Genomic DNA, 57671 nt, shown 5'->3' on the forward strand with positions numbered 1-57671 from the left:
GCGCGTCCGCGTCAAACAGCACGACCGGAATACCGGCATCCACTGCCTTATTGATTGTAGACGTAAGCGCCTTGGAATCAATGGCTGACAAGGCAATGCCGGCAGGCCGCTTGGCGATGACCTGTTCCAGTACAGTGATCTGCTCCTCCACGTCATATTGCGTAGAGCCGCGGTAATCCACAGACACGCCGAGAGCGTCCCCTCCGTCCTCGAAGCCCTTCAGAATGTTTTTCCAATACTCCATGCCCGATTGAAAGGTCACCATGACATAATTCTCGCCTATGCTGCCGTGCAGCCCTCCCTCCTCCCATGCCGAAGTGCGCCGATCCTCCAATCGGTACATAAACACGTATGTCAGAAAAGCCAAAATAAGAGCAGCGTACACCAGCATCATTTTCTTCATAAAAAACGCCCCCGATTCCCCATCCCAGGTAATGTCAATTCCAACTGCAATCGGTTACATAATGTATTAAGAATATACTGCAATTGTTTGAACAAGATCAAACCCCCCATCAGAAAAACAAGTAGCAGCCACAAAAAAACAGACTGTCCACAGGTATCCCTACCTTTGACAGCCTATTTTTTATCATTGCAAGCATCTCTTATCAGCCTGGAATGCTTCAATATCCTTATGAAAACCCCTTAACCGGATCCTTTCGAATTCCGTGCATGAATAGATTCACCACGTGACACGCAAGATCCTCTGAAGTCCGTTTCTCTGTCAGAAGCTGCTGAGCGGTTAGCCTCTCGATGACACCCACCAAGCTTTCCGCGACGATGCGCATATCGCATTCACGGTCCAAGAGACCATCCCGCTGCTCATCCTTCAGATATTGCTCCAGCATCGCTGCCATCTCAGCTTTGACGATAGCCGAGTCATCCCCGATAAAAAAACCGATCTGCGTCAGATCCGGGTCTTTGGCAAGAAACGCAAATAACTCCCTTAGCACGCCCAGCAGACGGCTGGACACGTCATCCTCATCAATCCCACCTTCCACTCTGCTGCCCTCGATCAGCGTCTTAAGATTCGTTCGAAATTTCTCAACCAGCTCCTTAAAAATGGCCTCTTTGCTCTCAAAATACAAATAGAATGACGGCTGCGTCAATCCTGCCCGGGAAACGATGCTGCTAATTTTCGTCTGATGGTATCCTGACCTCGCAAATTCACTGGCAGCAACAATCAATAGTCTTGCCCGGCTTTCTTGTCCATTCGCACCCTTCTTCCGCAAAGCTATCCAACCTCCGAATTTAGTCATGATGTATGTAAGTTAACGCTGATTACACTTCATATTGTAAAAGCTGTCCTTGCATAAAGTCCAGACTCAACCTGGACGGAAGACTTTACACAGCCGCAAGAACGTTATAACGTAAGGGATAAGAAGTTTAGCGTTACTGCCAAGAAGGAGATTATAAACCATGCAGGATCATTCCCAATCAAACTCGGCGGCTCTTAGGACAGCCGAAACGTATAACTCGCCACATTCGCCTGCGCAGCGTGTCTTGATTGTCACGGCGGTGGATGCCGAGAAAGATGCCGTGCTGCGCGGTCTGGGCCATGCAAGCGGATTTGATGTTATTGCAGGAGGAGTCGGTCCCGCTGCCACTGCTGCGGCGACTGCCCGCCAGCTCATACAGGTCTCTTATGATGTTGTCATCAGCGCAGGTATTGCCGGCGGATTTGCCGGCCAGGCTGAAGTCAGCTCCATTGTCATTGCGGATGCCATCATTGCAGCAGATCTCGGATCCGAAACCGAGGACGGCTTCAGCAGTGTCCAGGAGCTCGGCTTCGGTACGGACCGCATTCAAGTGGATACAGCGTCCGCCCGCAAGCTTGCGGGTGCCCTGAATCGGGCCGGTGCCGCCGTAACCCTCGGTCCTGTGCTCACGGTTTCCACGACCACAGGAACAGCGGCTTCGGCCGAACGACTGGTCAACCGGGTGCCAAACGCCGCCGCTGAGGCTATGGAAGGATTCGGCGTCGCCACGGCCGCCGCTGCCGCCGGCGTCCCCGTGCTCGAAATCCGTTCCATCTCCAACATGGTCGGTCCGCGGGACCGCAGCGCATGGAAGATCAAAGAAGCGCTGCAGGCGCTTGAAACCGCAAGCTCATTACTACCGGAGGTGTTACGATGAAAATCGCCTTTTCCCCATGTCCCAACGACACATTTGTATTCCACGCCCTGGCACACGGCTTGATCCCCGGTGCGCCCGAGCTTGACATATCCTATGCGGATATCGATATGACCAACCACTGGGCTGCTGAAGATCGAGAGCAAGATATTCTGAAAATATCCTATGCCGCGCTGCCCTGGGTGTTGGACGAGTATGCCCTGCTGCCGTGCGGCGGAGCACTCGGGCGCGGCTGCGGCCCGCTCGTTCTGACTGCGGACAAGCTGTCAGATGGAGGAACCCCCGCCAGTCCTGCTGCGCTCTCGGGCCGCCGGGTAGCCGTTCCAAGCGAACGCTCCACAGCGTATCTGTTGTTCCGTCTGTGGGCGGCACAGCAAATTCCGGGTGGCCTCGGCGAAATCGTGGTCATGCCGTTTGATCAGATTATGCCTGCCGTGCGGGATGGGGCTGTCGATGCCGGGCTTGTTATCCACGAGGCACGCTTTACCTATCCATCTTACGGATTGAAGCTGATGACGGATCTGGGCAGCTGGTGGGAGTCCGATACGAATCTGCCGATTCCGCTGGGAGCCATTGTAGCGCGCAGATCCCTGGACCTGGCAAGGATCTCGAACTGGATTCGCTCCTCGGTGGAATACGCCTGGGAACATCCTGAGGAATCCAGAGCCTATGTCCTTCAGCATGCACAGGAAATGGACCCCGACGTAGCCGATGCCCACATTGATCTGTACGTAAATCCATTTACGGCAGAGCTTGGCGAAGACGGTTATGCAGCGATTTCGGCCCTGTTGAATCGCGCGGCGGATGAAGGGCTTGTACCGCGAATCGATCCAGCCCTGCTGAAGCGTCCATAACAACAAACATTAGGAAAGAGGAAGGCCAAGGCCCGGTTCCACCGGAGCTTCTAGGCCTTCCTCTTTTTTTCCCAATACATGACCTCACGGACAAATTGTGCTAGAACTCCTCCTTGGATATGTAATCATTCAATTGCCGGTAAATCCCGATAATCTCATCCATGGGCATTCTCACAAGTCCGCTGGAGGAAGGGGCCACGAACTCATGAATGCCGTCGACAACCGAGTTTGGCTGGAGTCCCCAATCCACCCGTGAGCTGCCGCTGAATTCAGTATATACCCCTTTGCCGACAAAGCAGGCCACCTCCGGTCTGTATTCCGCCAGCTTCTCCCGCAGCGTCTCTCTTCCGAGCCTGTACTCTTCTCGGGTAATATCCTCAGCGCCTCTTGTGGGTCTGGCCACAATATTCGTAAACCCGTATCCTAATTTCAGCAGTTCCCCATCCTCTGACGCTTCATATAAACGCGGGGTCAAGCCGGACTTATGCAGAATCCTCCAAAAATTGTTGCGCGGGTTTGCATAGTGATGCCCAACTTCACCTGATCGCAGGCTGGGGTTAAAACCGATAAACACCAGGGTTAATCCATAGTCCAGATGGTCGCTGACTTCGTTCATTATGACTCCTCCTATCGTTACCTCTAGCCGATACGCTGCGGACGATGACGACCTTTAATGGGAGCTTGAGGCGGCATGGTTGTTGCGCTTGCGTATTTGGTGAATGCCCATGACCAGGGCAGCAAGTTCCCAGTCCCCCAGAGTTTCGCTGTCATTCTGCAGCTCGAACGCACCAGGCTGAAGCCATCCGCTAATACGGGAAAACCGGGCTATTCCTCTCCCAGCGGTATCCGCAATTTCATATTCGTTCGAGTAGGCCGGTGACGTGATCTCATAGACACCGCGCGGTCCCGCGTCATATTCAAATTTCTTCGTAAAAAAACTCATCCGCATACGCAGCATGCCCAGCTCTTCCCCGTGCCCGTCAGCAATGTTCCATTTGTTAGAGAAGAAACGAAATGACCCGCTGCATACATGATCTCCTGAAGCATTATACACATCCAGGGAGGAGCCGAAAGCACTCTTCAAATCCAAACTCCCGATGATGCTGCCGTCCCTGTCCATCATATCTGTTCTACCTGCGTTAAAAAAGTTATCCTTAAAATATATACTCATACGCCTGTCTCCTTCCTTAATTCCTGCACGCCATGCACATCTGTTACCCATTTAAACGATTCATCTGTTAAATTGTTTCAATTTCCCCAATGAAATTCGGGAACCGAGAGGTTTTTCCATTGTCTAATAAAATGAGGTGATGCTATTGGAGTACCTGAAACAAATGGTAGCCGTGAACGATCCGGGCTCTGTGCTAAACGGCTTGATGGAATCCTTCGGCCAGGACGTGTGGAACTATGCATTCTTCCTGACGAAACAGAGAGAAGCGGCAGATGATATCAGTCAGGACGTGTTCCTGAAGGCCTTTCAGCATTGGAATGATTTTCAGGGCAGAAGCTCTGTGAAGACCTGGCTCCTGACCATCACCCGCAACCTATCCTTGAATTATCTCAAGTCTTCTTATATGACCAGGGTGTCCTTAACCGGCTCGATAACCTCCAAGCAAACCGGACCTTCCGCGGAAAAAGAATTCATGGACGCTGCCGCAGTCTCGCAGATATGGAAATTCGTCATGGAGCTGCCTCCGAAATACCGGGAGGTGCTCATTCTCGAATCCCACTACCGGCTGCCGCGAAAAGAGATGGCCGAACTGCTCGGAATTTCCGAAGGCACAATCAAATCCAGACTACACCGGGCTCGCACCCGAATGGAAAAGATGTTGAAAGGGGAGGATGTCCAATGAAAACTGAACAAGAACAGCAGCCGGACTGGATGCAGGAACTCGGTTCCTCTCCCTTTAACGAGCCGATGTTCACCAGCAGCATGAAATCCCGTGTGTTAAACAGCGCTGGCAGCAGCTCATTAATGAAAAACCGAACCATGCGGAGGTCCCCTGCCCGTTCGCGTTTCATGGCAGCAAGTGTTCTTACCCTGCTTCTGATCGCTGCGGTTTGGGGGTGGCGCGAATCTCCTGCCCTTCAACAGCTTGTCCCGATCAAAGGTTTAGGGGGTTCGCCTGAATGGACTCCACACAACGTATATGCCGAGAACGGGGTAGATAAACTTCAGGCGATTCCGGGCGGAGATTTTGCCGCAGGCGCTCCAGCCGGTGCCTGGTGGAATTTGTTGGCCCCGATACAAGAGCTTGAGGGTAAACATATCCGCATATCGGCCGTTCACCGGGATACAGGAACAACGCTCGAAGAGCTTGCCGAAACGGAGATTACTTCCGATATGGCTTACAATGACTTTACCCGGGTGTCTTCCCGCTTTGGCATGCCGCTCTCCGGTTTATGGAAATTCAATGTAATGGTGGATGATGAACCATACGGCGATATCGTGATTCATGTGCCTGACAGCAGCTGGGAACCAAGTCCAAGCTTCAAATCCGGCGTGTACGACATGACCGGCGTGGAAGGGCGCCTGGGCTTTATCAATCCGGGGTTTATCGCAGGTCAGCCGAATAAATACATGTGGCACTTCTGGGGACGCAGCGAAGAATTGACAGGGGACCTGTTCATTACGGCAGTAAAAAGAAATACAAGCAAGATCATCGATGTTTTTGAGACGACCTTGAGACCCGGAAAACATAATGGTGCCGATGCTGCCATACCCACCACCATGTCGCTGCCTTCGGCAGGGCAGTGGAGAATTATGGCCTCCATTAACGGTCAATTGTTCGGCAGTGTCATCGTTGAGGTCGATTCGCCATAACCCCCTCCATCCATTCATACGGGGGGCTCCTCATGAAAAAAGGCTGCCACGGTTCTGCAGAACATCTGCAATACCGGAGCAGCTTTTTTCATGAAGAAGAAATGATCATCTCATATTCCGCTTGTTCAATAGCCGTTAGCGACATTATGTGGCGTTTAAGGCTTCCTTGGGAACCTCGATCTTGCTGATCTCATCATGCTTGGAGTATGCGCTCTTCATTTTCATGTCAAGCGTTACCTTATCGCCCTCTGCTGCCATCTCCATGACCATGTCCATATCGGTCGTCGCCGGCAGATACGTCTCCTTCTGTACGCCATATACAATGCTGATGCTCTTGATATCCATCTGATCCATCATCGCTTCCATCTGCGGATCGTTGCCTGCTTGATTCATCATCGTCTTGGCAAGTTCCTTCAGGTTATCCCCGGATACATCAGCCGTCAGGACATATACGTCCCCTTCTTCCGTCACTGTAAAATCCTTGGCTATCGCCTTAAACTGCTCCAACTGCTGCTCCGGACTTGCATTCGCCATGTCCAGGCTGTCCCGGATTTCCTTCTCGGACTCCGCCGGAACCTGCATCCATTGTCCGTCCATATGCATGTATATGCCGTCTTCCGTAATATACTGCTTCATCTCGACCTTGCCATCCGGGGAATCCATCGCGATGTTCTGCATCATCTCCATCGGCTCCAGCGTAATTTCCGAATCGAGTGACATATCGACATTCTGCTCCTGCTTCTCGGCACCCTCAATAACAATGTGCTGTTTTATATCGGCCTTCATGGCAAAACTCTTCAAGTTCTGAGAAGCTTCCGCTGATTTCTGAAGAAGCTCTTCTGCCGTCGGGGCGGCTTCCTCCTGCGGTTCTTCTGCAACCGGCGGCGTTTCGGCCGGGGTCGTAGTCTCTTGTCCGGTAGTTGGCGGTGCTGCGGCATCATCCCCGGCTTTGCTGTCATTGCCGCATGCGGCAATGCTCATCATCAAAATTGCTCCAAGTAATACGGCTGTCCATTTTTTCAATCGATTATCCTCCTAAAATATGTATTCCCGTGTACTTACCCAAATTTATACAATATGTAACATGTGTTGATCAAAATATTCGAAAAAGTTACACTAAACCTATTCTCATCAAGGAGCGTGCTCGATGGAAAACATTTTGGTTACCGGCTATCGGGCTCATGAGCTCGGTATTTACAATAACAAACACCAGGGCATCCCCTATATCCGCAAAGCGATTGCCAGCCGCTTGATTCCACTGCTCGAGGAGGGATTACAGTGGGTCATCACCCCTGGTCAATATGGCGTAGACCTGTGGGCCATTGAGGCTGCCATTGAACTAAAAGCCGAATATCCTCAGCTTAGATGCTCCATTCTGACGGCCTATCAGAATCCCGAGGAGCAGTGGAACGACGACAAGAAGGCCTACTTCCAGGAAGTGATGAAGGGGGTGGACTTCTATGCGCCTGTCAGCAAGAACAGCTATCAGGGACCTTGGCAATTTACGGCCAGAGACGATCTCCTCCTCCGTAAAACCGATGGCATTCTGCTCGTGTACGACGAAGATAACGGCGAAGCCAGCCCCAAGTTCATTAAAGAGCGCGCATTAAAGAAACAGGCCGCAGACGGCTACCGCTTCATCAGCATCGGGTCAGAGGAAATACAGGCCGTTGCCGACGAAGAGAATTCGTCGCAGGATTATTACTAAATGTCGTCAGCCCGATGACACAACCACTGCATGCCTCGAACGGCTTCCTCATTTTATTTCAATCTACGCCAAGCTCCTTACCAGCCAGCCATGGCTAACTTTCAGCATATCGGAGCGGCACTAAATACATATGAGAAGTGGTGGAGCATGAGGATTAACAAATATATCAGTCAAACGGGATTTTGCTCGCGCAGGGAGACCAACCGCTTGATTGCAGCCGGGCGCATTACGATCAACGGCAAGGTATGCGAAAAAGGGGCGGAGGTTGAGCCCGAGGATATCGTGCTCATCGATGGGCAGGAAATTCCTCATAACGATAGCGAGCCTGTGTACCTGGCCCTGAATAAACCGATGGGCATCGTCTGCACGGCAGCGGAAGAGGTGGAAGGAAACATCATTCGCTATGTGAATTACCCGTCGCGTATATTTGCCATCGGCAGGCTGGATAAAGCATCTGAAGGCTTGATTCTGCTCACGAACGATGGAGACATCGTGAACAAAATGATGCGCTCGGAGCATGATCATGAGAAAGAATATGTGGTAACCGTCGACAGACCCGTTACGGATGAATTTATGCGGAGGATGTCTCAAGGCGTTGAAATCCTGGACGTAGTAACCAAGCCATGCGAGGTTTTCAGGCAAAGCGAAGCGGTATTCCGCATTATTTTGACCCAGGGCCTTAATCTGCAAATCCGCAGAATGTGTAAGGCCCTGGGGTATAGAGTGCTGAAGCTGGAGCGCATCCGAATTATGAATATTACGCTGGATCAATTGGAACGGGGGAAGTGGCGGCATTTGGAGGAAAGGGAGCTCCATAAACTGCTGTTCATGCTGAACTAGAATGTTATGCTGGCTGATTTCTTGGTGCTTCTGAACGTCAAACCTAAAAGCCATCTTTCAAAGAGGCTCACGCCGGAAGCTGATTCCGTCACCAGGTTTACGCCGTAAACCTGGTCTCGTGTCTGATTGAAAGATGGCTCTTTTCTATTTAAGCTCAGATGCTGCCCCTACGCCAGCAAATAATCATCAATGCTTGTATATGCGTATCCATGCGCTGCCGCAACCGCCTCATACGTCACTTTACCGCCGATGGCATTAATGCCCTTCGCCAGTGCTTTATCATACCGGGCTGCGGAGCGGAGTCCTTTGCTTGCTATTCTCAAACCATAAGGTGCCGTTACATTAGTCAATGCCATGGTGGAGGTTCTGGCTACTGCGCCCGGCATGTTGGCTACGGCATAGTGAATGACGCCATGTTTCTCATAGGTAGGGTTGTCATGGGTTGTAATCCGGTCGATCGTCTCGATCGAGCCCCCTTGATCGATCGCCACATCCACGATGACCGATCCCGGGCTCATCTCCTTCACCATTTCTTCCGTTACGAGGCGCGGAGCCCGAGCACCGGGGATCAACACCGCTCCCACAACAAGATCCGCCGCCTTCACCGTCTCCGCAATGTGATACGGATCAGACATGATCGTTTTGACCCGCCCCTGGAACAGATCATCCAGCTGACGCAGCCGCCCCGGATTAATATCGAGAATGCTGACGTCCGCGCCGAGACCCAGAGCAATTCTTGCCGCATTGGTGCCAACGATTCCACCGCCAATCACCGCAACTTTGCCCGGCGCTACACCAGGAACGCCGCTTAGAAGAACGCCCTTGCCGCCATGCGCCTTCTCCAGGAAATGAGCACCGATTTGAATGGACATTCTTCCCGCCACTTCGCTCATCGGTGTAAGCAATGGCAGGCTGCCATCCGTCAGCTGTATCGTTTCGTAAGCAACAGCACTCACCTTCCGGTCAACCAGCGCTTTGGTCAGCTCGGGCTCGGGAGCCAAGTGCAGATAGGTGTACAGGATCATTTCCTCCTGAAAATAATCATACTCCTCCTGCAGGGGTTCCTTTACCTTCACAACCATTTCGGCTTTCCATGCATCTGCAGCCGTTGCAACCACCTTGGCACCAGCCGCTCTATAGTCTTCATCTGTAAAGCCAATGCCAAGACCAGCCCCAGATTGTACAAGCACTTCATGCCCCGCATTTTTAAAACTGATGACGGTACCCGGCGTCATGCCGACACGGCTTTCGTTATTTTTGATTTCTTTGGGAACCCCAATGATCATCCCCATGGCCTCCTTAGTGGTCAACTTTGCCTATCTAATTGCATTGTACCTATTTTTGCCCAAACTGTGTACCTGTCTAAGGTCAGGGATTGTCCATCCGATTTCATAACTATGTATCTGCAGTATATGCAAATCCATAACTGGCTGCATACAAAAGATCACCTCTCTTTATGCGACTGAAGCGAATGTGCGTTATCCTTCTTGGCTTCAGCCCTTATGAGAGGTGATCATTCAGCTTGACTTCACGTCGATTTCAAGATGCTCACATACTACATGCATTCAATTCATGGCTTTCGTTAAAGTAACATGTTCACCGATGCGGTCTGCTGTTCATTTACCACATTAAGCTGGATGCGGCAGTTGCGGTCACACTTTCTCCCGATCCTTCCCTTTATCGGATTCGCCTGCATTTTTGTTGGCCGTATCCCGGTCGAGCTGCATCTCCTCCACGGTCTTGACCTTAAGTCTGGCGGCACCTTCATACTGAAGAGTCGGAATCAGGTTCCCGGCTGCAAGTCGCTTCTTCGCTGCGGCAATCGAATCCGCATACTGTGGAAGCCACGTTTCACCAGCAACCAGCATTTCATCAACCAGCTGCCAAATTTCCTTCGGATTGTTCACCGCTCCAATCAACGGATCCATCATAAACGCCTGACGAAGCAGCAGATCGTCACCGTGAACCGCGGCTTCAACCGCCAATCGCTGAACCGATATACTCACGCTGCACACAGCCGCCGGTCCAAGCGGCAGCTCGCCTACCAGCGGCATGGAAACTCCGTTGCGGTCTACGTAACCCGGCGCTTCGATAATCGCATCATCCGGCAGATTGGAGATAATGCCTTCGTTCACGACATTAAAGTGTCCACGGTATACCCGGCCGGTTTCCAAGCCTTCAATGATGTAAGAGCCATGCTCCTCTCCCCGATGTTCGGGCCTAAATACCATGGCCGGATCCTTCATCCAGTTCGGAAAATCGGTCTCGAACCAGCTGCGACCCTCGGTGCAAACGCGTAAATATCCACCCGTCTCTCCATTAATCCAGCTGCCAAGATCAATCCACTCCGTAATTTCCTTCGGCCGCTTTCGGTACCATGGGACATATTCGCTGAGATGGCCATTGGATTCCGTACTGTAGTAGCCGAAGCGCCGCAGCATATCGATGCGTACCTTCTCTGTTTGGCTGTACTCCGGATGCCGTTCGAACGCCTCCAGCAGCCCGCTCGTCAAATCCTTGCCTTGATGAGAGGCTTGGATATACCAGGTTTGATGATTAATACCCGCGCAGACAATATCAACGTCTTGTTTCTTCAAGCCATACACCTCTGCGATTTGGTGGTGCCCATGCTGAACACCATGACATAAACCAATCGTCCGCACGCCGCCATACTGATGGCAGGCCCACGTCAGCATCGCCATCGGATTCGAATAATTCAGCAGCAGCGCATCGGGTGCACATATCTCCCGAATATCCTTGCATATGCTCAGCATCTCGGGAATTCCCCGCTGCCCGTACATAACGCCGCCTGCACACAGCGTGTCACCTACACACTGATCGATGCCATATTTCAGTGGAATCTCAATGTCCGTACGGAATGCTTCCAAGCCGCCAACGCGAATCGTACAAATGACATATTTGGCATCCTGCAGGGCTTGTCTTCGATCTGTGGAGGACTGAATCCTGATGGACAACCCGTTCTCGTCTATGTCTCTCTGGCACAATTCAGTAACCATATCGAGATTATGCCGACTGATGTCGGTGAAAGCCACTTCGATATTCCGAAATTCCGGCACAGTCAGCAGGTCACGCAGAATTCCCCGCGTAAAGCCGATGCTCCCTGCTCCGATAAATGCAACCTTAAATGACATTGTATCCTCTCCCAGCTACAAATGAGTTTGTAATCATTGTAGCAACCGGTCGAAGGAAAGCGTTATCAATATCATGACCTCTTGAGCTCAACACCGTCAACAATCCTCACTTCTTCATAATCCCCTCACTTCGGTTCGCCATATTTCCATGCATTCCGGTCTTGCTGGAGACGATATTCCACCGGCGTACTGCCTGTAAACTTCTTGAATAACAGATGGAAATATTGCCTGCTGCCAACACCCACATAATCCGATATTTCATGGATGGGGATATCGGTCCGCTCCAGCAGCATCTTGGCCTTCTCCATTCGAATTCTTGTCAAATACTCGGTAATTGTCCTGCCTGTCCCTCTGCGGAATACCCGATGCAAATACCCCGGATGCAAATTCACTTCCGCTGCAACGTCCTTCACCTGAATCGGCCGATCATAATTCTGATGTAAAAAATCGACACATCGTTTGATGTACAGTTCGCTCAACTGCACATCGCTGCGCTCCCTTTCTTCATACAGGCGAGCGATGCATACGAGCAGCTGGATGAACAGCGCATGCGTCATCGTTCTACCATCTGTTCCTCTCCGATCGAGCTCAAGCACCAGACTTCTCAGAACCGGGTACACCTCCTCCTGATCGACTAGCACCAGGGAAGTGAACGGCCGGTTCAAGAGAAACATCACCTCTTCCTCCTCGCGCATAATCTGTCTTAAGGAAGGCGCTTTGCCAGCGCTCTCCATAAACCCGAATTCCACGTTCAGCATGCGGCAGGAGGTCGTCTTCTCGACGATTAACCGGTGCGGAACCTCAGCATCCAGTAGGATAAACTCCCCTTTTTTCAGCGTGACACTCTTTTCCATATCGTTAGCCTTGACATCAATTCGGCATTCCCCTGAGATCATGTACATAATCTCGGTTGAATCATGCTGATGATACGGCATTTGATAGTCCTTCCACTGCTTATAATAATAGGCGTAGAATCGCGGGACGTAATCGCCCTTCTCAAGCATCTGCTGAAACAGGCTTCCATTCACGATTGACCTTCCTCCCCTCACACTGTGTAAGGATATATTCAAGAGCATCGGCCCACGGAATGGGATGGCTCCTCTTCTGCACTATAATGGATTCGATTTATATATAAAAAAAGCCTGGCCCTTGGGCCAAGCTTATCATCATTATGCTATCCGTGCTACGAGATTTTGAAGGCCGATACCGTATGATTCAGCTCTTCCGCGAGCTCGGCAAGCGACTGCGCGGTTGCAGCCGATTCCTCACTCGTAGCCGCCGTTTCCTCTGTGGACGAGGATATCGTTTCGATGGCAGTTGCCACTTCGGCGGCCTGTGCGGCCTGCTCTTCGCTGGCAGCTGCAATGTCCATCACTTTGCCGGCCGACTCATTCACCATACTTGTAATGTGGGCAAAGGCCTCCCCGGCTTTTTCCGTGTAGACGACGCCATGCTGAACCGCCTCCACGCTATCGGCCGTATTCTTCTGCATGCCCTTGATAATGTCGGCAATCTGCTTCGTGGCTCCTCCGCTTCGTTCCGCTAATTTGCGTACTTCATCCGCCACCACAGCGAAACCTCTCCCTTGATCCCCGGCGCGTGCAGCCTCAATCGTGGCGTTGAGGGCCAGCAGGTTGGTCTGCTTGGCTATATCGTCGATCACTTCGATAATCTCGCCAATGCGCTGGGAGTCTGCTTCAAGCCTGGTGACATGCTCCCGCACCCGATTCATGCCTTCAACGGATTGCTGAACGATCCCGCTGCCTTCCGACGCAATTCCGGAAGTCTGGTTGACAAGCTCTGATGCAGCCGAAGCATCGCTTGCAACCGAGTTGATTGCATTCGACCATTCCTGGAACAATTCGCTGACCGTTTGCACGGATTCCGCCTGATTGCTGCTCCCGACCGCCAGCTCCTCCGCTCCGGCAGACAGCTGCTGGGAAGCAGCAGCTACGGACGTCGCATTCATATTCACTTTGCCGATCATTTCCTTCATACTCTCCAGCAGCTGGGCGAACACTCGGGACAATGTACCAATCTCATCCGATCTGCGAAGATACGCTGCAGGAACCTTCTGCGTAAAATCTCCCTTGGACATGAACTCGCCAATCGCAACGGATGAACCTAAAGGCTTCACGATGGAACTCGTTAACAGAATCACTACAGCCCCCATAGCCAACAAGGTGACCACGCCTGCCACTATAACAGACCGGGTCATGGCCTCTGAGTTCGCCGTAATCTCCTTCATCGGAATAATAATGGCGGCTGACCATGGCGTTTCTGTCAATCCGGTCTTAATTGGCGTGTACAGCTTGTACAGATCAGGATCCTCCTCCACGTATACCTTGCCTTCCCGGATCGCATCCAGTATGAGCGGCACCGTCTCGCCAGGATAGGCTTTCCCCATCGTTTGTCCCATCAGACCGTCTTCAGGTGACGTCACGATAACGCCGGTGTTTGAATAAATATGTGCATACCCCGTATCAAACAGTTTGAACTGCTCCATAACACTCTGCAGATGTGCCAAGGAGATATCGACTCCGACCACACCAACCGTCTTTCCGTTATCGATAATGGGAACAACAAGCGATGTCATCATGACGTCTTCGTTGCCTACCTTAAAGACATACGGATCCATGATGATTTCTTTTCCGCTATTTTTGGCAAGAAGATAGAAGTCCCCCTCCCCTTCCTGCTCGTAATCTTCGATAGGTGTGTGCTCGAGCCCCGAATCCGTTCTTGCCCAGTATGACATCAACCGTCCGGAGTAATCACTGCCGAGCTTGTTTATATAATCAGCGTCCTGTCCATCAAAGGCATCCGGCTCCCATAAAGTCCAGAGCCCTTTCCAGGATGGATTGGCTTCCAGGTTTCTTCTTAATATTTCGTTAACGGCTGCCCGATTCGTGGTATCCGTCTCTTTCATGCCAACTAAGCTTACGGCCAAGGTACGTGCCGAATTCATAACGTCATCCAGTTCCGCTTGAACGAGGGTGCCGATCTTCTCACTTGTTGTCATTGCCAGCGTCCTCGCTGAATCCAGAGCCTCTTCCTTCGTTGTGATACTGATGTAGGTCATCATGCTTGCCAAAAAAATGGTGATTGACCCCAAAATAACAACTAACATGCGAGTCCGGAGTTTCATCGCAAACAGAGATTTAAGAAATTTCCATGATTTCATGTTGAGTCACCCTCGCTTCTTCCTGCTGTTAAATTCATTCCACTCTTCTTCAAGCTGCACTAGAATCTCCTCAATCTCTTCCGGTGACAAGAGGTCGTCAACATCATAATCAAATAGGTCCTTTGTCATGCCGCAAGCATCCACCTCTCCTACTTATAGACTACGTTCATCCAGTACCATAAGCATATACACTTGGATACCGTTCGTAACCGAAATTCTATTGCGTGATCGCGCAATAATTTTGCGGGCCAACTTGCGGTTCTTGTCGAAAAACAAAGAATTGACGTCCCTTCATTCGGAGGATGCTTGCGAAATATGGCTTGCCTAAGAAAATCACTATCCCATTTGGACAAAATCGGAATCTGACAGAATTCCCATTTGCTTGGCCTTGAGAGCAGCCTCAATGCGCGACTTCACATTCAACTTCTGAAACAGATTGGTTAAACAATACTCCAGCGAGCGCTGGCTCATGATCACCGTTCCCGCAATCTCTTTGTTGCTCTTCCCCCTGGCAATCTCCTTCAGAATGCTATATTCTTTATCCGTTATAGACTGAGCTTCTGTCCCCCCCGATGTCCGTTCAGAACCATTGGCAGTAACCCGCCGAAGCTGCTTCACGAGTGTCAGCGGCAGCACCACCTCTCCACGCAGTGCACACCGAACGGCCGTGACCAGCTGCTCTTTCCCCGAAGTCTTCGAGACGAAACCAGCCATACCGGCCTCCATGATCAAGTTATAATGATTGCTGACTTCAAAGCCTGTATAGATCAGCATCACCGCATCCGGAACGATCTGGAGAATCTGCTTGGCTAGATCGATTCCGTTCATGCCCGGCATATGCATATCAATCAGCATCACATCAAAATGCACCATTCTCACCAGCTCCAGCGCCCGCTCCGGCGTATTAGCCAGCTTCACAAACATATCCTTCTCCTGCTCAAGCAGCACCTTGGTCCCCTCCATCACCGAGGGATGGTCATCCACTAATAAAATTTCAATCATCGTTTTCCATGACTCCTTCAATCTGGTATTCTTGCTTAACATGGATGAACCGCTGGGATGTTTAACCGCTGTGCTTCGGTTTCTCGCCGTTTGCTGCGGTCTCTTGCGATTTCATTTGGCGGACCCTCATTTTGCCGTTATCTGGATGTAAACAGCCAACCCCCCGCTGTCCGACGATTCGAATTGGATTTTACCGTTCATGCTCCTCACCCGTTCCTTCATGCCGCCGATCCCCATATTGTTGAATTGATTGGGCTTCTGGGTCCGGTCGATTCCAATTCCGTTATCTTCATAACTAAGGCTGACCTCATCCGACTGGGTGGACAAAGTGAGTTTCACCTCGGTTGCATTGGAATGCTTGGTGGCATTCGCAAGCAGCTCCTGTACGATTCTGTACAATCCGATTAAATGGTCATCGCTAATATCATCATCGAAGTTCGAACAGTCGAACTGTATGGAATAATTCGTACGAAGCTGCGTGAACTCAAATAAAGCTTCCAATGAGCGCTCAAGTCCCTCTTCCTTAAGCAGCGGAGGCCGAAGCTCGTTACACGTGATTCGAATCTGATAAATCACGTCCAGAAGTCCCTCCTCGATCTCCTCCAGCTGCCGCCGCAGCCCTTCTGGCAGTTCATGATCCGATACAATCTGATTTAATTTCCTGTACCATATAATCTGCTCCTGGAGCGCTGCATCATGAAGATCCTGGGACAGTCGCTTGCGCTCATTCTCGGACAAATGCAGCATGAGCCTCAGCAGCCAAAGGGGCATAATCTGCTGCGAGGAACCCAGCTTGTCCAGCTCCCTTGTCAAATCCTCGATGACGCGGAAGTTATCATACAGGACGCTGGCATACCGGGAAATGGTCTCCAGCCATATTTTCTTGGCCTGAATCATTAACAGCGGGACTTCTCCCCCGATGCAGACCATGCTGGTATCTCCGTTCATTTCACCAATCTTGACAAAATATCCGTCACACATCTCAAACAGTTTGCAGAGAGGAATATGCTCAGGACCACAATTATGGATTGCTGTAAGAACCCCTGGAGGCAGCACTTTACAGCCGCCTTGTATCTTGATGTGCAGGCTGTGGTGATTGATCTGAATGAGGCTCACCCGATCAGTCTCCAGCACTTCCTGGATTTCCTGTACGATACGGGCATTCAATTCGCTGATTTTAACCATGCCGAAGAGGTCGGAGGAGAATCGGTCCAGGCTCATCTGCAGCCGGAAATACCGGTCCTCGCTCTCTCGGACAAGCCGCTCTGCCGCGATCCGCTCCCGCTCGACCTTCTTCTTTTCTGTAATATCCCGAATAATGGTGAGTGCTGTATTATGGCCTATATAAGGAATTCGAGTTGTGACTGCCTCAATATCAATAATCGTCCCATCCAGCCGGACCAGCTTATTCTCAGTGAGCTGGGAGGTCATCCCGCTTTCGTACACATGTTCAACCTCGGAAATAACGAACTCAATCTGGTCAGTAGGAATAACATCCAGAAAAGAGGTCCCGTCCAATTGCGCGACATCGGTTATCCCCAATAAGTCGAAGCCTGCAGGATTCGCATAAATATAAGCAAAATCCGAGTGCAGGAACATCGCAACTGGTGCAATATCCAGGATATGACGGTTGATACGATCACTCTCCATCAAGGCTCGCTCCGCTGACTTGCGGGCCGTAATATCCTCGAAGAAAATCTCGATCGTGGTCGATTCCGCATCATACAGTGCCGTTGTCACCACATCGACCCTTTCCCCGTCAACCCGTCTTAAAGACAATTCCTCCGGAAAAACATGGCCTTTGCGGATCAGCTCCGCATGCCGTTTACGTGCCCATTCCTCATAAGAATTCAGCACCCAGTCCCAGGGATCGGTACCCAGGATATCCTCAGGACCTGCCGCACCCAGGATTCGGAGTCCCGCCGGATTTACGTACATGAGCTTGCGTTCCTTGCACACCGCGATGGCTATAGGCGACATCTCCACGAGCCTGCGATACCGGTTCATGCTTTCTTTGAGTGCTTTCTCCATCTTCTTGCATTCGGTAATATCATACAGTGCCTCTTCCATGCGAAAGCGTGAAGTAATATCAATCGCAATGCCATCGACCCGTGCTGTCTGCCTGCTTTCGTTCATCGTTGGAATCATTTTCACCTGGACCCAGCGAATATCCCCTTCCGCATGAATAATCCGGTATTCCGTATGAACAGCCTCGCCATGCCGAAGCTTGTGTACTAAAGATTGAAACAGCGGCATATCCTCCGGATGGATCATCGTTTCCCAGGTTAGCCCATCCGAGAAATCACTCCGTGAATAGCCTGTGATCTTTTGAAAGGCCAATGAAGTATTCATGATACTCCTTGTGCCGATATCGTATGACCAAATACCTACATCCAGCGTAAGCAGCATTTCGTCAAGCATATGAAATCTGCCTTCAGCAAGGTCCAATGACTGACAGCTTAACCTGCGCTGATAACGGTATCTATATAAGAACATTGAGAAGGTGGTCGTTAAGATGACCAGGATTAGCGTTGCAGTTCCAAGGAAGTAGTTACACATGCTGCTCTATTGTCCCCTTATGAAGTAAACTCACCGGTCGTTAGACGAGTGGTGCATCCCGAATTGCCGCTGCCGCTGAACCCAAGGTTCAATTGCAGCCTTATCCTTTATCGGCAAATCCTTTGCGAAACCAAAGATCCAACAGACAGAAATTAAATATAAAAAAACCCGGTGTCGCATTCGCGAAAATAAGCGAAGCGCCCAGGCTGTCAAGGGGTATCCTGGGCACAAATAAATGCCCCAAGCGGCTATCCGCTCAGGGCATTTCAGCAGGATATCCATCCTGTTGCTCCTCATGCCAGATCCCATTCGGAATGGATCTTGGGCACATCTGAAATAAGCTGCTGGGTATAAGGATGCTGCGGATTTAAGATGACCTCTTCCGCCGGTCCCCGCTCCACCACTTTCCCCTGTTCCATGATGTACAGCGTATCGCTCACATAATAAGCCAGCCCTACGTCATGGGTAATGAAAATAATCGTCATATTGTTCTCATCCCGCAGTTTCAGGAGCATATCGAGAATCGTAGAGCGCGAGCATGCATCCACCATGGAGGTCGGCTCATCCGCAATCAGCAGCTTCGGATGAAGCATGAAGATGCGGGCGATCATCAGACGCTGCATCTGTCCGCCGGACAATTCGAACGGATACTTGTTATGCAGTTCCTCGAACTTCAGATTCACGAAGGAGCAGGCTTCCTTCATCTTGCGAAGCTGCTCCTCTTTTGTCAGATTGACACCCTGCAGCTTGATGCAATCGAGCAGCAGCTTTTCAACTTTGTAGAACAGATTAAACGAGGAGAACGGATCCTGAAAAATCGCCTGGATATTTTTCCAATATCGCTTGCGGTCTCCATGCCGCTTCAACTGCCTCGGCTTGCCCATATACTCAATTGAGCCGCTGCTCTCCTTCAGCAAGCCCATGATCATTTTGGCCAGCGTCGTTTTGCCGCTTCCGCTCTCGCCGACAATGGATATGATTTCACCTTCGTGAAAGGCAAAGCTGACATCCTCCACGGCGGTTGTCTTCTGTTTCCCATAACCGAACACCTTCGTCAGATGCTCTCCCCGAATCAGTACATCATTCTGCTTCATTTGCATACCACTCCTTAAGCACTTCAGGCTCCACGATGCATCGATAGATGCGATCCCCCGCGGTTTGGCTCTCGATTTTCCCTTTCCGGCACGTTTCCTGGACATAGGAACAGCGGTCTGCAAACCGGCAGCCTTCCGGCACGTTCTTCAGATTGGGCGGCGTTCCCGGGATCGCGGCAAGCTTATGGCCCTTCATGCCTTCCTCCGGCACGATGATGGAGCCCATCAGCTTCTTGGTATAGGGATGGATCGGATCGAAGATCATCTGCTCTGCGGTTCCGCGCTCCACAATCTCTCCTGCGTACATAACAATGATGTCATCCGTGACATGATAGAGCAGCGGCAGCTCGTGTGTAATAAAGACAAGCGACTGAATAAAGCCTCGGTCCAGCAGGCTTTTCAGCAGCTTGATGACCGCTTTCTGCGAGGTTACATCCAGAGCCGAGGTCGGCTCATCCGCAATCAGCACTTTCGGATTCAGAATGGTGGAGATAGCAATGACCGTCCGCTGTTTCATACCGCCTGACAGTTCGTTCGGGTAGGAGTGGAGCACCTTGGGGGACAAGTTCAAGGTTTCGAACCGTTCTGCCGCCATGTCCCACACCTGTTTCTTGTTCAGCTCGGGTCGGTGCTCCTTCATAATATCCTCGATAAAATGTATGATTTTGAGTGTAGGATTCAAGGCATTCATAGCTGCCTGCGGAATGTACGATATCTCTCTTCCCGATACCTGGGCACGAAGCTGCTCTTTGCCAAGCTTCATGATATCCGTGCCGTTAATAACGATCGAGCCGCTGCCGAAATGCAGTGGTGGAAAATAAAATCCCATCAGGCTAAGCGCAAGCGTCGATTTGCCGCAGCCGGATTCCCCGGCGATGCCGAGCGTTTTCCCCTTCTCAAGCGAAAAACTCACGCCGTCTACAGCATATACATGTTCCTTCAGCCGGGTTCGGTAATATGTCTTCAGTCCATGAACTTCCAGTATATTTGTGCTCAAAACACCCATCAGCTCCTAATCTTCGGATTGAAAATTTCATCCATGCCGGTGTTCATCATGTACAAGGAGAAGGTAATGATTGCAATGGAGATCGCTGCCGGGATGAATGCCCACCAAGCGCCGGCAACCGGTGCTTCAAACACGAGCGCCCAGTTCATGATGATGCCGAGGGAGATCGTGTTGTACGGCCCCAGCCCGAGCATCGAGATGGAGGCTTCGGAGAGAATGCCCGATGCCGTCTGCAGCACGAAGGCCATAACCACATAGGAAGCGATGTACGGCAAAATTTCCGAGAGAATAATTCGCGGCGTGCTGTATCCGGAGATTTTGGCAATATTGACATGATCCCGGTTTCGCAATGAGGAGGTTTGTGCCCGCACGGCTCTGGCCGTCCATGGCCAGCTGGTAATTCCAATGATGACCGCCGTGACAAACGAGCTGCGCGAATCGATGCTGACCGAAATCAGAATCAGAATGACAAAGGAAGGAATGACGATAAAGATGTTTGTGATCGCAGTTAGCAGGTTGTCAATCATCCCCCCGATATAACCTGAAGCAAGACCGATGACAAGTCCGATCACGGTAGCGAATACACCGGCAATCAGTCCAACCTGCAAGGAGGTTCGGATGCCATAGATCAGTTCGAGAAATAAATCCCTGCCGAAATTATCCGAGCCCAGCAGCAGCTTTGAATCCGGAGGCTGATAGGCAAGCGCGATCATCTCCAGCGGGTCATTGCGATTAAACAGCGGGTAGATCAGAACCAGACCGATCATGGCCAGCAGCATGCAGGCTCCAAACATAAACTTTGGCGATTTGATCAATATGCGAAATGAACTGTTCATATTATTGATCCTCCATCTGAGCGGCCTTAATTCTTGGATCAATCCAGCCGTAGATTAAGTCAATCGTAAAGTTAGCGAGCAGCACTGCCAGGGCAATCAGTAAGGTGCAGCCCGAGATTAACGGATAATCCAGCTGCCGGATCGCGGTGAACATCCAGGTTCCGATTCCCGGATAACTGAATACGATCTCGCAGATCAGCGAGCCGCCAACCATCGTACCGATGGATAATGCCAATCCCGTAATTTGGGGCAGCATGGCATTCCGGAATACATACTTTGCAATCTTGGAATCCCGGATGCCAAGCAGCTTGCTGTACAGCACATAATCGGAATTCAGCTCATAGATGGACATTTCCCGCATGCCGATGGCTTGACCGCCAATGGTAACCAGCACAATCGACAGGAACGGCAGGGTATGATGCCTCAGTACCGAAGCAAAGAACTCAAAGCTGAGTGTTGGCACCATCTGATAATCATAGCCCCCGTGAAGAGGAAACCAGTTCAAGGACAAGGCAAACACATACAGCATAATGATTGCCAGCGTAAAGAACGGAATGGAATTCACAAACAAGGCAACCGGAAATATGACTTTATCGAATACCCCTTTGCGGTATGCCGCCACGGCACCGAGCACGTTGCCGATTAGCCAGCCGACCAGGATTGCCGGAAGCTGGAGTCCGATCGTCCATGGAACCGCCGAGGCCAGAATTTCCGTTACCGGCTTCGGATAAAGTCCGAATGAAGTGCCGAGGTTACCCGTCACCAGGTTCTTCAAATAGATCAGGAACTGCTCGCCAAGAGGCTTGTCGATTCCGAACTCGACGAGAAACGTCTCGTACACCCGTTTGATGGTATCGCTGTCGGTCATACCCTGCGTCATCTCGGAGACAATCATGCTGACCGGGTTGCCCTCAATCATCCGGGGCAGCAGAAAATTCAAAGTGACCGCGATCACCAGCGTTAGAAAATACCAGAAAAACTTCTTGACGATATATTTTCCGTAAACACTCAAGCAGCTCACCCCCAGGAATCACACACCTGAATTTGGAAAAGAGACCTATATCAGGGGTCGTAAATCCGCTAATATAGGTCTTTGATCATTAATTTATAAAATCAATTATGGATTTGGTACAGTGACCTGATGCCGGCTCCATCCATTGAGATTTGAGGCGGGATGTTGCTGCCGTCCCCTTCGGTAGGGAAGCCCTTCCAGACCGACTCGTTGACCGTATCAAACACCCACGGACGATACATGAGGGGGATTGAAGGAATATCCTTCAGCCAGATTTGAGTCAGCTCGGTGTAGAGCGCTTTCAATTCAGTTTCATCGGAAATCGTTGGAATCTTCTCAATGATGGCATCTGCTTGATCGTTCTTATAGCGGCCCCAGTTGTAGAACGCCATCTCGCCCATAGGGGCAACGCCCTTGGAATACATGATGGTCATGGCACGGTTCCATGGCTGGCTCGGGCTGACTCCGCCGGCAGGCGTGTTCATGATAATATCGAATTTGCCTGTCTGTAAATCATTGGTCCACACCGGTGCCTCTGGGAATTTGGTTCGAATTTCGATGCCGATGGCCTTGTCGTTCTGTGCAACGATCTCAAGCGACGCATTCCAATCGGACCAGCCGTACGGGCATTCGATTTCATAAGGACCCAGACGTGTTCCGTTCAGCACCCGGATACCGTCCTTGCCCTTCGCAGCGCCGATGGAATCGAGCAGTGCATTAGCTGCATCCACATCCGTTGTCCACTGCAGCGGTTTAATGGCTGCTTGATCCACGTACTTCGCTTCCGCATCGGTATTGAGTGTCAATGAAGGTTCCATCGGTGCCGAGTAGCCGCTGATGGCAAGCTCCGAGATTTTACTGTAATCAATCGCCATCGCAATGGCTCTTCTGACATCCGCATTGTTGAGTCCTTCCTTCGACATGTTGAAGAAAATGGATGGCATGGAGCCAGGCACGTAATATGGAGCGTCCTTGATATAGGTTTTAACAGGGGCTCCGCCTTCCCACATTTTCCATACCTGCGGAATGAACTGCTGTGATACATCGACCTGACCGCTCTTGAACGCCAGATCGCCCGCTGCATTATCTTTATAAATGACATGTGAGATATATTTGGGGGCCGGCAGCTTGCCAAAAAGCGCTTGACCCCAGTAGTTATCGTCCCGTACTATCGTGATCTTCTGATCATTGTAAAAGTACATTTTATAAGGCCCTGTTCCGACCGGATCCTCATTTACTTCCTTGCGGATAGCAGCCAGATCATTATTGGCTTTCTTCTCAATCTCTTCCCAGATGTGTTTAGGCAGCATGGGCATAACCTCAATACTGTCGAGTACCGTCAGTTTGTTCGGATTGTCTTTATTCAGCTTGATGTTGACCGTTTGAGGTCCGTCCGCTGTTACGTCCTCAATGTAGGACCAGAAGCTGCTCCAGTTGATGTCGTACTTTTTGCCAAGCTGGTAGGTGTAGACGACATCATCTGAACTGAAGGGTTTGCCGTCGCTCCATTTGGCATCCTTATTCAGATCGAGCTTCAGCGTCAGGTCGTCGGTCCATTCGTACTTGGTGCCAAGCAGCGGCTCCAGCTCGCCTGTCAGCTGATTGACCATGAACAATGTCTCATAGATTAATTCCCTGGAATTCCCATAGTTGATTGGAAATGCCGGGTTTCCGCTGAGCAGGTTGAAATTCGTTGGCGCCCCCCATTGCAAACCGTTCACGTACAGCGTTTCGTTTCTTGGCGTTGCTTTTGCATCACCCTGCGGTGCTGGCTCTTCACTGCCTCCGGGGGCCTTTACTTCTTCCTTAGGCGGCGGATCTGATGCTGTCGGTGGCGTTACGCTCTGGCATCCGGCAGCAAAAAAAGACGCGACCAGCAAAAGAATGAACATGGGTCTCAAAACTGTTTTCAGCTTCACTTGTGAACCCTCCATTCATGAAAATGTGTTCGTCTCTTTAATGCTGAGTGTGTCGATTAAGGCATGGTTGTATGCAAGCGCTTTCTTGATGGATTTATATGTTCCTCATTTCAATCTGAGTACTATTAAATTTGTTGTTTTCGTTTCAATCCTCAAGGATTTTTCCAATTTGCGTCGAACATGAATGGAAATGGATAATCTAGCGGACGATTCGATTTCCAACAAAGGGGTGGGCCTGCTGCCTGTGATTAAAGACGTTTTATTGCAGCTATTGTTTGCGTTGATGCCTTTTGTCGCGTACAACATCTATTACAGAAAACTGACAGTCAACTATTCCCGCAATTTCATCATCCTCATCTGTTCGTTGTGCATGCTGCTGTCGATGACCTTTGCTTCGTCTGTTCAAAGCGGGCTGATCTTTGACGTCCGATATGTCATTATGTTCTTTGGCATATTATTCGGAGGTTTCATGACCGGGGCTATCCTGCTAATCGAATTTCTGATCTATCGGCTGCATATTGGCGGTTCCGGCATGATCGACGCCATCATTATATTGATCATTACCTTCCCGCTATCCGTTCTGCTGGCCACCCTCTACCATAAAAGCAAACATAAGTTTTGGATTGTTTTTATTGCCGGCATCAGCTTTTCACTTATCCCGCTCCTGGTGCTCTATATAACAAAACCTGATTATATCCTGAGTCATTTTATATTTAACGTCCTGGTTATGCCTGTCCATAATTCTCTGGGCATATGGCTGCTCGTTACCCTGTTTAACAAATCGGTATCCGACAAGGAACTATACCTGCAATATATCCAGAATGAGAAAGCCGAGGCCGTGAACCATGTGGCCGCATCCCTTGCCCATGAGGTTCGCAATCCGCTGACTACCGTGCTCGGGTTCCTGCAATTAATCAAGAGTGGTACGTTTCCTCAGGAAAAAACGGACCGCTTTCTCGAGATCAGCATGGAAGAAATAAGGCGCACCGAGCAAATCTTGTCTGAATATCTGTCGATCAGCAAACCTCTCGTTCCATTTCAGCAAAAACTTGAGCTCACCGCTCAGATCAGATCCGTTGTCGAACTGATGACCTCGTATGCCAATATGAGTAATATCACACTCAGCGCCGACTACCCTGAGCTCCCCGTCTACATTTCAGGCAGTCCCGCCGAGCTCAAGCAGCTGTTGGTCAACTTTATCAAGAATGCAATTGAGGCCAGCAGAGATGTCGATAAAGGCTGCGTCAACATCCGAATCTATGAAGAAGCAGAGCAGGTCGCCATCGAAATTCAGGACAACGGGATCGGCATGAATCCTGAGCAATTGAGCCGTCTCGGTTCTATTTATTATTCCACCAAAATGAGCGGCACCGGCCTTGGGCTCACCTTCTCATACCAGGCCATCCGCGCTATGGATGGCAGTGTTTCAGTACGAAGCTCGCCAAGATCCGGAACCGTGTTCCTCATCACCCTCCCGCTTGCTGCCACAGATCCATGAGCTCGCGAAGCCGCTATAAGGGCAAAGAGAGAGGCTCCTGAACCGGAGCCTCTCTCTTTTTACTACTCTAGCAAGCGAATTTCTTTTGCCTCAAAACTTCTATTGTTTTTGCTAATATTCAACGGCTTTTTTAGTGTAATCCGAATAAGGTCGTTCGTCTTTAGACTATCCAGCTGGATGGTCTCTCCCTGGCTGTCCTTCAATGAAGTATCTTCTGTGACACGGACTTCACAGGGATAACCCTCATCCGTGTGATTCTTCCTGTTTCGGTTTACTTCGTCAGAGCAGTCAACGGTAATCTTGTCGTCTCCCACTGAATAAATCGCAGACTCAAAAACCGATACATCCCGGGCACATCCAACAGAAAGGAGCAGCACGATCAGAGTGAATAATAGCCTCAGCTTCACGTTCCAACCTCCCTTATAATGAACCTTTATTAGAGGAAGCCTAGGAAGCACTGCACTCGATTTCCGCTAGATTATGCAAGAAGGTAACCGCAGCTTATTCTGCGCAGAGGGCATACGTGGACAGCGGCTTAATGCCATGTGTCAGCTTCGCTTCCTGGAGCAGATAGATTTCGGATTGAATCAGGGTAACCAGCTTGGACGGAGCCTTCTCTATGTCGCTCAGTTCGGACTGGTAGGATTGCAGGGTCATATCCACTTCCCAGAGCCCATCCTGGAGCTGAGGTGAATAGAAGGTTTTCTCCTGGCGCACGCTCCAGCCGGACTGCTCGGCAATCCCCTTTATCTGCCCTGGCGTAAACAGTGTTCGAACATTGGAGCTGCTGTTCTTCTTAAACACTTCATATTGGGCTTGGACCAGAACCGCCAGCAAATGCGGATATTGCTCTGGATGCGTGATTCTGGGATCCCATTCCGCAAAGCAGAGCCTGCGTCCCCACGCTCTGGCTTTTTGCAATACGGCCTCCAACTGCTCTGCCGATTCGAAATACCATGAACAATGAGACAGCACAACGATATCGAAGGAATTCTCTTCGTAGTCAAGAAGCGGCGACAGAATGTCCGTTTCCAAATCAATCTGTATCCGTGAGCCCAGCGGCGATTGCGTTAACCGTTCGGAGGCGGCGCCCAGCGTCACCGGGGCTCCATAATGGGGAGGTGCTGTGTCCACACCATGCACAAAACCGGATTCGCCCGCAAAATAAGCAAGCACCGCGGTTGTATCCCCTTGCCCGCATCCAATCTCCAGAATGCGGTCTCCTTCCCGGATTCCCCAAAACTCGGCAAGCTTCAGACGATGCTCTGTTTGGATCCGCTGGATTTCGACTCCGGCCTGATCCACAGCCATGCATTCAATAATATAATCGATTGGGTTATGAATTATAGCTCCCCCCTTGAAGATTGATCTTAGATCTCATGTAAATGTCGATAAAGCTCGGGGTATCGACTCTTCAAATTTATTATATCACCGCCTTAACGCATATTGCCCAAAATTACTAAACCTTTTTATATCTGCATTGCTTGCACACAACACCCTCCTACTCCTGCTTGCTCCTCTAGCTCACCTATAGTGTCAAAAAAACCCAAGCAGCGGGAAACCCTCCCCGCTGCTTGAGTTACGATTGCTGCATCTCATGTTATTGGAATTTCGGGAGCCAGTCTCCGTGTGCTTCAATGAGATCGTCGCACAGGCTCTTGATGTCATCAATGGACAACTCGGCAGCCGTATGCGGATCCAGCATCGCTGCATGGTAAATATGCTCCTTCTTGCCTGTTGCCGCCGCTTCCAATGTCAGCAGTTGGGTATTGATATTCGTCCGGTTCAGTGCCGCACACTGCGGAGGCAGATCTCCCACGTAGGTTGGTGTTACACCGCTGGCATCGACCAGACAAGGAACCTCTACGCAAGCTTCCTTCGGAAGATTCGTGATCAGTCCCGTGTTCATCACGTTACCTCCGATTTTGAACGGAACATTCGTTTCAATGGCTTCGAGAATATAGGATGCATATTCATGGGAACGGTGATGCGTTAGGTCCTGGTTGCTTACCAGATCCTCGCGCATCGCCTTCCAGCCCTCAATCTGATTCACGCAGCGCCGCGGATATTCATCCAGCGGAATGTTGAATCGCTCGATCAGCTCCGGATAATTGCGCTTGATGAAGTAAGGATGGTACTCCGCGTTATGCTCAGAGGATTCCGTAATGTAATAACCGAAGTTCAGCATCATTTCCAGACGAACCATATCATGATGTTTCTCTTTCTGCTTCTCGGCTGCGCGTCTTTTAATTTCAGGATACAGGTCCACGCCATCCTTCGTTACCTCAAGCAGCCATGCCATATGGTTGATACCGGCGATTTTGGCCTGTACACCTTCCGTTTCCATGCCCAGATTTCTGAACAGGTCCGGAATGCAGGCCTGCACGCTGTGGCATAGACCTACCGTTTGCACGCCGCCCAGCGTATTCATCGCATTGGTCAGCACCGCCATCGGATTCGTGTAGTTCAGGAAGAGCGCGTCCGGACAGACCTCCCGGATATCGGCTGCAAAATCCAGCATCACCGGAATGGTACGAAGATTGCGGAATATTCCGCCAATGCCCACCGTATCCGCGATGGTTTGTCTCAGACCGTACTTTTTCGGAATCTCGAAATCCGTAATCGTACAGGGATCGTACCCTCCAACCTGGATCGCGTTTACCACATATTTAGCCCCGCGCAGAGCTTCCTTGCGGTCACTGTATGATTTGACGACACAGGTGCTGCCGCTGGTTTTCTTTATGTTGTTGAGCATGTTCTCAGAGTCTTTCAAACGGACCGGATCAATGTCAAACAAAGCGAGTTCGAATCCCTGCAATGCCGGTGTTTGCATACAATCACCCAGCACGTTCTTGGCAAACACCGTACTACCTGCTCCGATAAATGTAATCTTAGACATAAATAAATGCCCTCCTTAAACTCCATAAATAGATACGCTTTCACAAGACTAACTATAAGATAATCAGTCTTTTTTGAACATGGAGCAAAACAAGGGAGATATGGACATTTGTTGTTTCATTATGTAAGCTAGCCCTAACAGATTATCCTGCTTCAACAAATTAATTACGGTGCACGTTATAAGGAGGCGACAGCTGTATGTCCATTCTGCCAGACCATACGCTCTACACGATAGGCATGAATCCTTCACCGGGTGGCCACGATCTCAACCTCCTGTTCAGCGGTGAAGGAACGCCCGTTCCACGTCATAAAATCGGTCCCATCATTCATGATTACTGCCTCATTCATACGGTCTTAACCGGAGAAGGCGTGTTTGAATGCGCCGGGACGGTTCATCACTGCACAGCAGGCGATACCTTCGTGATCCTCCCAGGCGTTCTCTTCAGCTATGAAGCCCATGAGCGGAATCCGTGGCACTACAACTGGGTCGCTTTGCAGGAAAAAGGAACCCACATGCTGCTGGCCGACATGGGTATCACCCCGGCTAAACCGATCATCCCTTGCACGGACGAGGCCGAACTGGACGCTCTGGCATCCATGTACCGCCATATCCGTCTGGGCTTTAACCAATCAGACCAGCCCTGGCTTGAAGATCTCCAGGCATCTGGCTGGCTCAGACTGCTGCTCCATAAGCTGGCGATGTTAAATCGCGAGCACCTTCCTTCGAACTCCCGTGACGTGCCTGATATTGAACGGGGTGTAAGGCAGACCGAGCGATGGATTTCAACCCAATATCACCAGCAGCTATCCATTGATCAGATGGCCAAGACGCTTGGGTATCATCGGGCTCATCTCTCCAAAATATTTAAGCAGCAGACCGGCCTGTCCCCCATGCAATACCTCATGAAGGTACGCATGGAGAAAGCCAAATCCCTGATGAAATCCTCCTTCTCCATTCACGAGATTGCCTCTTCTGTCGGTTTCAATGATGCGCTCTATTTCTCCAAGCAGTTCCGCAGATGGACAGGCATGACCCCGAGCGAGTATAAATTCAGTCTGGAAAAGGGGGAGCGAACGAGTCAACATCAGAATCCGTAAACATCCGATGTAATCCCTGGTGATTGAACATCATCTAAATCCATGCATTTGCGAATCGGGATGGGGAAAACATCTCGCGCACCTCGGACGGCACGCAACGATTCTCGATGAAATCCGCAATAAGCTTGGCCGTCACCGGACTAAGCAGAATTCCGTTGCGGTAATGCCCCGCGGCCATTAATACCCGCTCTGCACCTTCCACGGGGCCTATGAGCGGATAACCATCCTGGGTGGCAGGCCGAAGCCCCGCCCAGCTGTGAAACGGGAGTTGGCCTTCCAGAAACGGAAACACCTTGTTGTTCCAGTTTCGGAGCCGTTCGATTCCCCTTTCCGTGACCGATGTATCGTATCCGGCAACATCTTCGGAGGCACCACACACCATCGTGCCATTCGCCTTGGCAACCAAATAACCTTGGTTAAAAAAGACCATATGCTTTACAGGCGGCTGCGTTTCCGTTCTGTAGGCGCAAATCTGCCCCCGAATGGGATAAACCGGAATCGGGAGGCCCAACTGCTCCGACAGCTCCTGCGCCCAGGCACCCGTGCTTGCGACCAGCCGATCTCCGTAAAAGACAGTGCTGTCCGCCGCCGACACGGCGATATGGCGGTCCCACTCCACAAGTCGCACGCTTCCGAGTTCTTCCTTAATGAGCACTCCCGATATCCGGCAGGCCTGCTCCAATGCTCTGATGAAATCGGGAGCGTATATGTGGCTTTCCTCCGGCGTATATAATGCGGCAAGCACGTCACGCGACAATGCCGGCTCCATCCGGAACAGCTCGGCTCCGCTTACGATCTCGCCGGATGATCCATATTGGCGCTGCCATAACCGGCGCCCTTCAAGGGACAGCAGGTCTGCGGCATGATAGGCAATGTGCAAGCTGCCCGTATTCGCATATTCGAAATGCACGCCGGATATGGATCTGATCTGCTCTTGCCACTCCGGATATAACAGCAAACTAAACTGGCATAATCTAAAAAATGCGTCGGGGCCTTCTGTATTTTCCGAGAAGGGGGCAAGCATGCCTGCCGCCGCTCCCGAGGCTTGTCCGCCGCAGCGCCTCGCCTCCAAAACGGTAACATTAAAGCCCCTCATTCGAAGCTCGTATGCGCAGGATAAACCAATGATTCCGCCGCCTATAATGATAATGTTCTGACTCATCTCTACCTCAGTTCTGTTTGAATCAACCTTTACTTTAGTATGAATTCGTCAAAGCCGCTGCTCGCTGAAGCATACTGCTTCCTGGCGATTCTGCCAGCCAGGTAAGATTGTCTTCCCGCTTGAATAGCCAGCTTCATTGCTGTTGCCATCATAACGGGATCCCTCGCTTTTGCCACAGGTGTATTCATTAACACGCCGCTGACACCCAGCTCCATCGCTTGGGCCACATCACTTGCTGAACCGAGGCCGGCATCAACGATGATCGGCACATGGGCCTCTTCAACGATAAGCCCCAGGTTATAGGCGTTCAGGATGCCAAGACCGGTACCGATCGGAGCAGCGCCGGGCATGACCGCAGCCGCTCCTGCTTCCTCAAGCCGCTTGCATATCACCGGGTCATCCGAAGTGTAGGGAAGGACGGTGAAACCTTCTTTGACCAAAATTTCCGTTGCTTTGAGCGTTTCGATCGGGTCCGGCATGAGTGTACGTTCATTGGCGCTGATTTCTACCTTGATCCAGTCGCTCAGACCGGATGCGCGTGCCAAACGCGCAATTCGAACGGCTTCGTCGGCCGTGCTTGCCCCGGAGGTATTAGGCAAAAATATATGTTTGCCCTCTTCTACATGCTGCAGAATGGAATCGTCCGCCGAAGACTCCAGATTGATTCGCCGAATCGCAAACGTCAGCACTTCGGCTTCCGAAGCCTTGATAGCCTCCATCTGCACATAAGGATTCGGAAACAGCCCCGTACCAATCAAGAATCGGGATCGCAGCTCATAATCGCCAATACGCAGTAAATCCGGCTTCATCATGCCTCAACCTCCTCCAACGAAATGAACAAGCTCAATCGACATATTCGCGGTTACCGGGGTATCCGGCCACTGCTCGGCCGTCAGTACCTTACCATCAGCTTCGGCAACAACCGGTTTGCCCAATAAACCAAAAAACTCAATAACGTCCAGAATGGTTCTTACATCGCGAAGCTCATGCTCCTCGCCATTGATCCTAAGCAGCATCGCCTTACTCCCTCCTCTTCGCGCTATTAGCCTCCAGCTTGGAAATGAACGCCTCGCAGGTACCCTTTACGTTGCTGCTGCCCACAATTTCACTCACCGCGCAAATGCGCGTCGCGCCTGCCATCAGTACTTGATCCACATTGTGCAGCTTAATGCCCCCAATCGCCACAAAAGGAATTTGGATCGCATGCGCCACTTCTCTCACATACGCTTCCGTAACCGGATCCACCACATCCTCCTTGGTGGCCGTGCGGTACACCGGACCGACCCCAATGTAATCTGCGCCCTGCGACTCTGCCAGCAGCGCTTCCTCTATCGCATGTGTAGAAATACCGATGATTTTGGAACCGACTAGCCTTCGAGCTTCCGTGAGCGGCATATCCCCCTGCCCCAGATGAATTCCGTCGGCATCCGCTTCCAGTGCAATATCCACGTAATCATTGACGATAAAGGTGACATCATACCGAGAAGTCAGCTTGCGAAGCGCTTTGGCTTTGGCAAGCACTTCCGCTTTCGGGCTTTTTTTGTCGCGAAGCTGAATGATATCCACACCGCCGAGAATGGCTTGCTCCATCACGTCCAGCATATCCCGGCCGGGATGAAACTGTTCTCCGGTAATGGCATACAGTCGAAAATCTTTCAAAGCTTCCCCTCCTTCCTATACAATATCAACTTGGACGAAAAATGTCGGATCCTTTATTGATTCAGGATACTCATTCATTTCATGCTCCAACATACCGGTCATAGAGCGTTCTGGCCCTGGCGAAATCATCCAAGCCCTGCACCAACACACGTCCGTCAGCGAATAAGACAAGCCGCTCCCCGCCGGGCAGCACCGTACGCAGTAAATATGGATTAGCCTTCACTTCCAGTGAAGCTCCCTCCAGTCTGCCTTGCCATACATCCAGATCAAGCGGGCCGCTCCCGGCAAATTGCACGGAATCTCTTCCGCACATCGTGAGTATATCTTCCTCATGCCCTTGAAGCGCCGGATACACCTTAAGCTGGCAGCAGGGGCAATTTCGATCAGGCTCGCCGAACTTCATCTCATAGTAGCGGTTCTGCCACAAGTCGAACGTCACCAGACCGTTTCTGCGGCTCGTGCCGTCATCTGCTAACAGCTTGAGGGCCTCAACAGCCTCATAGGAAGCCGCTATATCGACAACCGGTGCGATAACGCCGATCATATCACAGGTCTCTCCGGCCGTATCTGCAGATTGGATAAAACAGCGAAGGCAGGGGGTGACGCCGGGCACAAACACCGCGCTCATCCCCCGAGAGCCCACAGCACCTCCATATATGAAGGGAATTCCGCTTCGAAAACAGGCGTCATTCAGCAAATAACGGGTCCGAAAATTGTCCGTACCGTCCAGTACAAGATCCATTCCATTGATCAGTTCCTCGATATTGGCCCCCGTAACGTCGGACACAACCGCCTCGATCACAATGGAGGAGTTGACTTTGCGCAGCTTTTTCTCGGCTGCCACCACTTTGGGATAGGCGTTGCTTGCATCCTCCTCGTCATACAGCAGCTGCCGCTGCAAATTGCTTATTTCCACAAAATCACGGTCAACGATTCTGACCCGCCCAACACCAGCGCGCACCATATGATTGGCAAGCACCGTGCCCAATGCTCCCATCCCGACAATTAGTACGGAGCTGTTCATGATTTTCCGCTGCCCGATTTCTCCTATCGGCTGAAACAGCATTTGCCTGGAGTAACGTTCCTGCATCGTGCCTCACCTCCTCTATGGACCTGCTCAATTGCATTGCTCATGTTTGAGTTTTGATTGATGCTTGTTATCCGCAGTATATGGCGAGAGATTGAGAATCCAATCTCTCGCCATATATTAAGTCGCTAAACCTAAACAAATCTAGTAATCGAAGAGGATAAACTCCCCCGGTTTCACCTTAAGCCTGAGCCTCGTACAGCTGCACAATCTCAATAATCGTCTGGACCGCCAATACCATATTGTCGGCCGATACATATTCATAGCGGCCGTGGTAGTTCTCCCCGCCAGTGAAAATATTCGGTGTAGGCAGGCCCATGTAAGACAATTGTGATCCGTCGGTACCACCGCGCACAGGCTCGATGATCGGCTTGATCCCAAGCTTCTCCATCGCTGTCTGAGCGATATCCACCACCTCTTTGACCGGCTCGATTTTCTCTCGCATATTGTAATACTGGTCTTTCATCTGCAGTACGATCCGTTCGGCACCATATTTGTGCTGAAGCTCTTCCACGACAGAGGCGAGTTTGGCCTTTCTTCCTTCAAAAAGCTCCCGGTCATGATCACGGATAATATAACGAAGCTCGGTCAGCTCCACGTCGCCTTCTATGGAAGAGAGATGGTAGAAGCCTTCATAACCTTCGGTATGTTCAGGCGCTTCTTCGACAGGCAGCATGCGGTTCAGCTCCATGGCGATTTTTGCGGCGTTGACCATTTTGCCTTTGGCTGTACCGGGATGAACGTTCTTGCCTTTGCAAGTAACAAGCGCTGCTGCTGCGTTAAAGCTTTCATATTGAAGCTCCCCGAGCGGTCCGCCATCCATGGTGTAAGCGTATTTTGCACCGAACGCCTCCACGTCGAACTTATGAGGTCCTCTGCCGATCTCTTCATCCGGCGTGAAGGCAACCCGGATTGTTCCATGCTTAAGCTCAGGGTGTTGAATGAGGTACGCCATGGCTGTCATAATCTCTGCAATGCCCGCTTTATCGTCAGCCCCAAGCAAGGTCGTGCCATCCGTTGTTACGAGTGTGTGGCCTTTGTATCCGCTCAACTCCGGAAAATCCCGCGGGGAAAGGACTATATTCTGTGCTCTATTCAGAATGATGTCATGTCCATCATATTGTTCTATAATCTGCGGCTTGACACCGGTACCCGTAAAATCAGTCGCCGTATCGATATGTGCCAAAAAGCCAATGGTCGGGATCGCTTTATCCGAGTTAGCCGGAAGCGTGGCCATGACATAGCCGTTCTCATCCGTGGTGACTTCCTGCATGCCAATCTCTTTCAGTTCGTCCACGAGCAAGCCGGCAAGCGTTAGCTGTCCGGGTGTCGAAGGACAAGTATTGCTGTTCTCGTCTGATTGCGTATCCACTTGTGCATAGGTAATGAGTCTGTCGATAACTTCCTTCTTCATCATTCTCAGCTCCAATACGAGTTATTGATCACCAACACATGCTGCGATATGTAATGCCTAGCCTTGAAGTACCTTCCCAGCTTGAATACAGACTATCTAAAGGTCGAAAATTACCTCTTCAATTATATCCAGTTGTCATGTTCTGGGTCAATTCATGACAAAGATCGCAGCAGAAAGAATCATAGCGCCCTGCGATGCCCTTGTTTCTCTTGAGAGACGATTCGAGTCCGGAATCGTTTCGTCCTCTTCCACAGGATCCAAACACAAAGAAACGGCGGTGCACGGATAAGCATCCTGAGCACCGCCATTTCTTAAAGCTAACAAGCCTATTGATTAGGTGACATCTGTCAATTGAGCAACCCTCATGATGAAAATGACCCATTCCATGTGATGAGGCCGTTAACTGTTCGAAGGCCCAATATGAAGCGTAAGCCCATCATTATTCAAATGCAGGCAGTGCAATCTCGGAATAGTTGTCCTCGAAGAACTTCTTCACTTCCGGACTGGTCATGGCTTCAGCCAGCTTCTGGATCGGCTCGGAGTCTACATTATCCTTGCGAGCTACCAGTGTAATGGTGAACTCGGAGTCATTGCCTTCTGTGACCAGGGCATCTTTCTTCGGCGTGAGTCCCAGCGGTTTGGCATATGCCGGTGTCATCGCCACCATATCGACATCGTCCAGGGTACGGGCCAGCATGAGCAGGTCGACCTCGGTAAATTTGTAGTTGTGCGGGTTCTCCACAATATCCCCTTGCGTGGCCTGGATTCCGACGCCTTCCTTCAGCTTGATCAGACCATTCTTCTCGAACATGACCAGGGAACGGCCGATGTTGGAAGGATCGTTCGGGATCGCAATCGTTGCACCGTCCGGAAGCTCCTCAATGGTCTTATACTTCTTGGAATACGCCCCAAAAACGGCATTATAGATCGGTGTTACCGGTACAAGCTCCGAGCCGTTGTTTGCATTGTATTCTTCCATGTACGGCACATGCTGGAAGAAGTTCGCATCCACCTCGTTATTCGCCAATGCATTGTTAGGCTGGACATTATCAGACAGAACCAGAACTTCAAGATGAATGCCCTCTTCCTTCAGCATAGGCTTGACGAGATCAAGCACCTCAGTCATCGGCGGGATGAGCGCAGCCACTTTTAATGTAACTTCTTCTTTGGTCTCAGGGGCTGCATTTTCAGGAGCTTCCTCCTTGGCTGCCTTCTCTCCGCAGCCGGCAAGCACAAGCACGATCGTCAGTACGAGCAGTAGTAATCTCTTATTCATAGTTGGTTACCCCCAGGTAAAATTGTAGGTTGGTCTGGTACAAGTGTTACTAACAAAAAAGGGTCGTAAAACTTAGCTTCTTCTCTTGTCGAGGAGTCTTGAAGCCAAGCTCCCGCTAAACTGGATCGACTGTACGAGAATGATCATGATGATGATCGTGAACACCATGAGTTCGGTCTCAAACCGCTGGTATCCGTAACGAATGGCAAAATCCCCGACACCGCCGCCGCCAACGATGCCCATAACCGTAGAATACGAGATGAAGCTGATCGTTGATGTTGTCAATCCAAGCACGAGTCCGGACCTTGCCTCAACGTAGAGGAACTTGAAAATCATCTGCAGCTTGGAAGCGCCCATCGACGAGGCGGCCTCCAGCACTTCCTTCGGCACCTCGAGCAGAGACTGCTCAACTAATCTTGAATACGTAGCGACGGCTATGACAGACAACGGCACAGCGGCTGCCAGCGTCCCAAGCGATGTGCCCACAATCAGGCGGGTCAGTGGAATCATGCTGACAACCAGCAGCAAGAACGGGAACGAGCGGATGACATTAACCAGACTGTTCAATAAGGTGAACAACCATCGATTCGCGTACAACTGGCCTTTTCTGCACAGAAACAATAGTGTTCCTACCGGAAGACCCAGTAATATCGCCGCAGCGATTGAAATGCCAACCATCACGAACGTCTGACCAATAGCCTGCCATATTTCGTCCTGGTACTGCATGACATAGGCGAAGTAATCGTTCAAGTATTGAATCACGCTATTTACGTAGTCCATCAATCCGATTCCTCGCTTCCACGGCGACTCCGGTACCCTTGCCCTCTCTCTTGTTCAGGAGCCTCCGCTCTACCCGCGTTATTCTGATAGGTTCTTATCAAACGGCCGTCCTCCATAACCGACACCGCATCACAAATACCGTTGACAACCTCCATCTCGTGAGAAACAATCACAATCGTGACCCCAAGCGTTCGGTTAATATGTCTCAACACATCCAGTATGCCCGCCGTCGTCTGCGGATCCAGTGAAGAAGTCGGCTCATCGCATAACAATACGGAAGGCGAATTGGCTAAAGCCCTGGCAATTGCTACCCGCTGCTTCTGCCCACCGCTAAGCCGAGCCGGATATAACTTTGCTTTATCCTCAAGTCCGACAAAACGCAGAACCTCCTGCACGCGCTTCATCCGATCTGCCTTCGGTACCTTCGCCAGTTCAAGCGGGATGGATACATTCCCGTAAGCCGTACGGTTGCTGACCAGCTGGAACAGCTGGAAGATCATGCCGATCGATCTTCTTGCTTCCCGCAGCTGCCTGCCGCCAAGGGAAGTCAGCTCCTGACCATTCACCACGACTCGGCCCGAGTCCGGTCTCTCCAGTACGTTCATGATGCGCAGCAGCGTCGATTTCCCGGCTCCGCTCGCGCCGATGATCCCGTGTATGCTGCCCACGGCAATATCGAGAGAGACAGCGTCGATCGCCTGATAACGGTCACTGCCATTGCCAAAGCTTTTACTAACCTCTTGCAGCGAGATCAATCTAATCCCCTCCTTGCCACATGAAGAAAGCCCGCGTGGCTATACAGCCTGCGAGCAAAATATGCTGCAACAACAATAGAATCATACCACAATTTTAGACAAAATGTGACACGACTTATTGACAGTCACATTGGAATGTTTACCAAAACGGCTCAGGATAAATACAGCTGATGTCCGTACATCCCCGTCAAGCGTTCAACCGCCTTCTCCAGCACGCCTTCCTCGAAGCCTTCCAAGCCTTCAATGGCCTGAATTTTATCCGCCGGTGACATCTCCTTGTGCAGATGCAAACTCCAGTTGACAATGGACTGTATCGCATCCTCATGCTCGAACTGACCGTAATAGATATGGGCTTTGTACAGATAGCTGTCGGCATGCTCTGGCACCATCTTCAGCACCTCGTCAAAAGCAGCCAGTGCCGCATCCTCGTCCTGATCCTTGTAATAGATCTGTCCCAATCTGAAATAGGCCCCCGGATGGCCCGGCGACAATTCCAGCACATTCAGCGTATCTTCCTTCGCGCGGGCATAGTCCGCCATCGTATAATAGATTCCGCTTCGCAAGCTGTATAAACTTCCCTGCTCCGGGTTCAGGCTGAGTCCTTGTGCGCAATCGGTCAGCCCCCGCTCCAGCTGGCCGGTTTCCACAAAACAAACGGCACGAAACTCGTAAAATCTCGAATTCGACGGCTGGGCTTGAATCGCCTGGGAATAGGCGTCAATGGCCAGGTCCCACATGCCCATCTCTTTATAGATATGACCGCTGGCGGCAAGGTAGGTCGGATGCTCGGAGAAAGCCTCCTCCTGCTTCACCGCTTCCTGCAGCTCAAGCAGCGCCTCCTCATTGCGGCCTTGAAGATATAGCACATAACTCAGTTTGTTGCGGATTTCGGATCCATCCTGAAGGGCGGCAGCCTCCTTCAAAGACTGCTCCGCAGACGGCAGATCATTCATTTCCATATAAATGTCGGCCCGCTGCACATAATTGGGTGCATCATCATTCTCAAGCTCCAGCAGTTTGTCATTCAGTGCCAATGCCTCTTCATTGCGACCAACCCGGTAATAGCAGTCAACCATCCAGTAGCAGGCCAGCGGTGAATCCGGCTGCCTTCCATACAGCTTCGAGATCAGCTCATATGCCAGCTCTTCCCGGGCATCCTCGCGATAGATCCGGGCCAAATCGAAATACGCGCGGTAATCGTCCGGCTCCGCTTCGATGGCCCACTCCAAATCCGCTTTGGCAGCGTTCTTGTTTCCTGACCGGTTGAAGACTTCCGCCCTCTTCAAGTAAAGCTCGTATGAGTCCGGATACCGCTCAATGGCCTCCGACAGATAGAACTCGGCCTGTCCCAGATCCCCCAGCTGCACATACAGGTCCGCCATGGGCTTCCGAAAAGAATAGGCTTCCCGCACCTGCCGCTGAAACGTCAGAAATGCGCCGTAGCTGTAGTTGGTGCTCCCGGCAAACATGGCATATCCGCCATCTGCCTCCGCTTCATACCGATCCGCCAACTGAATCCCCTCTTGCAGAACCCCAACCGCTTCCTGTACATGATCCATCAGATCCAGGGATACGGACAGCATATAATAATACATCGGGATGGCGCGGTCCGGCTGCTGGATGCTCAGGCGGAAACAGTTCGCTGCCTCTGCCGGATTGCCGCTCTCGTAATAGGTCATTCCCAGCTCATAATAAGTCGAGATGACCGTGCTGTCGTCCTCTCTCTTGATGCTTTCTTTCAAATCCCGGATCGCCTCTTCGTATTGGTTCAGGTCTTTATGAGCAATTCCCCGGGTATACCAGTTCAGATAATTGTCGGCATTTAACCGGATAGCTTCATCTAAATCCTCTATCGCTTCCGTCTCCCGGTTCAGTTCACGTAAAATATGCGCACGCCGCTCATAAGCACGATGGCTCCCGCTCGAATCGATGAGACGCCCCAGATAGGTTACAGCCTCCTCCGAGTGACCGCTGTTATGCAGCAGCTCCGCATAATGGAGCTTGTCATCAAAACTTGTGATGGCACTCTCGCCTTTTCTCATATATTTAAGCGCTTGTTCAAACTCCCGCTTCTTCCTGTAATGGTTACCCATGCGGAACCAGATTCGTTTCATCCATTTCATGGTGGCTCACCCTTTATATGTAGTTATTATTCCTGGGTCGTGTGAATAAGAGCAGAGGGTTTCCCTCTCATCTCTATATTATACTTCCTCTATGTCCATTTGCACCCAAATTAAAGAGGAACCCATTCCGGTTCCTCTTTACGGTGTATATCCTATTATACTGTACGATTCTCGTCATCATGTCCAATCCCAATAACTAAATCTAATACACCTTATGAATAACGTCTTCAAAATCGGGATCTTCCATATCGATATCATCCAGTTCGCCCCAGCGGCCCAGCTCCTTAAAAATATCCAGTGTATTCATCTCGCGGCGGTTCACCTCAATGGTGACGGTGTTATCCACCGCGCTCGTTACCCGAAGCGGAACTGCACGGCTTCCTTCTCCTGCTTTCTGGAATTGCTCCGGGATTGCAAAGGGGCCGCGAAATGTCACGGTAATCAGCGTAGGCAGACCGATTGTATCTCGCAGGGACCGGACCGTTCCATCATAGGAAAGCTCCCCGTTGTTAATGACCATCACCCGATTGCAGAGCTGTTCGATGTCATCCATATCATGCGTCGTGAGCAGAATGGTCTTGCCGAATTGCTCATTGATCAGCTTGAGAAAATGGCGGATGTTCCGCTTAGCGTTCACGTCCAGCCCGATTGTCGGTTCATCCAGAAACAGCACGCCCGGGTCATGCAGCATCGCGGCCGCGAGGTCGGCGCGCATGCGCTGTCCGAGCGACAGCTTGCGTACAGGCGTTTCCCAGAACGCCTGTAAATCGAGCAGTTCGGCGAACTGTCCGAGCCTCCGCTCCTTGTCGGCCTGATCCACGCTGTACATTTTGGCCAAAATATCATAGGAGTCCTTCACCGGGAGATCCCACCACAGCTGGCTGCGCTGACCGAACACGACGCCCAGATTATTTACAACGCTGCGCCGTTCCTTGTGCGGATTCATGCCGCCAATCGAGACGCGACCTGAGGTTGGATGGAGAATGCCCGTCAGCATTTTGATGGTGGTGGACTTCCCGGCCCCGTTCGGCCCGATATAACCGACAAACTCTCCCTGCTCCACTTGAAAACTGATGCCTCTAACGGCTTCCTTCGTCCGGTATTCTCTCGTAAACAGGGTTCGCAAACCGGAGAAGCGCCCCTCCTTCACAACCGGCGTTTTGAACTCCTTGCGTATGTTATGAGCTTCAATCATGTGACACGCTCCTCCCTTAACTCCCCGTACTTTGATATTTGGTCAAACCGAACTGCCAGAACTTCAAACTTATGCCGAGACATAACAGGGCCGCTCCTGCCAAGGCAGGCAGCACCCATACCCCCAGCTCGCCGCGCAGTATGTATAATGACGGAATATAATTGACTAAACCAACCGGGACAATGATCAGCAGGATCGATGACATCCATTTCGGATACAGGGTCAACGGATATTGAGCAGCCGTCCGGGCCGCGTCCTCCGTCAGATTCTGAAGCTCGGTGATCCGGGTCGTCCAAAACCCGAAGGTTGCGGTCGCAAGGCCGATCGAGAACAGGATAACAGCCCCCGTGACGATAATATACAGCGATTGCGGCACCGCGCTCCATCCCACCTGACCTGCCGCCATCATGCCATGCAGCGACCACCAGAGCAGAAAACCGCCCTGCAGCACTTCGCCCAGCATAATCCGGAATTTCTGCGGCATAAGCGCCAGCAGCACGGGCATGGGACGGGTCAGCAGCTGGTCAAGCTCACCGTTCACCAGATATTTCTCAAGATGATGCACTTCATCCCCAAACGTCCGGTAGAGCGTCTTCGATAGGGTCATGATAGCAAACAAATACGCGATTTCGTGCATGGACCAGCCCTGGATGGCCCCGAACTTATAGAGGACAATGGCAACCATGAGGAATTCGGATATTTGGATCAATGCAGCAAGAAACGAAGCCAGAATAAAATTGAATTTGTACTGCATGCGGCTTTTGATGCTCGTTCGGATCAGCAGCGCATACAGGGACAGCCAGGATCTCGTGGTCATCCTCCCTGCACCTCCACTTTCCGCCTTAGGAAGCCGGTAGCCAGCAGACCTGCCAGTGTGAGCAGCACACACCACATGAGCGTGCCCCACAGATAGGAAACGTCATCGAAGCCCAGATAGATTCGGGTAGGTACATAGAGCAGATACGGATACGGCGACCACCAGGCAATCGTCTGCAGCCAGCCGGGCAGCCATTCGATAGGAATGAAGAAACCTGCAAGGAGATTGATCATCGCGTGGTTGCCCCAATACAACCAAGACGATTCCGTTGTCCATAAGGCGGATGCGCCGATAAGATAGTTGATGCAGATCGATAAGTAGGTGGCGCCTGCCAGGGCTATGGCAACATAGAGGAACGTGGAGGCTTTCCCGGGTAACTGCAAGGAGAAGGCAAAGTAATAAACCAGGTAGATCGGGATCGATTTGTAAACGAATTGGTAGGCGATTTGCCCCCATTCCTTGGCCATTAAATGGCTGAACAAATGAACGGGACGCATCAAATCCAGTGAAATATGGCCGGTTCGGACAGCTTGGGGAATGCCAAGGCCGTTCGTGACGAAACTGGAAACCCAGAGCGCAGCTTGCGTAAAGGCGATATAACCGACCATTCCCTGCGTTCCGTAATCTCCAAGCGCGTAATCTGCACCGAGACCGATCCAGATACAGGCATACATGAATCCGAACATCGCACTGGCGACATTGTGCACCATGTGGGCGCCGCGGTACTGCAAATTACGGGCATAGGCTTTGGAAGCCAATGTGAAATAAAGCATGAAGCACCTCCGATAAGCATTTTAGATGGCGGACCCATCCACTTCAGACAAGGCGAAAATGAGAGAAGGACAATAGCATACCAGAACGTTCCATATCAGGCAAGGATTTTTTCAGGAGCAAAATCAGAGCCGTGGCGACGCCAAACAAAAAAAGAAGCCTTCTCATCCCTGCGCCGATTCCAGAACAATCTGGCGTAGAGTTTGAAGACTTCGAATTCGCTTTCGCTTTCGTGAGATGAGTGTTTACAAAGCACCTGATCTGATACAGCTTGCAGCAGCTGAGAGTCTGTGTTGTTACTCTGTCTCAGGGACGGTGCCCGTATCAGGTTCAGGACCGCGACTTGCGGCTGTATCTGAATCCGGCTGCGTATTATACAGATATTGAAGATGCTGGAACGGCTGCGGCTGTTGGAAAGACTGCTGTTGAAAGAGCTGCTGCTGGAAGGATGGGGGCTGCTGATAGGATGACGTGTAAGGGGTCTGAAATGGATAGGACGGCTGCTGAGGGTATGGTGCATAGGACGGATAAGCGGTGTACTGCGGCGGTCTGGCCTGTTGATAAAACGGATAGGAAGGCGGAGGCGGGTACCCGTAGTAGTTAGGTGTCGAAGGCGCCTGTTGGGCACCATACGCTGGCTGCTGACCAAACGGCTGCTGGACCGACTCAAAATAGGAGGCATTGTCGGATGTATTGTCGTCCCGCTTGCCACAGCCCGGCGGCGGTCCCAGAATGACCGTTTCCTTCAGTGGAGCAACGGCTTTGGCGTAATCCTCCTCATTGATGCAATAGGCAATGTGCAGAATCTCCTTCGGAATATGCCGCAGAAAGTCTGCTCCATACACAATATCCGGCGTCGGCTGATCAAATATGGTCAGAATGTGGGCCTTGTCGCTAAGCGTCAAAATCCAGTGAAACCATCCCTTGGGGAACATCGAGACCTGGCCCGGCTTTAGCTTGTAGGTCATCAGCTTCTGGGTAAACGGATTGAATACCGAAGTAATCACTTCGCCGCTGATGACAAATACCAGCTCATTCACATTGGTATGCCAGTGAGGCTGAACAATGATCCCTTGAGTCATATGAACATTGAAGAAGCCTGTCGCAATTGCAGGCATTTGGGCTCCGAACACCTGAGTTATGTAGTTTCCCGCATCGCGTTTATAGTTCAAGGTGTCGTTCGAGTCTGCATACAGCTTCAAATTCGGAGATGTCAGTACTGGATCGAGCATCGTATTCCTCCCCTGAAAGTTCTCTGATCTATAAATCTGTATGCATGGGAGGCTCGGCATATGTAGAAGTAGGGAACCCGTTATCTATTCTACTCGGCTTCCACCCTGCTGTTGACCTGCTTCGTCCTGCTGTCTACCTTCGCGGGAGTATCCCCGCTCCTCATTGTGATGTTTCTGATCTTCGGCAACCTTGGAATCCGCTGAACATGTTTCAGGGAGCCTCCGCCTAACAGCAACACCTATTTAGTCCTGGTTGCCATACAGGCCGGCATTCTTCTTCAGTTTATGCTGCAATTCGGCAGGGAAGCGCAGCGCAAACTGCAAGTTCAAACAACCAGCTCCAAGTAAACAAGGCAGCTAAGTCATCCGCGTATGGCTGAAGGGTTATAACTCGGCTTATGGCTTGGCTGCTAATGAAACATCGATACGGTGTCCGCCCAGGGCTACGCGGCACACAGCATATGAATTCAACCATGACCCATAACAAAAAACCACCGGAGCAGCAGCTTGATTAAGCCTCTCCGGTGGTTTTCATTATGTTCTAATGCAATCAATCATCGGCACGGGCACGGTGTTACATGGCCGCCCGTTTTAATTGACCATGATACAGGTCGCTGTAGAATCCTCCCTGCTTCAGCAGCTCATCGTGGGAGCCCTGCTCCAGCAGGCGTCCGTCCTTCAGCACCAGGATGCGGTCCGCCGAGCGGATGGTGTTTAGACGGTGGGCAATCACAAAGCTCGTCCGTCCCTTCATCAGCCGCTGCAGCCCTTCCTGGATTTTGATCTCCGTTACGGTATCGATGCTGCTTGTTGCTTCATCCAGCACCAGCATGGAGGGATTGGCGAGTATCGCTCTGGCAATCGCAAGCAGCTGCTTCTGGCCTTGGCTGATGCCGCTGCCGTCCGGTTTGAGCATCTTGTCATAACCGTCCTTCATCCGCACGATAAACGAATGGGCATTGGCCAGTTTCGCAGCTGCCTCGACCTCTTCATCGGTCGCATCAAGCCGTCCGAAGCGGATATTCTCACGGATGGTGCCTTGGAACAGGAAGGAATCCTGCAGCACAAAAGCCATCTGTGCTCGCAGGCTTTCCCTGCGGATGGAGCAAATGTCCCGTCCATCCAAGGTAATGGTCCCGCTGTTCGGGTCGTAGAACCGGGAGAGCAGCTGAATTAACGTTGTCTTCCCTGCACCCGTCGGACCGACCAGCGCAATCATCTCGCCGGGCTTCGCCTCAAAGCTGATTCCATCCAGCGTATCCCCGTCTTTTTCATAGGAAAAAGATACATTGTTGAATGTCACCGCTCCCTCTACACTCTTCAGTGCGACGGCGGCCCCTTCATCCTTCGCTTCAACCTCTTCATCCAGCACCTCGAATACGCGTTCCGCCCCCGCGATGGCAGACAACAGCGTGTTCCACTGGTTCGCCAGATCGTTCAGCGGTCTGGTAAACTGCCGCGCGTAACTCTCAAATATGATGATGACACCGATCGTGATATGCCCCTGAATCGCCATAATGCCGCCAATCCCCGCTACGATCGCAAAACTCAGGTTGTTCAGCCCGTTCATCAGCTTCGGAATAAAACCCGAGATGCTCTGTGCCCAGAAGCCCGATAGACGAATCCGTTGATTGCGCTCATCGAATTCACGGATAACCCGCCCCTCCTGGGAGAAAGCCTTAATAATCCGCTGTCCCGACAGCGTTTCTTCAATATAGCCGTTCAGATCCCCCAGATTGCGTTGACGCTCTTTGAATAAGGGACCGGTTCGCCGAGTGATCCAGCGCATCCCCAGCATCATCAGGGGAACCACCAGAAATGTCAGCAGTGTAAGGAGCGGACTGAGCCACAGCATAACGGTTAACGTACCGATTAAGGTCAGCACACTCGAGAATATTTGAATGGCCGAGCTGTTCAGTGTTGAACTGACGTTCTCAATATCATTGGTCAGACGACTCATAATCTCGCCCTGCTGGCGCTTTCCGTAGAACGGAATCGGCAGCCGGTGCAGATGCGTAAACAGATCCATTCGCATCCGGTATACCGTCTCTTGGGCTATGCCGATCATCCAGATGTTGTGCAGCCAGGTGGTTAAAGCCTGAAGGACGTACACAACAGCCAATCCGATAAGAAAATACATCCAGCCCGAGTCCACCAAGCCGCCCGGGTCTTTGATATCATTCAGGAACCGATCTACCCCGACCCCGAGCAGATAAGGGCCGAGCAACGCAAGCCCGGAGCTGAACATCACCATCAGCAGCACAAGTGCAAGCTTTCCTTTGCGACGGGCGAGATAAGCCCATATTCTGGAGAGGGTGCCCGACCAATTCTTGGCTTTTGCCTTGGGCTTGCGGCCCGAACCGCTATCCTTGCTTTTGCCAAGATCGATCTTCGGCCTTGGATGACGAAATGGTTCAGTGAATACTTTAAGCATGCTGCTGCACCCCCTCTCCGTATTGGGATTCATAGATGCGTCGATACAGGGAGGAGCTCTCCATCAAGGAGTCATGGTTCCCTTTTCCGATCAATCGCCCGTCATCCAGCAGCAGAATCAAATCTGCCGAGGTGGTTGAGCTGATCTTCTGTGTGATCAAAAATGTCGTGCAGGACAAATCCTTCAGAGCATCCAGCAAAGCACCTTCCGTGCGAACGTCAAGTGCGCTTGTGCTGTCATCCAGGATGAGGATGGAAGGCTTCCGTACGAGCGCGCGCGCAATCGACAAGCGCTGCTTCTGCCCTCCGGATAAGTTGACGCCGCGCTGTCCAAGCATCGTGTCGTAACCGTTAGGCAGATGTTCTATCGTATCGTGGATCTGCGCTCTGCGTGCCGCTTCCTTGATTTCGTCCATGGAAGCATCCTCCCGTCCCCAGGCAATGTTCTCCCGAACCGTGCCGGAGAAGAGCAGCACCTCCTGCGGAACATAGCCAATGCTGCTGCGCAGATGCATCGGGTCGATCTCCCCTGCATCCTTTCCGTCTATCCGCACGTTTCCCTTATCCTCCTCGTACAGCCGCGGAATGAGCTGAACCAGCGAGGATTTGCCTGAACCGGTAGCCCCCATAATAGCGATTCGCTCACCGGGTTTGGCCGCAAAAGAGATATCCGTCAGCACATCAATATCACTGCCCGGATAGCTGAAACTGACTTGCTCGAATTTCACTCCGCCTTCAATTTCAACCTTATTATCATGGTTCTTATAGACTCCGGTTGCTGCATCGTCCTCGGTCTTCAGCACCTCCTGTGCACGCTGGGCGGAAGCCCGTCCACGGGAGAACGCAACAACAACCCAGGAGAGGGCTGACATGGCACCGATACAGCGCAGGGAATAGTTGACGACGGCTACAACCTCGCCAACGCTGGCACTGCCAGTCGCGATGTCTTTACGGCCGAACCACAGAACCGCCATAATCCCGGCATTCATAATCAGGAGAATAAAGGGCATCGTGGTCTCCGTCAATCGCAAGGTCGATATGGTAGAACTCATCAGCTTGCCAGAAGTACGACCAAACCGTTCAATCTCATGGCCCATGCGCACGAAAACACGAATCAACCGAATCCCGGTCAGGTTCTCCTGTATAACGCCGTTCACCGCATCCAGCCGCTGCTGGACACGCCGGAATGCATCGGCTGCCCGCTTCATAATCCAGGCGATAAATATAAACAGTACAGGCACGGTTAGCACCAGCAATAAGCCCAGCTTCACGTTCACCACCAGCGCCATAACGATGCTGCCAAGCACAACTAACGGAACGCGCGTCATGAACCGCAGGCCCATGAACACCGTATCCTGAATCTGGGTGACATCGCCCGTCAGCCTTGTAATCAGCGACGATGTGGCAAACCGGTTAAATATCGAATAGGAGAAGGACTGCACCTTCTCATACAGTTGATCGCGAAGATCATAGCCGAGCCCCTGACTCGTATGCGCCGCGAAGAAGGAGCTCGAAATTCCGGCTATAAAGGCGATAACAGCGCTTCCAGTTAAAACGGCTCCCCACATCCATACAACCGACATGTCCTGCTTCTGAATGCCGTCGTCAATGATTTTGGAGATAAGCAGCGGCTGAATCAGCTCAACGGTGAGCTCTATCAGCATCATGACCAGTGCCGCAATCGCGGCTACGCGGTACTTTTTCAAGGTCGAGAAGACAATTCCCATATGCATTCCTCCGAGGCAGAAGACCTAGATTATGTTCTGAAATTGGTCTTCATGTAGTAGCAATATTAGTTCGTTCAATAGCATGGATATGTCTATTATAATATATTTTCTGCTAGAACTTATCGGCAGATTAAAAAATATAACGAGATATACTGGCCAAAGATACTGCTGCTGTACGGACAAGACCCTTTATCCCTGCATCAAAAAAGAGAACCTGTCCTTCAGGATCATCACCTGTCGAATCAGCTCTCTTGCAAAGCGTATAGCTATTCCACGGACTTCAGCGCTTCAATCATATCAATCCGTTTCAATTTGTAATGCATGGAGACCATGACAATTCCCGAGAACAGCAGCGTCAGCAGCGCCGCATAGCCATAACTGATACCATGGATGCTCGGACTGAACATCATGGCATCCACTTCCGCCGTTTGCAGCACGAACCGGTGCAGGGGCACTCCGGCCAGATTGCCTGCTATAACAAATCCGCCAAAGAAAACACAGAGGGCGGCCTGAGTGTGGCAACGTCACAGAATGTTCTAACATTCAGAGGAAACTAGCAGCACAAAAAGCAATCTCCTTCACTTGGAAGGGAATTGCTTCCTCACAAATTATCTATAAAAAACATACGGTTTACTTATGAGCTCCAAAATCCAGCCCGGTCTTCCGCCCTCAGCTTGGAAACAAAACCCGACGGATCCTGATCCATGTACTGGATCGAATCCATGATCCATCTGCCATCCGCGTGCCTATATTTAATCGTAGCTAACCCGGAATCCCGGAGTCGATGCTCGCTTGTTCCTGTTTCATCGGTTTGATCAGCTATCAGCTGAAAATAAGGATCGATCTGCTTAACATCCTGAGCAAGCGTTACCTCGGGGATCAAGGCCTCAAACTCGCTTCGTTCCGGGAGGCGGCTAAGACGCCACTGATCCATGAGATGACCGCTGTTGGAAGTATAAAAAGTGATCAGCTCGCTGCCATCTGGCATTTTGCGAATCTCGTAGGTGTAATCCTGCTCTTTTCTTACGATATCAGGCTTGCCGTATTGCCTTTCCACCGTTTGTTGGTCCGGGGCATAAGACAAGAGCATCCGATAATAATAGGGAGTGTTTATCTCGTTATGGAGCGTAATTTCCTCATCCGCTTGATCAGCGCCAGACAAGAAAATACATAACATTAACGCTAACACCCCCATCGATATTCCCGCTGCCCGAGCTTTAATCACCACACACACCTCCTCATTGAATCAATCGATGAACCCTGTCATCATCACTTCCGGAATATCCTTGCCCTCAGCCCATTCCCTGAATGAAAAATCGAGCACTTCCCCTTGTGCAAGCGAGGTCATCACTCTTTCTTCTTGAAAGGAATAAGAGAAGGTATGCAGCGTCCCGAACAAATTATCGTAATCCGTATAAAACAACGGGGATTGACGGTCCTTAAACAGACCAAATGCTTCCGCATGGGTCAGGCGCTGGGCGCCCAAGCTTTCGATGTAAGATTTACGACGAAGGGAATGCTCAATGGAAGGCCTGTTTTTGCCCGCCAATGCTTCATAATGGTTGACACAGGCAAGAACTTCATCGCCCGCTCGGGTAACGACTTCATCCGGACTTGCCTCAACCACCGCCGAATTTCCTCGCGCATCGCCCAGAGAAAAGTTATAACAGGCCGCATGGGGAATATGGCGCAGCATGTAAGCTGCTTCTTCTACTGTAGCGCATGACTCCAATATCATTCGAACACTGATCCACGAAGACAATCCCGTCCGGTATCCTTCAAAGCTGACAAAATGAAGTCCGGCCGCAAGTCCTTTTTCATTTATACCGTCATGCCGCCCTATCGCCTGCAGATTATAGCCCGCGGTCGCCAGTCCTTGCCCCGATTGGGCCATAGTAAAATAACCATCGTAAAACGCAGGCGTGAAGTCGTAGTTTCTTATGTAATATGCTGGAGCGATCATGGCCGAACAGCCCATGGCATCGATCATCGGAACATCATATCCGCCGAGAAGAGCTGCAGTCTTTTTGAACGATAATCTGAGCCCTTCTGCCAATCCCTCCAACTCGGCTACAAGCTGCGGGGCAAACTCGTTATAAATGGCCTTCATCTGTTCCGCATCGATCTCCGGTTTGGTCGCCGCTCCAAAGGCTTGTAATATCGATTGATTCTGCAGGCTGCGACCCAGCTTAAGTCCGTTATCGTAGTTGTCGCCTCGAAGCTGCATGATATGAACGGTATAATCCGTCATCTTGAACCCTCCATCCAGGTTTACTATCGGCATAGGAAATATATCCCTTACCCGATTATAGATGTAATTCACCCTCCTTCCAATAAAAAAACCTCTGTGCGACACAAATCCCAGGATGAGCGACCACGATTCGTAGGCAGGTTTTCTTGCAATATCGAATTTCATCAGCACCGCTGATATCTTATCAAGCCGATATCTATAGAAAAAGCTCCTGCCTAAGCATGTCAACATACTTGGGAGGAGCAGTTTCATCTTATTGACGGGGCAATGCTTCAAACTGCTGAACGTATTGTTCATATTTCGCGGACCACACGTCCTTGCGGGATTCCATCGTTCTTCCCTCAAGCAGTGCTTCAATGACGTCAAGGCATACATCCCAGCCGGCAATATCCTTCGGTGTATGATCTGTGATCTTGGTTATTTTCTCAATGAGCACCAAGCGACAGCCTTCGGCTTCAGGATACAGTTCAAAGCGTACCCGGTCCTCTCCCCAAGTGTATTCCAGCACCGACAGCTCCCGATAGTCCGTTATTTCCATTTCTTCGAAATTCCCGTCCTGCATATCAAAGGTCATTCTTCCGCCCAGGCGCAAATCCTCCACCTTCAGTTCGGAGAACCATTGGGTCAGCTTCTCGTTATCAGTCAGATATGACCACACCTTCTCCACTGAGTGCTTCAATCGGCGCTCAAACCGGACACTCGTTCCAAACTCGTCTTGCTGTACAACGGCTAACATTGTTTACCCTCCTCAAAAATGCCCATTTTGAACAAAATCGCTTTATCAAACTTAAGATTCGTTGGGACTGTTAAGAAGATTCATCCTGATCAAGGATTCTCTCCAAGTCATCCAGCTTGTTCGACCAAAACTTCCGGTAAGGCTCCAGCCAGTCATGAATTTCCTCCAGCGGCCTGGCATTCAGACTGTATACATGGGTTTGGGCTTCTTTGCGAAGAGACACAAGTCCCGCTTCACGCAAAATCCGCAGATGTTTCGACACGCCCGGTTGACTGAGCGGCATTAGATCTACAATCTCTCCCACTGTGCACTCTTTTACACGCAAATAATCAAGAATGGTCCTGCGATTGGGTTCCGCTAATATTTCAAAAAGATTATCGTTCATCATATTCAATATATTACTTTATAGTTATATTTCTGTAAAGCTATATAATGTGAATTTACATTGTTGAACGGATTCAGCAGCTTCTCATTGGCAACGAAATGTATCGAACTAGGGCTATTAAGCCTGAAATGCTGAATGGTATTCGTCTCGGTTCTGTCTAAGCAATGGAAAGACCCCGGGCTTCCTTGCGGAAACAAGGTCAATCTGATGCGAGGCAGACCCTGCTGCACCATATGGATCGCCTATGGGTGCGAGAGTAGCGGTTTCCTTTATTTGTGATCTGCTCCTAAAAAATAATTTTTAATTGCCGATGTAATAGTTGAAACTTTATTCTGAGCGAATGCGTCATATTGTAGAGGAAAATAATAACAAGCAAAATTCAGGAGGTTGAGTGTGTGAAAAGAATATGGACTGCCTTGCTAGCAGCTATACTGTTAATCCCCATGACATTCCAAACACAGGCACAGGCGGCAGTGAACATTAGCGTCTTGATTGACGGCGTCAAGCTGTATACGCCTCAAGCGCCTGTTATGATTCAAGGACGGGTCATGCTTCCGATGAGATCCATCTTCGAAGCACTGGACGCAACGGTCAAATGGAATCAAAAAACGCAAACCGTCACAGCAGTCAAGGATGGCACTACCGTCATTCTTAAGATTAATTCCAAGACGGCTACTATCAACAACCAAACTGTAGCGCTGGATGTTCCGGCGAAAAACCTGAAAGGCAACACGATGGTGCCTGTACGTTTCGTAAGTGAATCCCTCGGTCAGAAAATCGGCTGGAATTCCAAAACGAAAACGGTCACCGTCACGACAACAAATGATTCAGGCGGCGGTAACAATACCTACATTGTACCGGTGAGTTATGTAACTCAAAAAGACATCGGCAATGCCGGAGATGGACGTGATTTGCAGGTCAGCTTCTCCAAATCATCCACCGAATCCCTGATTTCGCATTATCGCGTGATGATTGTTAAGCAGTCCAAAACGTTCAGCCAAGCAGATGCAACGCGCATATCTTCAGCAAATTACACTACGGTATACCCTGCAGGGTCGGATCGCTCACAGGTCCTCACATCAAGTTCAAGAGACATTGATGGCGACCTGATCCGGGATAACCAGGCTTATAAAGCTTACGTATTGGCAGTAGGCAAATCAGGCGGCACGTATGCCCTTTCCTCGGCATCGCCTTCATTGACGCTGACCAATACCAATTCGGTTAATGGAGCAACCAATGTGAAAGCAAGCGATATAAGCGACAACGGCGATGGCCGTGATTTGCAGGTCAGCTTCACTCGTGCTCAGAACGAAAGCAATGTAACCAACTATCGTGTGTTTACTGTAAAAACGAAGGATGCAGCTAACTTCAATGTAGCAGCAGCCAAATCCGTATCGAGTCAAAACTACACAACGGTGAACAAAACCAGCTCAACGAATACCACGCTGTCAACGACATTGAGTTCTTCCGCTCGTGATACTTCAGGAGAGCTCATCCGCAGCGGCGTGTCTTATACCGTGTTTGTACTGTCAGTCAGCAGCAATGAAAGCGCACTTGCAAGCAATCTGTCTTCAGGTTCTGCTTCCATCACGCTCAGCACAGGTAATGCAACAGTTCCTTACATTACACAGGTGTCGGATATCGCTGATTTCGGTGACGGCCGTGATCTTCGTGTTAGCTTTAACAAGGTGTCCAACGAGTCCAGCATTAACTCTTACCGGGTTTTTGTTGTCAAGGACAGCAATTACAGCAGCTTCAACTTAAGCAAAGCCAATTCCATCTCCAGCTACAACTATACCCACGTCAACAAAACAGGCAATAACATCAACAACTTGACACTGGCATCGGGTGCCAGAGACGTGGATGGAGCAACCATTCGCAGCGGCGTGTATTATCGTGTATTCGTTATGGCTGTGGACAACAACAACTACAATAACAACATTCTGTCTGCTCCATCGAATTCCATCATTTTAAGTTCCAGTTATAATGTTGGCGCGGTTACCAGCCTGTCCGTTACCGACGTGAACAACTACAATGATGGGCGTGACCTGCAGGTCTCATTCTACCGCCCGTCTGATCAATCGAATATTAGTCACTACCAAGTATTCGTTGTAAAATCATCAAATAGTTATTTTGATCTGTACAGAGCAAACAGCTTAAACAGCTATTATTATACGCAAATTAGCAAGAACAGCAGCAGCAACAGCTACATGACGCAAGTCCTGAATTCCAGCAGCCGTGATATCGACGGAGATCTGATTCGCAGTGGCGTCAGTTACCGGGTGTATGTCCTGTCCGTAGGATATTCGAGCAATAACAATGCCCTATCCGATTATGCATCCATCACGCTTGGGAACAACAATCAGAATGTAAATCCTGTTTCTACGCCGTCCTTGACGGTCATCGGCAATAACGGAAACGGAAGCGACCTGAGGGTTTCCTTCAGTCCTGCTTATGGAGAAAGCTACATCGAGCATTACCGGATTCTTGTCGTGAAGTCCTCCAAAAGCTTGTCATTGTCGCAAGCCTACGCCAACAGATATTACACCATAGCTAACAAAACCGGCAGCACTATCACTCGGGATTTGGCCAGCACGACTCTGGATTCCGACGGGGAACCTATTCAAAGAGGCTCCAGCTATCGCGTGTACGTCTTATCACTAGGCAACAGCTACTCCAACTATACCAACGCTCTCTCCTCTGCCTCTGCAGCTGTTACGGTTCAAGGCGTGACGGAAGTAGGAGTGGTAACGGACGTTACAGCAGTTGATGCAGCAGACAACAATAATGCAAGCGATCTGAAAGTATCCTTTAAGAAGGCTGCAAATGAAACCAACATCAGAGAGTACCGGATCATGGTTGTGAAGCAAGCTAACGCTGCTAACTTTAAAGTAGCTCAAGCTAACAACGTAGGAATAAACAACTACGACAGTGTGCCGATCAGAGCCGATTTCAGTAATGTTCTGAGACCTGGAATAAACGATGTTGACGGTCAGCCGATTAAAAATATGGTGGATTATCAAGTATTCGTCTTGTCCGTAAGCAATAATGGAAACAACGCGCTATCAGCACCATCCGCACCGATTAAACTTACAGGCACCACGGTAACGGTTCCTTCGGATGTGTATGCCGGGATTGAAAGCACCAACGGGAATGGCAGTGATGTTGTCGTTAGATTCACACCAGCTTCCAATGGAGGCACCATTAATGAATACCGAATCATGGTGGTACCATCAGATCAAGGATTTGGATTGGATGATGCCAATAGAATAACCGATAGAACTTGGTACACTTCAGTTGCACCAACAAACAGCAAGGTAGAGACAACTCTGTCTGCTAGTGTAAAAGATGTAAACGGTGAGGATGTTAAATCCGGATATAAATACAAAGTATTCGTTCTTGTGGTAGCAGATGGTACAGTTTCCACTACAAACGCTATGTCTAAATCGTCCAAAGAGTTTGAAATCCCGAACCCGATCCAAACCACAGCCCTTACAGCCAAATTGGATGCAAGCGGGAAACTTCAAGTTGATTTCAAAAAAGCTGTCAATGAAACGAGTATCGATGCCTATCGTGTATTGTTTGTTGAAAAATCACAGATGAAGGACTTCAACCTGCAAAAAGCAGCAGAAGCAGCTGGCAAAGAAGATACGAAAGCCACCATCAAGCCAACCAATAAAGATATCTCGACTCTCATTGATATCCCAACCAAGGATGTTTCAGGCAAGGATATTACAGCAGATACGGAGTACGCCGTATATGTTTACTCCGTGCCAACAAAAGATGTGAAGAAAGCTTCAAGTGCGCAGTCCGCTACACCGCTCTCTTTACCATCTAAAACTTTGATATTAAAGACAGGAACTCCTGCTCCAACAACTCCTTAAGCAAGCGATTTGTGTAATCGAAGCGGCTGGCTTCCAGCCAAACATCGCGCTTAAATCCCAAGAAGCTGTCCTCCCGGTCAACCTTGACCTTGAGGGACAGCTTCTTTTTTCTTCCTCGCACCGTACCTCCCTCTTTTCTAGAACTTCTCATCACTATAACTAATTTCTGCATGATTTTCGAATAAATTAGTCGGGTACTTCCGAATGGTAAAATATGATAATTTATTAATTAGAAAGCGTTTTCATTCTTCTGCTGCACTCAACCGTTTTATTTTATTGACAGTATGTCCAGATTCGATTTAAGGAGGTGAAGTCTAACCCCTGAAAGCCCCTAGCGGGAGCTGAAAATTCCACCGTCTGATGAGCGCATCATGAAGTTTTATCAGCAAACAGCTCTTGACCACTTCATTACAAAGGAGATGCTAATGATAAACTTAACAAAGAAATCTTTACTGTCCTTCACGCTGATCGCCGCTATGCTGTTCTCACTAATTCCATCCTTAACATCAGCAGCAGAGGCAGACCAGATCAGCCCGCTGAGCAGCGGTCCCCAAGCTTACGTCAATGCTATGCAGCCGGGCTGGAATCTGGGTAATTCGCTTGATTCCGTCGGGTCCGATGAGACCGCTTGGGGAAATCCGCGCATCACCAAGGCTCTGATCGATCAAATCGCGGCTCAAGGCTATAAGAGCATCCGAATTCCCGTAACCTGGAATAACCAAATCGGCAGCGCACCGAATTACACCGTCAATGCCCCCTACATGAATCGTGTACAGGAGGTTGTGGATTGGGCGCTTGACGCCAATTTGTATGTCATGATCAATGTTCATCACGATTCATGGTTATGGATCAGCCATATGGAGAACAACCGCAATGAGGTTGTAGCCAAGTACAACGCCGTCTGGACCCAAATCGCCAATCGTTTCAAGAACCATTCCAGCAAACTGATGTTTGAAAGCGTCAATGAACCCCGCTTCTCGGATGGCGGTACCACCAGCGAAACCAAGGCCTTTCAGATGCTGGATGAGCTCAATGTCTCATTCCACCGGATTGTACGCAGCTCTGGAGCGCAGAACGCTGTACGCCCGCTTGTGCTGTCTACCCTGGAAGCTTCGCCGACCCAGACCAGAATGAACGAGCTCTACAACACCATGACCAAACTGAATGATTCCAATCTCATTGCCACCGTTCATTATTATGGATTCTGGCCGTTTAGCGTTAATATTGCGGGATACACTCGCTTTGAAACCGATACCCGAAACGACATCGACCAGACATTCAACAACGTGTACAACACCTTTATTGCCAGAGGTATTCCTGTCATCCTGGGTGAATATGGACTGCTTGGCTTCGATCAGAACACCGGGGTCATTGAGCAGGGGGAAAAACTGAAGTTTTTTGAATACCTGACCTATTATCTCAAGCAGAAAAACATCACACATATGTTATGGGATAACGGCCAGCACTTCAAGCGAACGGCCTTCACCTGGTCCGATCCCGAGCTTTATAACATGATGAAGGCGGGTTGGAGCGGACGCTCCTCTACGGCTGACACGGATCTTGTATTCGTGAAAAAAGGAGCGGCTGTCCAGGACAAAAGCATTCCGTTGAACCTTAACGGCAACACGTTATCCGAGATCCGCACGAACGGACAGCTCTTAACAGCCGGACAGGACTACGTCTTAAGCGGAAATTCCATCACTTTTAAATCCGGACTGCTAACCAGATTGACCTCTTCGGGCCAGCTCGGCGTAAATGCCGTACTGACGGCCAAGTTCAACCGTGGAGCGGATTGGAACTTCAGGGTCATTCAGAACGATAAACCATTGCTGCGCAGCACGCAGGGCTCCACTGCTTCCTTCAGCATTCCAACCACATTCAATGGGGATCAGCTTGCTACGATGGAGGCCGTATATGCCACGGGTGGGAATGCAGGGCCACAGGACTGGACCTCCTTCAAGGAGTTTGAGTATACCTTCTCTCCATCCTATGCCAGCGGTGAAATCAAACTGAAGCCGGCCTTCTTCAATGAAGTCCGAGACGGCGAGATTATTCTCAAGTTCCATTTCTGGAGCGGGGAGATCATCACCTACAAAATCACGAAAAACGGCAGCAGCGTCACCGGAAACGTATCATAGACGACATATCACCAATAACAACGGCCTGCCGGAAATTCTTCCAGCAGGCCGTTGTCCTCATTCTATCCAGCGAAATTCCTAGCCGAGGGGCGGATGAACAGCAGCATGCTGTATGGTTCCTGTATTTTATCCAACAGTAGAATGAACAAAAGCTCAAGTGATATCACTTGAGCTCTCATCTTATCATGCTTCAACTATACTTTTTTTTCAGCCATAAATTTATCGATAATCCCCG

General features: G+C 50.5%; 51 protein-coding genes and 1 pseudogene (2 of these 52 only partly in view). 10 read left to right on the plus strand and 42 right to left on the minus strand.

Annotation, left to right across the window (positions count from 1 at the left end):
• Together WDY75_RS24355 and WDY75_RS24360 are read right to left on the minus strand one after the other, a co-directional pair.
• Positions 1 to 403: the 5' end (the start) of a substrate-binding domain-containing protein gene (locus WDY75_RS24355; RefSeq protein ID WP_006208659.1), read on the minus strand. The gene continues 605 nt to the left of window position 1, outside the view; the window shows 403 of its 1008 coding nt (coding positions 1–403); its start codon is at positions 401 to 403; its stop codon lies beyond the left edge, outside the window.
• A 226-nt stretch (positions 404 to 629) separates the two neighbouring features.
• Positions 630 to 1229, minus strand: coding sequence for a TetR/AcrR family transcriptional regulator (locus tag WDY75_RS24360; protein WP_063478813.1), 600 nt, complete (start codon positions 1227 to 1229; stop codon positions 630 to 632).
• A gap of 187 nt (positions 1230 to 1416) precedes the next feature.
• Between WDY75_RS24360 and WDY75_RS24365 the strand changes: the two genes are divergently transcribed.
• Both WDY75_RS24365 and WDY75_RS24370 read left to right on the plus strand, forming a co-directional pair.
• Complete coding sequence (locus WDY75_RS24365; protein WP_006208656.1) at positions 1417 to 2133, plus strand: futalosine hydrolase; 717 nt, start codon at positions 1417 to 1419, stop codon at positions 2131 to 2133.
• Positions 2130 to 2984 carry a 1,4-dihydroxy-6-naphthoate synthase gene (locus WDY75_RS24370; protein WP_063478812.1) on the plus strand — a complete coding sequence of 285 codons (855 nt, stop codon included), beginning with the start codon at positions 2130 to 2132 and terminating at the stop codon, positions 2982 to 2984. Before WDY75_RS24365 ends, WDY75_RS24370 begins: the two co-directional genes overlap by 4 nt.
• Positions 2985 to 3084: 100 nt before the next feature.
• Here the strand turns inward: WDY75_RS24370 and WDY75_RS24375 are convergent, their stop codons facing one another.
• Both WDY75_RS24375 and WDY75_RS24380 read right to left on the minus strand, forming a co-directional pair.
• Complete coding sequence (locus WDY75_RS24375; RefSeq protein ID WP_063478811.1) at positions 3085 to 3600, minus strand: mismatch-specific DNA-glycosylase; 516 nt, start codon at positions 3598 to 3600, stop codon at positions 3085 to 3087.
• 54 nt (positions 3601 to 3654) lie between these two features.
• Positions 3655 to 4155: a hypothetical protein gene (locus tag WDY75_RS24380; RefSeq protein WP_006208653.1), complete on the minus strand. Its 501-nt coding sequence runs from the start codon at positions 4153 to 4155 to the stop codon at positions 3655 to 3657.
• A gap of 163 nt (positions 4156 to 4318) precedes the next feature.
• Here WDY75_RS24380 and WDY75_RS24385 point away from each other — a divergent pair, with 163 nt between their 5' ends.
• Together WDY75_RS24385 and WDY75_RS24390 are read left to right on the plus strand one after the other, a co-directional pair.
• Positions 4319 to 4837, plus strand: a complete 519-nt coding sequence (locus tag WDY75_RS24385; RefSeq protein WP_063479760.1) for an RNA polymerase sigma factor — start codon at positions 4319 to 4321, stop codon at positions 4835 to 4837.
• The gene (locus WDY75_RS24390) at positions 4834 to 5808 is read left to right on the plus strand and encodes a DUF4871 domain-containing protein (protein ID WP_063478810.1); all 975 of its coding nucleotides are present in this window, start codon (positions 4834 to 4836) and stop codon (positions 5806 to 5808) included. Before WDY75_RS24385 ends, WDY75_RS24390 begins: the two co-directional genes overlap by 4 nt.
• A gap of 144 nt (positions 5809 to 5952) precedes the next feature.
• On the opposite strand, the gene WDY75_RS24395 is transcribed toward WDY75_RS24390, so the two are convergent.
• Entirely contained in the window at positions 5953 to 6831 is an 879-nt protein-coding gene (locus WDY75_RS24395; protein ID WP_063478809.1) for a DUF6612 family protein, read from the minus strand.
• A gap of 124 nt (positions 6832 to 6955) precedes the next feature.
• Between WDY75_RS24395 and WDY75_RS24400 the strand changes: the two genes are divergently transcribed.
• Positions 6956 to 7516: a DUF1273 domain-containing protein gene (locus WDY75_RS24400; protein ID WP_036641224.1), complete on the plus strand. Its 561-nt coding sequence runs from the start codon at positions 6956 to 6958 to the stop codon at positions 7514 to 7516.
• A gap of 147 nt (positions 7517 to 7663) precedes the next feature.
• A complete protein-coding gene (locus WDY75_RS24405; protein ID WP_063478808.1) occupies positions 7664 to 8356 on the plus strand; it encodes a pseudouridine synthase in 693 nt (230 codons plus the stop codon).
• A gap of 167 nt (positions 8357 to 8523) precedes the next feature.
• Here the strand turns inward: WDY75_RS24405 and ald are convergent, their stop codons facing one another.
• The 12 genes from ald to WDY75_RS24465 form a co-directional block, all read right to left on the minus strand.
• Positions 8524 to 9642: an alanine dehydrogenase gene (gene ald, locus WDY75_RS24410; protein ID WP_006208647.1), complete on the minus strand. Its 1119-nt coding sequence runs from the start codon at positions 9640 to 9642 to the stop codon at positions 8524 to 8526.
• A 366-nt stretch (positions 9643 to 10008) separates the two neighbouring features.
• The gene (locus WDY75_RS24415) at positions 10009 to 11508 is read right to left on the minus strand and encodes an alpha-glucosidase/alpha-galactosidase (protein ID WP_063478807.1); all 1500 of its coding nucleotides are present in this window, start codon (positions 11506 to 11508) and stop codon (positions 10009 to 10011) included.
• A gap of 125 nt (positions 11509 to 11633) precedes the next feature.
• Positions 11634 to 12536: a helix-turn-helix domain-containing protein gene (locus WDY75_RS24420; RefSeq protein ID WP_063478806.1), complete on the minus strand. Its 903-nt coding sequence runs from the start codon at positions 12534 to 12536 to the stop codon at positions 11634 to 11636.
• A gap of 155 nt (positions 12537 to 12691) precedes the next feature.
• Complete coding sequence (locus WDY75_RS24425; protein ID WP_063478805.1) at positions 12692 to 14689, minus strand: methyl-accepting chemotaxis protein; 1998 nt, start codon at positions 14687 to 14689, stop codon at positions 12692 to 12694.
• A gap of 6 nt (positions 14690 to 14695) precedes the next feature.
• Positions 14696 to 14818, minus strand: coding sequence for a hypothetical protein (locus WDY75_RS24430; protein WP_255308658.1), 123 nt, complete (start codon positions 14816 to 14818; stop codon positions 14696 to 14698).
• Positions 14819 to 15025: 207 nt separating this feature from the next.
• The gene (locus tag WDY75_RS24435; protein ID WP_006208643.1) at positions 15026 to 15691 is read right to left on the minus strand and encodes a response regulator; all 666 of its coding nucleotides are present in this window, start codon (positions 15689 to 15691) and stop codon (positions 15026 to 15028) included.
• A gap of 126 nt (positions 15692 to 15817) precedes the next feature.
• A complete protein-coding gene (locus tag WDY75_RS24440; RefSeq protein WP_231888025.1) occupies positions 15818 to 18112 on the minus strand; it encodes a PAS domain S-box protein in 2295 nt (764 codons plus the stop codon).
• Between the two features lie 431 nt (positions 18113 to 18543).
• Positions 18544 to 19344 (minus strand): ABC transporter ATP-binding protein, encoded by an 801-nt coding sequence (locus WDY75_RS24445; protein ID WP_036641213.1) that lies wholly within the window; start codon positions 19342 to 19344, stop codon positions 18544 to 18546.
• Positions 19331 to 20341, minus strand: coding sequence for an ABC transporter ATP-binding protein (locus tag WDY75_RS24450; RefSeq protein ID WP_036641261.1), 1011 nt, complete (start codon positions 20339 to 20341; stop codon positions 19331 to 19333). Before WDY75_RS24450 ends, WDY75_RS24445 begins: the two co-directional genes overlap by 14 nt.
• 8 nt (positions 20342 to 20349) lie before the next feature.
• A complete protein-coding gene (locus WDY75_RS24455; RefSeq protein ID WP_006208638.1) occupies positions 20350 to 21186 on the minus strand; it encodes an ABC transporter permease in 837 nt (278 codons plus the stop codon).
• Position 21187: 1 nt separating this feature from the next.
• Complete coding sequence (locus WDY75_RS24460) at positions 21188 to 22198, minus strand: ABC transporter permease (protein WP_006208637.1); 1011 nt, start codon at positions 22196 to 22198, stop codon at positions 21188 to 21190.
• A 101-nt stretch (positions 22199 to 22299) separates the two neighbouring features.
• Positions 22300 to 24117 carry an ABC transporter substrate-binding protein gene (locus WDY75_RS24465; protein ID WP_063478802.1) on the minus strand — a complete coding sequence of 606 codons (1818 nt, stop codon included), beginning with the start codon at positions 24115 to 24117 and terminating at the stop codon, positions 22300 to 22302.
• A 190-nt stretch (positions 24118 to 24307) separates the two neighbouring features.
• Between WDY75_RS24465 and WDY75_RS24470 the strand changes: the two genes are divergently transcribed.
• Positions 24308 to 25615 carry a sensor histidine kinase gene (locus WDY75_RS24470; protein WP_063479759.1) on the plus strand — a complete coding sequence of 436 codons (1308 nt, stop codon included), beginning with the start codon at positions 24308 to 24310 and terminating at the stop codon, positions 25613 to 25615.
• Between the two features lie 62 nt (positions 25616 to 25677).
• On the opposite strand, the gene WDY75_RS24475 is transcribed toward WDY75_RS24470, so the two are convergent.
• From WDY75_RS24475 to WDY75_RS24485, 3 genes are all read right to left on the minus strand, one after another.
• Positions 25678 to 26022: a hypothetical protein gene (locus WDY75_RS24475; protein WP_006208635.1), complete on the minus strand. Its 345-nt coding sequence runs from the start codon at positions 26020 to 26022 to the stop codon at positions 25678 to 25680.
• 94 nt (positions 26023 to 26116) lie between these two features.
• A complete protein-coding gene (locus tag WDY75_RS24480; protein ID WP_063478801.1) occupies positions 26117 to 26926 on the minus strand; it encodes a class I SAM-dependent methyltransferase in 810 nt (269 codons plus the stop codon).
• A gap of 289 nt (positions 26927 to 27215) precedes the next feature.
• Positions 27216 to 28514 carry an alpha-glucosidase/alpha-galactosidase gene (locus tag WDY75_RS24485; protein ID WP_006208633.1) on the minus strand — a complete coding sequence of 433 codons (1299 nt, stop codon included), beginning with the start codon at positions 28512 to 28514 and terminating at the stop codon, positions 27216 to 27218.
• Between the two features lie 197 nt (positions 28515 to 28711).
• Between WDY75_RS24485 and WDY75_RS24490 the strand changes: the two genes are divergently transcribed.
• Positions 28712 to 29611, plus strand: a complete 900-nt coding sequence (locus tag WDY75_RS24490; protein ID WP_006208632.1) for a helix-turn-helix transcriptional regulator — start codon at positions 28712 to 28714, stop codon at positions 29609 to 29611.
• A gap of 34 nt (positions 29612 to 29645) precedes the next feature.
• Here WDY75_RS24490 and thiO read toward each other — a convergent pair whose 3' ends face one another.
• The 21 genes and pseudogenes from thiO to WDY75_RS24595 all read right to left on the minus strand — a co-directional run bounded on the left by thiO (position 29646) and on the right by WDY75_RS24595 (position 51417).
• Entirely contained in the window at positions 29646 to 30773 is a 1128-nt protein-coding gene (gene thiO, locus WDY75_RS24495) for a glycine oxidase ThiO (protein ID WP_063478800.1), read from the minus strand.
• 29 nt (positions 30774 to 30802) lie between these two features.
• Positions 30803 to 31582, minus strand: a complete 780-nt coding sequence (locus WDY75_RS24500; RefSeq protein ID WP_036641258.1) for a thiazole synthase — start codon at positions 31580 to 31582, stop codon at positions 30803 to 30805.
• Between the two features lie 6 nt (positions 31583 to 31588).
• Positions 31589 to 31789 (minus strand): sulfur carrier protein ThiS, encoded by a 201-nt coding sequence (gene thiS / locus WDY75_RS24505; protein WP_036641207.1) that lies wholly within the window; start codon positions 31787 to 31789, stop codon positions 31589 to 31591.
• 4 nt (positions 31790 to 31793) lie between these two features.
• Entirely contained in the window at positions 31794 to 32432 is a 639-nt protein-coding gene (gene thiE, locus WDY75_RS24510; protein ID WP_036641205.1) for a thiamine phosphate synthase, read from the minus strand.
• Positions 32433 to 32511: 79 nt separating this feature from the next.
• Positions 32512 to 33522 carry a ThiF family adenylyltransferase gene (locus WDY75_RS24515; protein WP_063478799.1) on the minus strand — a complete coding sequence of 337 codons (1011 nt, stop codon included), beginning with the start codon at positions 33520 to 33522 and terminating at the stop codon, positions 32512 to 32514.
• A gap of 178 nt (positions 33523 to 33700) precedes the next feature.
• Positions 33701 to 34933, minus strand: a complete 1233-nt coding sequence (gene pepT / locus WDY75_RS24520; protein WP_063478798.1) for a peptidase T — start codon at positions 34931 to 34933, stop codon at positions 33701 to 33703.
• 439 nt (positions 34934 to 35372) lie between these two features.
• Positions 35373 to 36209, minus strand: coding sequence for a MetQ/NlpA family ABC transporter substrate-binding protein (locus WDY75_RS24525; RefSeq protein ID WP_063478797.1), 837 nt, complete (start codon positions 36207 to 36209; stop codon positions 35373 to 35375).
• A 72-nt stretch (positions 36210 to 36281) separates the two neighbouring features.
• Complete coding sequence (locus WDY75_RS24530) at positions 36282 to 36989, minus strand: methionine ABC transporter permease (RefSeq protein ID WP_063478796.1); 708 nt, start codon at positions 36987 to 36989, stop codon at positions 36282 to 36284.
• Complete coding sequence (locus WDY75_RS24535; protein ID WP_063478795.1) at positions 36989 to 37744, minus strand: methionine ABC transporter ATP-binding protein; 756 nt, start codon at positions 37742 to 37744, stop codon at positions 36989 to 36991. The genes WDY75_RS24530 and WDY75_RS24535 overlap by 1 nt, the downstream gene beginning before the upstream one ends.
• Before the next feature lie 152 nt (positions 37745 to 37896).
• Complete coding sequence (locus tag WDY75_RS24540) at positions 37897 to 39867, minus strand: tetratricopeptide repeat protein (RefSeq protein WP_063478794.1); 1971 nt, start codon at positions 39865 to 39867, stop codon at positions 37897 to 37899.
• 202 nt (positions 39868 to 40069) lie between these two features.
• The gene (locus tag WDY75_RS24545) at positions 40070 to 41062 is read right to left on the minus strand and encodes an ATP-binding cassette domain-containing protein (protein ID WP_063478793.1); all 993 of its coding nucleotides are present in this window, start codon (positions 41060 to 41062) and stop codon (positions 40070 to 40072) included.
• Between the two features lie 16 nt (positions 41063 to 41078).
• Positions 41079 to 41879: an ABC transporter permease gene (locus tag WDY75_RS24550; protein ID WP_006208621.1), complete on the minus strand. Its 801-nt coding sequence runs from the start codon at positions 41877 to 41879 to the stop codon at positions 41079 to 41081.
• The gene (locus WDY75_RS24555; protein WP_063478792.1) at positions 41876 to 42652 is read right to left on the minus strand and encodes an ABC transporter permease; all 777 of its coding nucleotides are present in this window, start codon (positions 42650 to 42652) and stop codon (positions 41876 to 41878) included. Before WDY75_RS24555 ends, WDY75_RS24550 begins: the two co-directional genes overlap by 4 nt.
• 294 nt (positions 42653 to 42946) lie before the next feature.
• The gene (locus WDY75_RS24560) at positions 42947 to 43882 is read right to left on the minus strand and encodes a cupin domain-containing protein (protein WP_006208619.1); all 936 of its coding nucleotides are present in this window, start codon (positions 43880 to 43882) and stop codon (positions 42947 to 42949) included.
• Positions 43883 to 44456: 574 nt separating this feature from the next.
• A complete protein-coding gene (locus WDY75_RS24565; protein WP_063478791.1) occupies positions 44457 to 46316 on the minus strand; it encodes an ABC transporter ATP-binding protein in 1860 nt (619 codons plus the stop codon).
• Complete coding sequence (locus WDY75_RS24570) at positions 46309 to 48042, minus strand: ABC transporter ATP-binding protein (protein WP_063478790.1); 1734 nt, start codon at positions 48040 to 48042, stop codon at positions 46309 to 46311. The genes WDY75_RS24565 and WDY75_RS24570 overlap by 8 nt, the downstream gene beginning before the upstream one ends.
• A gap of 266 nt (positions 48043 to 48308) precedes the next feature.
• Positions 48309 to 48521: pseudogene (locus WDY75_RS24575) on the minus strand (hypothetical protein); the annotation flags it as partial.
• Between the two features lie 155 nt (positions 48522 to 48676).
• Complete coding sequence (locus WDY75_RS24580) at positions 48677 to 49267, minus strand: hypothetical protein (RefSeq protein WP_231888023.1); 591 nt, start codon at positions 49265 to 49267, stop codon at positions 48677 to 48679.
• Between the two features lie 21 nt (positions 49268 to 49288).
• Entirely contained in the window at positions 49289 to 50293 is a 1005-nt protein-coding gene (locus tag WDY75_RS24585) for a C45 family peptidase (RefSeq protein ID WP_063478789.1), read from the minus strand.
• A gap of 253 nt (positions 50294 to 50546) precedes the next feature.
• Complete coding sequence (locus tag WDY75_RS24590; RefSeq protein ID WP_006208613.1) at positions 50547 to 51029, minus strand: SRPBCC family protein; 483 nt, start codon at positions 51027 to 51029, stop codon at positions 50547 to 50549.
• 70 nt (positions 51030 to 51099) lie between these two features.
• The gene (locus tag WDY75_RS24595) at positions 51100 to 51417 is read right to left on the minus strand and encodes an ArsR/SmtB family transcription factor (protein WP_036641185.1); all 318 of its coding nucleotides are present in this window, start codon (positions 51415 to 51417) and stop codon (positions 51100 to 51102) included.
• Positions 51418 to 51809: 392 nt separating this feature from the next.
• Between WDY75_RS24595 and WDY75_RS24600 the strand changes: the two genes are divergently transcribed.
• A complete protein-coding gene (locus WDY75_RS24600) occupies positions 51810 to 55298 on the plus strand; it encodes a copper amine oxidase N-terminal domain-containing protein (RefSeq protein WP_063478787.1) in 3489 nt (1162 codons plus the stop codon).
• A 425-nt stretch (positions 55299 to 55723) separates the two neighbouring features.
• Positions 55724 to 57436 (plus strand): cellulase family glycosylhydrolase, encoded by a 1713-nt coding sequence (locus tag WDY75_RS24605; RefSeq protein ID WP_063478786.1) that lies wholly within the window; start codon positions 55724 to 55726, stop codon positions 57434 to 57436.
• A gap of 194 nt (positions 57437 to 57630) precedes the next feature.
• Here WDY75_RS24605 and WDY75_RS24610 read toward each other — a convergent pair whose 3' ends face one another.
• Positions 57631 to 57671, minus strand: the final stretch of a protein-coding gene (locus WDY75_RS24610; RefSeq protein ID WP_063478785.1) for a PAS domain S-box protein. It continues 1879 nt past the right edge of the window; 41 of the gene's 1920 nt are visible here — the last part of the coding sequence; the start codon falls outside the window, past its right edge; its stop codon occupies positions 57631 to 57633.

It is taken from the genome of Paenibacillus glucanolyticus (assembly GCF_037333485.1).
Lineage (GTDB): Bacteria > Bacillota > Bacilli > Paenibacillales > Paenibacillaceae > Paenibacillus_AQ > Paenibacillus_AQ glucanolyticus.

Bases quoted from the DNA above. Each gene is read 5' to 3' on its own strand.
- WDY75_RS24485 (WP_006208633.1), bottom strand. From the start codon at position 28,514: ATGTCTAAGATTACATTTATCGGAGCAGGTAGTACGGTGTTTGCCAAG.
- WDY75_RS24425 (WP_063478805.1), bottom strand. From the start codon at position 14,689: ATGAAATCATGGAAATTTCTTAAATCTCTGTTTGCGATGAAACTCCGG.
- WDY75_RS24440 (WP_231888025.1), bottom strand. From the start codon at position 18,112: ATGCTTGACGAAATGCTGCTTACGCTGGATGTAGGTATTTGGTCATAC.
- WDY75_RS24595 (WP_036641185.1), bottom strand. From the start codon at position 51,417: ATGATGAACGATAATCTTTTTGAAATATTAGCGGAACCCAATCGCAGG.
- WDY75_RS24400 (WP_036641224.1), top strand. From the start codon at position 6,956: ATGGAAAACATTTTGGTTACCGGCTATCGGGCTCATGAGCTCGGTATT.
- WDY75_RS24565 (WP_063478791.1), bottom strand. From the start codon at position 46,316: ATGCTTAAAGTATTCACTGAACCATTTCGTCATCCAAGGCCGAAGATC.
- WDY75_RS24445 (WP_036641213.1), bottom strand. From the start codon at position 19,344: ATGAAGCAGAATGATGTACTGATTCGGGGAGAGCATCTGACGAAGGTG.
- WDY75_RS24430 (WP_255308658.1), bottom strand. From the start codon at position 14,818: ATGACAAAGGACCTATTTGATTATGATGTTGACGACCTCTTGTCACCG.
- WDY75_RS24455 (WP_006208638.1), bottom strand. From the start codon at position 21,186: ATGAACAGTTCATTTCGCATATTGATCAAATCGCCAAAGTTTATGTTT.
- WDY75_RS24380 (WP_006208653.1), bottom strand. From the start codon at position 4,155: ATGAGTATATATTTTAAGGATAACTTTTTTAACGCAGGTAGAACAGAT.
- WDY75_RS24370 (WP_063478812.1), top strand. From the start codon at position 2,130: ATGAAAATCGCCTTTTCCCCATGTCCCAACGACACATTTGTATTCCAC.
- WDY75_RS24435 (WP_006208643.1), bottom strand. From the start codon at position 15,691: ATGATTGAAATTTTATTAGTGGATGACCATCCCTCGGTGATGGAGGGG.
- ald (WP_006208647.1), bottom strand. From the start codon at position 9,642: ATGATCATTGGGGTTCCCAAAGAAATCAAAAATAACGAAAGCCGTGTC.
- WDY75_RS24530 (WP_063478796.1), bottom strand. From the start codon at position 36,989: ATGGACTACGTAAATAGCGTGATTCAATACTTGAACGATTACTTCGCC.
- WDY75_RS24540 (WP_063478794.1), bottom strand. From the start codon at position 39,867: ATGAAATGGATGAAACGAATCTGGTTCCGCATGGGTAACCATTACAGG.
- WDY75_RS24405 (WP_063478808.1), top strand. From the start codon at position 7,664: ATGAGGATTAACAAATATATCAGTCAAACGGGATTTTGCTCGCGCAGG.
- WDY75_RS24585 (WP_063478789.1), bottom strand. From the start codon at position 50,293: ATGACGGATTATACCGTTCATATCATGCAGCTTCGAGGCGACAACTAC.
- WDY75_RS24550 (WP_006208621.1), bottom strand. From the start codon at position 41,879: ATGACCACGAGATCCTGGCTGTCCCTGTATGCGCTGCTGATCCGAACG.
- WDY75_RS24555 (WP_063478792.1), bottom strand. From the start codon at position 42,652: ATGCTTTATTTCACATTGGCTTCCAAAGCCTATGCCCGTAATTTGCAG.
- WDY75_RS24545 (WP_063478793.1), bottom strand. From the start codon at position 41,062: ATGATTGAAGCTCATAACATACGCAAGGAGTTCAAAACGCCGGTTGTG.
- WDY75_RS24385 (WP_063479760.1), top strand. From the start codon at position 4,319: ATGGTAGCCGTGAACGATCCGGGCTCTGTGCTAAACGGCTTGATGGAA.
- WDY75_RS24375 (WP_063478811.1), bottom strand. From the start codon at position 3,600: ATGAACGAAGTCAGCGACCATCTGGACTATGGATTAACCCTGGTGTTT.
- WDY75_RS24415 (WP_063478807.1), bottom strand. From the start codon at position 11,508: ATGTCATTTAAGGTTGCATTTATCGGAGCAGGGAGCATCGGCTTTACG.
- thiO (WP_063478800.1), bottom strand. From the start codon at position 30,773: ATGAGTCAGAACATTATCATTATAGGCGGCGGAATCATTGGTTTATCC.
- WDY75_RS24605 (WP_063478786.1), top strand. From the start codon at position 55,724: ATGATAAACTTAACAAAGAAATCTTTACTGTCCTTCACGCTGATCGCC.
- WDY75_RS24365 (WP_006208656.1), top strand. From the start codon at position 1,417: ATGCAGGATCATTCCCAATCAAACTCGGCGGCTCTTAGGACAGCCGAA.
- WDY75_RS24470 (WP_063479759.1), top strand. From the start codon at position 24,308: ATGGATAATCTAGCGGACGATTCGATTTCCAACAAAGGGGTGGGCCTG.
- WDY75_RS24525 (WP_063478797.1), bottom strand. From the start codon at position 36,209: ATGAATAAGAGATTACTACTGCTCGTACTGACGATCGTGCTTGTGCTT.
- thiS (WP_036641207.1), bottom strand. From the start codon at position 31,789: ATGCTGCTTAGGATCAATGGCGAGGAGCATGAGCTTCGCGATGTAAGA.
- WDY75_RS24570 (WP_063478790.1), bottom strand. From the start codon at position 48,042: ATGGGAATTGTCTTCTCGACCTTGAAAAAGTACCGCGTAGCCGCGATT.
- WDY75_RS24500 (WP_036641258.1), bottom strand. From the start codon at position 31,582: ATGAAGCCGGATTTACTGCGTATTGGCGATTATGAGCTGCGATCCCGA.
- pepT (WP_063478798.1), bottom strand. From the start codon at position 34,933: ATGAAGAAGGAAGTTATCGACAGACTCATTACCTATGCACAAGTGGAT.
- WDY75_RS24390 (WP_063478810.1), top strand. From the start codon at position 4,834: ATGAAAACTGAACAAGAACAGCAGCCGGACTGGATGCAGGAACTCGGT.
- WDY75_RS24490 (WP_006208632.1), top strand. From the start codon at position 28,712: ATGTCCATTCTGCCAGACCATACGCTCTACACGATAGGCATGAATCCT.
- WDY75_RS24480 (WP_063478801.1), bottom strand. From the start codon at position 26,926: ATGGCTGTGGATCAGGCCGGAGTCGAAATCCAGCGGATCCAAACAGAG.
- WDY75_RS24560 (WP_006208619.1), bottom strand. From the start codon at position 43,882: ATGCTCGATCCAGTACTGACATCTCCGAATTTGAAGCTGTATGCAGAC.
- WDY75_RS24590 (WP_006208613.1), bottom strand. From the start codon at position 51,029: ATGTTAGCCGTTGTACAGCAAGACGAGTTTGGAACGAGTGTCCGGTTT.
- WDY75_RS24515 (WP_063478799.1), bottom strand. From the start codon at position 33,522: ATGCAGGAACGTTACTCCAGGCAAATGCTGTTTCAGCCGATAGGAGAA.